Raw genomic sequence first — 56,746 nt, 5'->3', positions numbered from 1 at the left:
AACGAGATAGCGGCGCGACAGATGACGACGGGCCCTTCCGCCGCGACGGGAATGGTGGGACCGTAGTAACGGACCTTCCGGCGCGAGGATATCGGGCGGTCCGACCAGCGGACGCATCAAACGGCTCGCCACCTACCGATGTGCACGGGAGCAGTGATGAACGAATCTCACGCCGACCTCGACCAGTACGCCGGCGTCCTGTCCACCTCTATCACCGCCGAGCGCGGCGAATATCACGTCAGCGTCGCCGCCGGATACCACGACGTGGCGTTCGCCGACATCCGGCCCAGCTCCTCGGCCATCGAGCTCAGCATCGACATCGCTGCCGGGAATCCCTCGCCACGGGTGCGCAGACAGCTGATCGACGCGGTCTTCCACCTCGACGTCATGCACAATCCGGTGACATTGCGGGCCACCTTGCCTCTCGGTGATGTCGACCTCCTCGACGATGTCGCCCTGTATTGCGCCGATATCCACACCAGGGCGGCCGGTGGTAGCTGCCTTGTCGACGGACATTTGTCGGTATAGCCACGTATCGGGTGCGGCAGAGTCCGCGGCTCACCTGGGGTGAATCGAAAAGCACGACAATCTGTCTCGTAGGTCGGCTAGTATTGCCGGCAGTGTGGCGCGGTAGTGCGCGCCGCATTCATCGTTGCGCTGGTGCACCGACAGTGGTATTGCTGAATGATGCGGTGCCCGGCATGCGGGTCTCCGATCGTCATCATCGCCGCCGCTGCACTTGATGAACTAGACAGAAGCCAATGCCGCTCCTGCCCGTGGTCGATTTATGTCGACGGCTCTGTCCAGGACAGGCACTATCCTTCTGTTGTTGCGGACTCAAACATCAACTGCGCCAACACAACGAGGCGGCAGCGCCGCGTGCAACCACCGGAATCCTGACGCCCAGCGGTGGCATTGCTGAACGCCTCGCTGCGGTATGGCTGCAGCGGCTGGTCTGCCCAAACGCGAACCCCGTGCGGGATGATCGCTGATCCTGACGCTGCGCTGGAGTGGTTGCGCCGCATAGTGTTCGGCACAAACGGTGAACGACTTATGGCGTTTTGACCGCCATCGCAACTCATGTAGCCATACGCTTGGACGTCCAGGCTGACGTCCGAAAGGGGACCACTGTGAGCGATCACGTCTACCGTGTCATCGAGGTCGTGGGAAGTTCGCCAGAGGGCATCGATGCGGCGATCCGCAACGCCATCTCACGGGCCTCGCAGACTGTGCGCGACCTGGATTGGTTCGAGGTGCAGCAAGTCCGCGGCCACCTCGATGCCGGCGAGGTCAAACACTTTCAGGTCACCCTCAAGGTCGGATTCCGGTTGGAGTCCGCGGCCGACTGATTTCCGCTCGACCGCTTGGAGGTAGGACACCCTTCCTATCTGCCCAGGGCCGGATTATCTCAGCGCGTATCCGGCGATGAAACACCGTTGACCGGGTTGAGAGTGACTACCGTTGGCAGTCAATATGTTACGGCTGCGCGAATTGCTTGATGAACGCCACGACGTCGTCCTTGGGCGGCGGCACGTCGTACGTCTTGATCTGTGTGTCATCGTCGAAGCTCATGAACATCGGGCAGGTGTCGTCGGCGGTCGACAATTCCGTCCGGCCCAGCTCTTTGGCTGTTACCGCCGACCGCACCGAGAGAGAGTACGTTGCGCTCTGCAGGTTGACCTTGTTTGCGGTGGCGGCGCCGTTGTCCTCGTACCCGGTGCACTCTTTCAAGGGTTGTTCATCGGTCACCTGGATACAGGCCACCAGATCGATCTTCGCGTAGGCATCACTGCTCTGGTTGAACTGGACCATCCAATCAGTGGGCAGCATGCTGGTGTCCTCCACGAGTGAGCCGTTGAGGGGCGAGAACAGAATTACCTTGTGGGACTGTGCCTGTGGGTCGAAGGCCGTCGCGCGTGACGCGGTTGCCCCGCTGCACACCGCTTGGAGATCGCTGTCGGTCAGCTTTACCGGTGCCGCCGAAATGCTCGGGTCGGATGTGGGGATCAGCTTGGCTACGTCGACGCTCGAACACGCGGCGGCGAAGACCAAGACAATGCTCGCGGCGACAGTCGTGATTGTGCGCGCGAGGATGACGGATTTCTGGTTGACGCGAGCTGGTTGAGGGGAGTTCTCCCGCCGGCACGCCGCCATCTGCCGCTCCTATCTCAAGGGTCCGGCGGCACATGGACCGCCCGTCTCGATACCGTGGACGCCGACGTCCCGATGCACGGTGATAGATAGGGCGAGGGGTTACGTGACAACGGCATTTCGACCGTGGAGCCGACAGATCATTCTCCGGTGGACAGTAAACGCCCGTGGCGAGTACCTTGCCAATGGGTTGCGTACTGTCGACAATCAACGATAGCTTGATCGTCGGGCTTGCCGGCTCGAGGTGCGACTCCGATGAGCGGCCCGTAGTCATTTTGTTGCTCATTCGAGGGAGATGGTTTTTGTCTGAGCTGATAGTGGCGAAGGGTGTCCCGGCGCGCATTGGCGTGGTCTGGCGTCCAGACTTCGACCCCCGTTCGCTCATGGTGTTCGCTGCGGAGGCTGACCAGAGTGGTGTCGACGAACTCTGGTTGTGGGAAGACTGTTTCCTGCAAGGTGGAATAGCGCAAGCGTCGGTCGCTTTGGCAGCTACCAGATCGCTCGTAGTTGGCGTCGGAGTATTACCCGCCCCGTTGCGCACCGTAGTCGCAGCGGCGTTGGAGATCTCGACGCTCGCAGCGATGTTCCCCGGACGCGTGCAGGTCGCGATTGGACACGGCGTGCAGCATTGGATGCGTCAATCGGGAGTTGCCGTCGCCTCGCCTCTGACCCTGTTGCGCGAGTATGTGACAGCACTCCGTGGGCTCTTGGCAGGACAGACGGTTAGTGTGGCAGGCGACTACATATGCCTCGATTCGGTTTGTCTCAGGTACGTGCCCGAGGTGCGGGTTCCCGTGTTGATCGGCGGGGCCGGCCCTAAGACGTTGGCGCTCGCAGGTGAACTTGCTGACGGTGTGGTCCTGGATTGTCAGCAGACCGCGTCGAGTATGCGTGTTGCGCTCGGACACGTCGACTTGAGCCGACAGCTCCAGCCCCTCAGGAACTTTCGCCAAATGATGTACCTTGCGTGCGCGCCGGGTGCTGACTCTGCGTCGCGCTTGGCCGCGGAAGCTCAGCATTGGAATGTAACGGCCGCCGAGGAATTCGGTGTCGGTGGTTCGGCTGACAGTATCAGCGAAGGCATTGCGCCCTACTGCGCGGCCGGGCTCGACACGGTGATTCTTCAGCCGATTGGCGAGGAGGTTGACACGTCAGACTTCCTCGCAGCGATCACAGACCTCGTTAGGGCGTGGGGTCGATCCGGACCCGCTGGCGGGTAATCGGCTGCTGCGAATGCCTGGCTGGATCGCGTACAGGACGTAATCCCACACGCCACCAAACCCCAGATTATGAGGGATCAGTGCGAAATCCGTTATTGAGCTGCGGAATTGATCGGGCTCGCATCTGGCGGTCATGCCGCTTCCCCGTCCGCGCCGACGGCACGGTATGGAAGTCCGCGGCATCGTTGGCTGCTTTGATAGCCATATCGCTGAATCAACGCCCGGTCCTGGCCGCGGTCGGCCCTTTGACACCGCAGTTGCGTGCGGACACTGGACTGGGTGCCACCGCTGTCAGCGTGCTCACCACGTTGCCATTGCTGTGCTTCGGCTTGTTCGCCATGGTGGCTCCAGCGGCCGGAAGACGCTGGGGGATGGACCGCGTCCTGGCAGCAGCTTTGGTTGTTTTGTTGGGCGGCATCGGACTGCGCTTGGTGCCAAGCTTGCCGGCGTTGTTCGCAGGCTCCGCCGTCGCCGGTATCGGGATCGCGGTGACCAACGTCCTGTTGCCCGGCGTCATCAAACGGGATTACCCCTTGCGCACCGGCATGGTCATGGGGCTGTACTCACTATGCCTCAACGGCGGTGCGGCACTCGCCTCGGCAACCAGCGTTCCTGTCGGTTCGGCGTTGGGTATCAACTGGCGTGGGGCGCTGGCGGTGTGGGGGTTGCTGACCCTGGCCGCGTTGGCGCTGTGGCTGCCCAATGCATGCTCGACAGCGCCCCCGAAGGCGCTGGCCCCGGCCAGACGGTTGGCCGTGTGGCGATCAGGGCTGGCTTGGGCCGTGTCGTTGTACATGGCCATGCAGTCGCTGGTGTACTACGCGCTCATCGCCTGGTTGCCAACCCTTCTCACTGAAGCAGGGATGAGTCGGTCCCGAGCCGGAATGACGGCGTCCGTCATGAGCATCGTGGGAACGGTCAGTTCCCTGCTCATCCCGATCGTCGCCACCATGCGAACGAATCAGCGGCCCTTCGTCTGGGTATCGGTGATGGGGTTCTCGACAGGGTTGATCGGGCTGCTACTCGGCCCCAACGGCGCCCCGGTTCTGTGGGTCGTCCTGCTGGGTGTGGGACAGGGAGCAGGTATCGGTTTGGCGCTGATGCTGTTTGTCCTTCGGACACAGAGCGCATCTGTGGCTGCTGATCTTTCCGGTATGGCACAAACGATCGGGTACCTCATCGCGGCCGCGGGGCCGCTGCTGGTGGGTGCGTTGCGAGATCTGACGGACAGTTGGAGCACTGCGCTGCTCGCATTGGTTATCGCGCTGGTGGCGCTGTTCGCGACCGGGTGGATCGGAGCCGGAGACCGTTTCGTTGAGCACGACCTCGATCGTTAGGAGTACCTACCGGGCAGTGAGCGAGTCGCGCGAATCCTCTTCCATACATCCCAAGGTGTGTAGTACATTGTCGACAACACACAAAGATCCAAAATCCAAGATCCAACGGTGTGTTTGCCGACCTGAAACCAGAGGAGATTCCAATATGAGCACGCAGCCTTGGCACGGCGTGGTGGTGGCGAGCGCGCTGCCGTATAACGCCGACCTTTCGGTCGACTTCGGTGCATTCGCTGATCATGTCCGCTGGCTGGCCGAGAACGGCTGCCACGGAATAACTCCCAACGGGTCGCTCGGTGAGTACTCGTGCCTGACTACCGAGGAACGGGCGAAGGTCGTCGAGGTCGCCGTCGAAGCCGCTCCCGAGGGCTTCAGCGTGGTGCCCGGCACCGGCGCATACGGCTCGCGGGAAGCCAAGTTCTGGGCCCAGCAGGCCAAGCAGGCAGGCGCCGACGCGGTGCTTTCGCTGCCACCGAACGCCTACCGCGCCGACGACGACATCGTGTTCGCTCACTACGAAGAGGTCGCCTCAGCCGGCGTACCGGTCGTGGCGTACAACAACCCTCTCGATACGAAGGTCGATTTGTCTCCGGCACTGCTGGCCCGGTTGTACTCTGCCGGCCTGATCGTGGCCGTCAAGGAATTCTCCGGCGACGTGCGCAGGATCTACGAGATCCAGGAACTGGCACCCGAACTCGACGTACTCGTCGGTACCGACGACGTGGTGCTCGAACTCGCCCTCGCCGGTGCTAAGGGCTGGATCGCCGGGTATCCCAACGCGCTACCGGCCGCATCGGTGCAACTGTGGGAACTCGCAGTGGCCAGGGATCTGGACAACGCACTGCCGATGTACCGCGACCTGCACTCGCTACTGCGCTGGGACTCCAAGCCCGCGTTCGTTCAAGCCATCAAGTTGTCGATGGACGTTGCGGACCGCCGCGGCGGCGCGTGTCGTCCGCCTCGGCTGGCGTTGCCCGCGGACGTCGCCGCTGCGGTGCGCAAGGATACCGAGAAGGCGCTAGCTCACGGCTACCGCTGATCGTCACTGAACCCGTTGGAGGCCAGCACTTGCGTTGGTCTCCAACGATTCAGTGCCATCCCCTACGAATCTAGAGAGACCGGAGTCATCACATGCGGTTCAACAATATGGTCGACGTCGTGGGCTGCCATGCCGAAGGTGAGATCGGCAATGTCGTGGTGGGGGGCATCGGCGATGTCCCCGGTGCCACGATGTTCGACAAGCGCAACTATCTTCAGGACCATCGCGACGATCTGCGCCAGCGACTGCTGCACGAGCCCCGCGGCAATGTTGTCCGCTCCACAAATGTCGTGCTTCCCTCCAACAATCCGGCCGCCGCAATGGGTTACGTCATCATGGAGTCCACCGAATACCCGGTGATGTCGGGCAGCAACACGATCTGTGTGGCCACCGTGCTGTTGGAGACCGGCATGCTGCCGATGGCCGAGCCGGTCACCACGTTGACCCTCGAATCGCCTGCCGGCCTCATAGACCTGGAGTGCACTTGCCACGACGGCAAGGTCACCAGCGTCCGATTCGTCAACCAGCCGGCATTCGTCTACCACCTCGATGCGCCCGTCGAGGTGCCGGGCTACGGCACCTTGACCGTCGACGTCGCCTGGGGCGGCATGGCCTACGTGCTGGTCGACGCCGCCAGCGTCGGATTCGCCCTCGAGCCGTCGGAAGCCCGCGATCTCTGCGCCGTAGGGCAAAAGATCAAGACCGCTGCCGCAGAACAGTTGTCGGCGACACACCCCGAGAATCCCGAATTTCCCGGGATCACCCAAACTGAGTTCACCACTCCCTTGCAACGTATCGACGGTGTGTTGACGGCGCGCAACGCAGTCATCGTTTCGCCCGGGCGGATAGATCGTTCGGCTTGCGGGACGGGAACCTCGGCCCGCCTGGCAGCTATCCATGCCCGCGGCCAGATCGAACCCGGCGAGCACTTCATCCACCGTTCGATCCTGGACACCCACTTCGACGGCGTCATCGAAAGGCTGACCACGGTCGGCGGGGTGCCGGCTGTTGTGCCGAGCATCGCCGGCCAGGCGTGGATCACCGACTTCAGCAAGGTCGGGGTCGATCCGAGCGATCCGTTCCCGACCGGCTTCACCCTTTCGGACACATGGTTGGGGCAGCAGGTGACCTCGGCGACTCCCTAGAATCGCCGTATTGCCTGGCGGTGGAGACGGGTGGTTGTCGCGTCAAGGGAGCGGTGTATTGTCGACTAAATCCCACAGAGGGGAATGACGTGGCTACCTTCGTTCCGCTGGCACACCAGAAAGCGCCGACGGCGGTTCTCGCCCAGATTCGCCAGGCAATCCTGTCTGGCGAACTGCCCGCGGGGTCGCAATTGCGCGAGGCGCACATCGCCGAGGAGATGGGGATCAGCCGTTCCCCGGTCCGGGAGGCGCTGAGTCGCCTCGAGGAGGAGGGCCTCGTCGAGAAGGTGCCCTTCAAAGGCGCCTACGTCGCGTCGGTATCGCCGGAGACGATCGCCGAGATCGCGGCCATCCGCACACTTGTCGAGCCCTACGCGGTCACGCAGGCATTGCCTCATCTCGGCGACGCGGACTGGAAGCAGTTGCGCAAGCTGCTGGACCAACTCGATCGCGCGTCCGGGCGCGATCTGGTGTCCGCCATCGAAAAGCATCTGGCTTTTCATCGTTACTTCTACGAGAAGTCCGGCAATGCAACCCTTCTCGCGCTATGGCAAGACTGGGAACTGAAGCTGCGTCTGTTCTTCATCTTCGATCATGAGGCCTTCCAGTCCGCTCAGGACGTGGCCGGCGTGCATGAGGAACTCATTGCCGTCATCGAGACCGGAGATCATGATCGTATCCGGGAGGCCTTCGGCCACCACGTGCACTTCGCGCCCGGAGTCGAGGTCGGCGACCCTCTGCACGACACTCGACGCAGTTCGCGCGCCGGTCGCTCTGCGTAGTCGACTTCACCTGCCCCGCTATCGCCGATACGGCGATAGCGGGGCCTTGTCGTATCTGCACTGATCAACATCGCTTTCTAGCCGCGATCTCTCGATGCGACCGGTGCGCTCCCGATCGCATTTTGGTATTGCGCGGTTCACCGTGATGGCATATTGTCGACAACGCACAATGAACTAAGCCGCGGTTCTCACCTCTCCATACCCTCCAATCCAGAAGCGAAGAGGCCATGACAATTGACAACCCCCCGCCCGCCGCGCCGGGTACCGGCGAATCGTTGGCCGACGTCGCGGCCAACGACGAGAGCCATCTGCAGAAGTACGGCTACAAGCAGGAACTCAATCGAGCGCTTGGCCTGTTTTCGTCCTTCGGCGTGCAGTTCACCTCGATATCGGTGGGTTCGGTGGTGTTCACCACGATCATCGTCGGCTTCGGCTTCTTCGGCCCAGCGTCGTTCTGGCCGTTCATCGTCGGCGGTGCACTACAGGTCTTCGGCGTGGGATTAGCTGTAGCCCAGCTGGTTTCGGCATTTCCACTTTCCGGTGGGGTCTACCAGATCATCAGTCGGTTGGCACCGAAGCAGCAGTGGCTGGCTTGGCAAGGTGGCTGGTGGCTGGTCATCGCTCACACCGTGGCCGTGGCAGCTCTGTCGGTCAGCATGGTGCCGTTCATCGCGGGCTGGTTTGGACTCGGTGAGCTCTCCGGCGCGGAGATCACCTTGTTTGCCGTCGGCATCATCGTTGTGGTCACCCTGGTCAACATCGCCGGCGTCAAGGCAGCTGCCCTGCTCAACAACGTCGGCGTGGTGGCCGAAGCGGCGATCATCATCATGGTCATCGTCGCGCTCGTGGTCGCCAAATATGACCGCGCACCGGCGTCCATTCTGTTCGACACCGCAGGCACCGTCGGCCCCGGTGGCAATGTCGCCTGGATCGGCTTCCTGTTCGCGATGATTCTTCCCGCCTACACGATCTCCAGCTTTGATGCGACAGGCAATGCTGCCGAGGAGACCAAGAACGCCGCCCGCAACGCCGCGTGGGGAACCGTGCTGGCCAATACCGCAGCAGTCATCGGCGGCACCATCTTCTTCTATTTGCTTGTGCGCGCCATCCCCGACGTCGACGCCGTCATGGCGAGCGCCACGCCCGTCAAGCTGATCCTCGACTCTGCCGTGGGAAGCACGCTTACCACCGTCTTCGAGGCTGTGGCCATCGTCGCACTGATGGCCTGCATCGCGATGCTGCAACTCACCGCCGTCCGGGTGGTGTGGTCACAGGCGCGCGACCGCCAGATGCCGGCGGCGCACTGGCTGCACAAGCTCAACGGCAACCGAATCCCGATGAACGCCACCTTCGTGGTCACCCTCATTTCGATCATCGTGTGCTGCTGGTCCTCGCTGCTGAGCGTGCTCTCCGCCATGACGGCACTGGCCTGGGCGCTGGCCTACGGCGTGGTCGTTTTGGTGGGCTTCGTCGCAGTGCTCCGCAAGAAGCTGCCCGACCACCCGTTCAACCTCAGAGGAGCCGCACCGTTCGTGTTCGCCATAGCCATCATCTGGTCGATCGTGCTGTGCGCCCTCTTGGTGTGGTCGGATTGGCTGCGCGTCGGCGTGGGCATGTTGGTGGCGATCGCGATCGGATTCGGCGTCTACGCATTCATCCCGTCCGCACACCGAGGCAAGCTGGACCGCGAACCCATCCACGACTGAACCAGGGAAGGAGTGGGTCGACTGCGCGTCGGCACCACTCCTTGCTGTTTGCGACAGTACGCCGTACCACCAAGGAGTAGTAAGCAACATGGCATTCATCGCCCCCACCGTGCCCACCGTCGCCAACCTCATCAATGGCGAGTGGGTCGAAGGCTCAGGCACCGGCACTCTGTCTGTTCTGAACCCTGGCACTGGTGGGGAACTGACATCATTCACCTCCTCCACCGCCGAGGACGTCGATCGCGCTGTGGCCGCAGCTCGCTCTGCGCAACCGGCGTGGGCCGCACTTTCGGCTCGCCGGCGATCCGAGGCTCTGCACGCGATTTCCATTGAATTCTCAGCTCGCCTAACCGAATTCATTGGTCTGGAGGTACTAGACGCTGGCAAGCCGGTTACCGCGGCCACCGAGGCGGAACTACCCGACATTGCCGACTCGGTGCGCCACTTCGCCGGCGCTGCCCGGGTGCTCAGCGGTCAGGCAGCCGGCGAATACGTAGCCGGCACCACGACTTTCGTGCGCCGCGAACCCCTCGGCGTCGTCGCCGGTATCACGCCGTGGAACTACCCACTGTGGCAGGCAGTTTGGAAGATCATGCCGGCTCTGGCCGCAGGCAACACGGTGGTCATCAAACCGGCAGAGATCACGCCGTTGTCCACCGTCGCGTTTGCCGCCTTGGCTCAGCAGCACTTGCCTGCAGGGGTTCTCAACATCGTCAACGGTCACGGCAGCGTGGTGGGTGCTGCGCTGGCGGCCCATCCCGGCGTCAACTTGGTGTCGTTCACCGGGTCGACTGCCACTGGTCGTAACATCGCCGCAGCGGCCGCACAGAATCCCAACCGGGCCATCCTCGAACTGGGCGGCAACGCGCCTGTCATCGTCTTCGACGATGTGGACGTCGACTCGGCCGCCGAGAGCATCGTCGGTGCCGCGCTGTACAACGCCGGCCAGGAGTGCATGGCCGCCACGAGGCTCATCATCGCCGACTCCATCGTCGACGGTTTCCTGGAAGCCGTCATCGACAACCTCAAGAAGGTGGTCCTCGGCGACCCGACCGACGCGAACACCACACTGGGACCGCTGATCTCGGCTACCCAGCTCTCCCGCGTCGAGAAACTCATCGCCAACCGGCCAACCGCCTCGACCGTGCTACACGGCGGCCACCGCCCGGACCGACCGGGCTTCTACCTGGAGCCCACACTCATCACCGGCCTGAGTCAGGACGACGACCTCATTCAGCAGGAAATCTTCGGGCCGGTTATGACTGCGCAGACCTTCACCGACGAGTCCGAAGCGGTGGCACTGGCCAACGGCGTGGACTTCGGCCTGGCCGGATCGGTCTGGACCCGCGATGTCGGACGCGGGATGCGGGTCGTCAACGCCCTCAACTACGGCAATGTCTGGATCAACAACCACCTCGTCGTTGCGCCAGATCTGCCGATCGGGGGCCTCAACTCGTCCGGTTACGGCAAGGAGGGCGGGCAGCTCGGCATCGAGGAATTCACCCGCGTCAAGCAGATCGGCATCAACCTCACCTGAACCGCCAGGCCACCCACCGAAAGGAACGAACTTGTCGTACGTCGCCGGCGTCGATCCCCGCACCGCGAAGCCGCTTCCGGCTGTCACCGAAGAAACAACCGACCACCAGGTCGACACGATTGCCGGGCGGGCCGCCCCTGCTTGTGCAGGCCTGGAGGCCATGGGCCGGCAGGGTCGCGGCGAGCTACTCGACGCCATGGCCGAGGCGGTGGAGCGGCACCGCGACGAACTTGTCGACATTGCCACGCTCGAAACCGGTTTTGCCACAAGTAAACTCGACGCCGAATTGACCCGCGCCGCCTATCAGCTCCGGTTCTTTGCTGACGTCATTCGCGACGGTGGCTACCTCGAGGCCACCATCGACCGCGCGGGTACCACCCCAATGGGCCCACGACCGGACCTACGCCGACTGCTGGTGCCGATCGGACCGGTCGCGGTCTTCGGAGCCAGCAACTTCCCCTTCGCGTTCTCGGTGTTGGGTGGGGACACCGCTTCAGCGCTCGCCGCCGGCTGCCCGGTGGTGGTGAAAGCACATGCCTCCCATCCCGCGACGTCCAGACTGTCATTCGATGTGTTGGTCGAGGCGGCCGCACAGATGTCGGCACCCGAGAGCGTGCTCGGCATCGTGTACGGACGCGACGCAGGCACTCGCCTCGTTGCCCATCCCGCCATCCGCGCCGTCGGCTTCACCGGCTCGCTCAGCGGCGGAGAGGTCCTGATGGACATCATCAATCGGCGGCCCGATCCGATCCCGTTCTACGGCGAGCTGAGCAGCCTCAACCCAGTGATTGTCACGCCTCTGGCCGCCGCGGAACGCGGCGAGGCGATCGGCGCGGAGCTGGTCACGTCGTTCACTCTCGGCGCCGGCCAACTGTGCACCAAGCCGGGGCTGGTTCTTGTTCCCGACAACGCCGATGGAGACGGCCTGGTGCGCGCGGTGCGCGAAGCTCTGGCCGACGTGGCCCCGGCCCCTCTGCTCAACGAGCGCATCTTCGAAAGCTACTTCCACGGAACCCACGACCTACGCAGACGTCCACACCTGTCCACCGTTGGCGATACCGACGAGGAGCTGACCGCCGACGGGTTCACAGTCGGGCCGATCGCCTTCGAGACCGACATCGCGAACCTGCATGAAGATCTCGTTACCGAGATCTTCGGTCCGGTCACGGTTCTCGTGCGGTACTCCGCGGCCGAGCCAGAGGCCGCCACCAGTTCGGCCCTGGCGATACTGCCACATTCACTGACAGCGACTATCGTTCACGGAGCCGACGAAGACACACTGGTGTCCCGGCTCACGGACATCGCGCGACCGGCAGCCGGGCGCATCGTCTACAACGGGTTTCCGACCGGGGTCGCGGTGTCCTGGGCCCAGACGCACGGCGGGCCCTGGCCGTCGACGAACTCGCTCCATACATCGGTCGGCGCTACCGCGATTCGGCGCTTTCTACGGCCGGTGACGTACCAGAACGCACCCGAATCGGTGCTACCCGAAGAGCTGCGTGACGGTTCCGCCGCCTTTCCGCGCCGGATCGACGGTGTCCTGACACTGCCCGCTGATCGATGACGATCGAACACCAGAGTTTGGGGCAAGCACCGTCGTCCTCTGATTCGGCCACGCCGGAACACGCAGTCACCATGACTGTCTTGATGTCGCCAGATATGGCGAACTTCTCGGGCAACGTGCACGGCGGCGCGATTCTGAAGATTCTCGACCAGGTCGCCTACGCGTGCGCAAGCACCTATGCCCGTAGTTATGTGGTGACGCTGTCAGTGGATCGGGTGCTCTTTCGCGAGGCCATCCATGTAGGCGAACTGGTCACGTTTTCGGCGGCCATAAACTACACCGGACGAACTTCGATGGAGGTCGGCATCAGAGTCGACACCGTCGAACCCCGGACCGGCGCTACTCGGCACACCAACAGCTGTTACTTCACCATGATCTCGGTGGACAGCGACGGCAATCCCGTGCAGGTGCCACAGTTGCAGCCGCGCGACCCGCTTGGAATGCGCCGTTACGAAGACGCCCGCCGGCGTCGACGTGCTCAACGGCGCCAGTTCGAGGGCGAACACGCCTGCGAACCCATCGAGTGAAAGCTGGTTCTTACCATGGCATTACCCGTCACCATCGTCACCGGCGCATCCTCCGGCATCGGCGCGGCCACTGCACACCTGTTGGCCGAGCGCGGACACGCGGTGGCACTGCTCGCGCGCGACAAGGTTGCTCTGCAAGAGGTCGCGGCGGCACTTCCCAACGGCACCAGGTTCTTGGTGCTGCCCTGCGACGTGACTGTCCCCGAGCAGGTCGCCGATGCTGTCGGTGCTGTTGTAGAAGAATTGGGAATGCCATTCGGGTTGATCAACGCCGCCGGTGTCTGTGTTCCGGGACCGCTACACCAGATCACGACCGACAGCTGGCAGACGACGCTGTCCGTCAATCTAACCGGGACCTTTCTCATGTGCCAGGCCGTGGCCGCGGCGATGTCCGCTTCTGAGGCGGTGGGCAGCATCGTCAACTTGGGTTCTGAAGCAGCGTCGATCGGTATGCCGCACTACTCGGCGTACTGCGCGAGTAAGGCCGGCGTCCTCGGTCTGACCAGAGCCCTGGCGGCCGAACTGGCCCCTCGGGTACGTGTCAACGCCTTGTGCCCTGGACCGGTCGACACCCCGATGCTGCGCAGCGAGCTTGCTTTGTCCGCTGACCTCGATCAGGCATACGAGGCCGAGGTCGGTCGAGTTCCGTTGCGCGCCATCGCCAGTCCCGCCGAGGTCGCTGACGCAGCTGTGTGGCTGCTGCACGCCGGTACCGCTACGGGCACCGCGCTCGCACTCGATGGTGGAACCACCGTGGCGTGCTACGGCGCCGCACCGCATCAGCACTAGCCGATCATGCCACTCAAACAGGCACTCAACGTACCCAACGTCGGAAACCCCAACGCCATCGTCGAATTGGCGATACAGGCGGAAGCCGCGGGTTGGGACGGGTTCTTCGTTTGGGACACCATGCAGACCGACGCGCCGCAGAGCGTCGACGTGCTGGATCCCACTGCGATCCTCTCGGCGATCGCTGTGTCGACTTCACACATCGCGCTGGGTCCGATGGTCGTTGCGCTCCCACGTCGGCGACCTTGGAAAGTCGCCAAGGAAATCATCACCGTCGATCATCTTTCCCGTGGCCGCGTCATCGCCGGCTTCGGATTGGGTGCCCCGCCCAAGGAGGAGTTCGGCGACTTTGGGGAGCCGACCGATCTCCGAGCACGCGCCGAACTACTGGACGAGGGCCTTGGGATCATCGACGCGATATTCGCCGGTGTAACGCTTGATCACGCAGGATCTGCGTACACAGTGCGCGCCCATCTGAGTCCGAGAGGCTATCAACGTCCACGGCCGCCGATTTGGATCGCTTCCATCGGCACTAACCGCGGGCCGTTGGCCCGCGCTCGGCGATGGGACGGAGTTTTCACCCTCACCAAGGATTTTCAGGGACTTGCACCCTCCGACGTACAAGCGTGGAGAGACAGGCTCGACCGCGACGATGACTACGCCATCACCACCACCGCCCGCGCCGGAATCCGCTCCCGTGACCTCGAAGCCGCCGGACTGAGTTGGCGCGTGAGCGAGCCGCCAAAGCTCCACAACGACTGGATCCGTGACATACGCCCACTCGTTCTCGCGGGTCCCGCCGCATCGGATTTCTGACCACGGCGAAAGGTCAAAGCCGACAAGCACGCTCCGAAACGATGGAGCATCAGACCGGGACCACACCGGCCCCGGTCTGATGCGCCGTGCGTATTATTCGCCGGCCGCGGAGACGTAGATGAAACCCCGCTCCAACACCGGGTCGAGGATTCCGCTGCCGATCTCCTCGGCGGCCAGTGCAACCGGTGCGGGATCTCGGTGCTGGCCGGGATAGCCGATCAATTTCATGACCTGCGGGGTCATGAAATAGGCGCCGGCAACGACCGATGACAACGCATCGAAGGTGAACTTGTCCTCGACCGCCATCGCCTTGAGCGTTTCCCACAGCTTTTCCTCGGGAACGTCGACGAGTTTGCCGGCCGCGCCCACGACGGCGTCGAACACGTCTGCCCGTGCCGCGAGAGCCAGATGCAGATACGACGTGTACTGCTCGGCCTCGCTGGCCTTCGGGTTGGGACCCGACGCGGGGATCAGACAGTCAGCCACGCGCAGTAGCGCAGGCAACTCGGTCGCAGTGAGTGTGCGCGGCGGACGTGTGCTCCGTGGCGGCACCGACAGCCGCAGGTGTGGAGAGATCGAATGGACCTTGGCGGTCATGCGTGTGCCTTTCGTGCAACGACCTGCGCAACGAGGTTCTTGGCGACGCGCAGAGCCAGAGCGCTGATGGTAGAGGTCGGGTTGGCGGATCCGGAGGTGACGAAGATGCTGCCGTCGGCGATGTAGAGATTGTCGACATCGTGGGTCTTGCCGTAGGAGTCGACGACGGAAGTTGCTGCGTCGTTGCCCATCCGAGCGGTGCCCAGCAGGTGACCGGGCTGGTCGACCCATATCTCTTGGGTGATGATGCGGACGGCTCCTGCCGCCTCATGCAGCTCGACCATGCGATCGACAGTGAATTTCAGTATTTTCCGGGTGTTTTCGCTGATGCGGTACTCGACCTTCGGCGCCGGCAGACCATCACCGTCGACCAAATCCGGAGAGAGGGTTACACGGTTGTGTGGCTCGGGCAGGTCCTCGGTGTTGGCTGCCCACAGAATGCCGTTCTGTGCCAACCGGGCCACCTTGTGCACTGCCGGGCCCCACAGTTCTTCGAAGTCGAGTTGGCGGTGAGCCTCGATTGCGTTGAGCGGTCCCGGAGTCGGCAGGATGTGCATCTTGCTGCCGCGCACGAAACCGCGCGATTTGTCTGTTTCGTAGAACTGGAGTGAGTGGATCAGCTGCCCCGCCGGGCCGCGCCAGCTTTCCAGTGACTCCTCGTAGAACCCGAGCGCACTGCAATTGGGGTGCAGCATCAGGTTGCGGCCGACCATGTCCGACGAGTTGGCCAGACCATTGGGATGTCTGTCACTGGCGGATAGAAGCAGCAGCCGGGGCGTCCCCACCCCGTTGGCGCACAGCACCACGGTGCGAGCGGCTTGAAACTGCACCACGCCGTCGCGGTCGACATATTCCGCACCGGTGGCCAGCCCGGTGGCATCGTCGGTCACGACTCTGCGGACTCGGGCACCTGTGACGATCTTGGCGCCAAGCTTCTGGGCCTGGGGCAGGTAGATCAAGTCGAACGACGCTTTCGCGCCCTGCGGGCAGCCCCATTCGCAAGTGCCCCAACGACCGCACTGCTCAAGGGTTTTGAAACTCTGACTCGCGATGGCATTCGTGCCCGGCCACCAGTGCCAGCCCAATGAGTTGGCCGCCTCGGCGCCCTTTAAACCGGCCTTACCCAGCGGATTCGGCGGCAGCGGGTACTCCAACCCGTCCGGGTAGGCAGTGTCGCCGTCGACGCCCGATACGCCGATGAACGCGTCGACTTCGTCGTGGTACGGCTTGAGATCGTCATAGGAGATGGGCCAGTCGTCGCCAACGCCGTCGAGCGTCTTCACTCGGAAGTCGGAAGGCACCAGGCGCGGCCATTCTGCCCCGTAGAAGATGGAACCACCGCCCACGGCGTTGAACATCACGGGCCACATGTCGGACTCGGATACGTCGACCGGATAGTCCGACGGAAGTTTGCGAACGTTTGGGTCGTGTGACCAGTCATGCTGAATCAGCAGTTCCCACTCGGGGTGGTTGGCCGGAAAATCACTTGGATTTACCCAGTCGCCCTGCTCCAGCACCATCACGCTGAGCCCCGCGGCAGCGGCGGTGTGTGTGACGACTGCGCCGGAGGGGCCGGCCCCGATCACGAGAACATCGACTGGGAGATCTGCGTCGCCGGAAGTTTCTGATGCCATGAGGACCTCTCTCGAAGAACACCGTCGCGACGTGCGTGCTGCGTCGAACGGAAGCCATCGCACGTGGACCGCGCGGATCCTGTCGGTTGTGTATTGTCGACATGAACCAATTTATTGTGGGGGCCATTCCCCAATGCGTCAAGTATCTCTGTCGGAAGCGAGGCTGGCGCGGCATGCGGGTATATCGCGCGGGATGGGCTATTGCGTATTGTCGACAAAGAGCTGTTAGTCTGCCGTTGCTTGGGGCGCCGGCGTGACCGTCGGACGAGTCTTTCGAGAGGATAGGCCATGGACCAGTGGTGCACTGCCGAAGATATTGCCGCAGAACATGATCGGCTTGCTGCGACTTTGGCCGACTGGCATCCGCCCTACGCCCATGGAGTGGGACTCGTACCGGGCGACGCGCGGGTGGCCTCACCTGAGCACTTCCACGTTGTCAACATCGGACAGAAATCGCTTCCTGGCGTGATCATTGCCGACGTAACTGGCTATCGGCGTGGGACTTGGTCATACGAGCTCAGTCGGCGTGAGCTTGAACGAGCTATCAAGCAGTTGGCTCCCGCTGAGGCTTTCGCCGCGCACCCGCACCCAAATCTGTGGACGTGGCGAGATCGCTATTTACCCGCATTGACTCGGGATCGGAATGCCCGTCTGGTGGCTGTCTTTTTGGCTACAGAGGAGGCCACCGAGGACGAGGTTGCCGAGGTCGCGGCATTTCGCGAAGCTGTGAAGCGAGACGGCGAGGGGCGCTATCAGGTGCCATGACGGCAGGCAGCAGAGCAGGCGCCATGGAACGAAATATTTTGCAGGACAACATGAAAGTTCGAGCAGTGTGCTGCTACTTCGCCGCGGCGCCTGCAGGTGTCCTTATCCCGCAGGCGACACGTCGGTGCCTGACCCCTTCACTGATGCCTTGGCTCGCTTCTCCGCGCGTACCGGTTTACCGTTGCGCACATAGCCCGTCGTCGAGATAGCCGCTGCGAGCACAGCGTCCTCGCCGCCCACGAACGGGTGGAACCCGACACCCGCCCCGCCCCGGCCCTTCACCGGGATGTCGGCGACTTCGGTTACCTTCCAACCCTTTTCGGAGATCGACAGGATGGCCTCGCCGTTTTCACAGCTGATCGGCAGCGCGGCGATGACCTCGTCGTCGCCGTCGCCGGCAAGCTTCACCCCGGCCACGCCGTTACCGGCCGCCCCCTGCGGGTTCACCGCGGCGGGGTCGATACGCAGGATCTTGCCGCGTCGCGTCACCAGGCCCAGGTGGTAGCCGGGTGTCAGCACGCCGGACCGCAGCAACCCGGTGATGTCAGGTGCCACCGGGATGTCCCGGATCTTGAACGGCAGACCGTTGCCGGTGGTGAACTTGACGCGTCCGTCGGTCCACACCGCCCAACCCAGGCCCGAGGTGAGGAGGTCGCCGTGGCTGTCGGAGAACACACCCCGGTCGTCGAGGCGCCAAGCGGTATTGACTTTGCGTTCGCGGGGGCCGTCCTCGTCGGAGCTCGACGCCGTCGGGGTGGCGTCGAAGTCGAGGACGGTGCGGCGGTCGAATTCGGGGCCCTTGAACAGCTTTGCCGTCTCCACGAGCTCGTTGTCGATGACCACGCGTCGCGCGTCGGGATTCGAAACCAGTTCGGTCAGTTCGGCGAACTCGGCGTCCAGCTTCTCGGCTTCTGCCTGCAGCTCGATGACGTCGAGCCGGGTCAACCGCCGCAGTTGCAGTGCCAGCACATAATCAGCCTGGTCGGAATCGATCTCGAAACGCTCCTGCAGTCCCGTGCGGGCCTCGTCGACCGTATCGGAGGCCCGAATGATCGCGACGGCAGCATCGATGTCCAGGTGGATCTTCAGCAGGCCGGCTACCAGATGCCGGCGTGCGACGACCTTCTCCAGCCGATACTCGCTGCGGCGCACCACGACTGAGTCACGCAGGTGCAGGAACGCACTGATCAGCTCACGCACCGACCACCACCGCGGCACCCGGTCCTCGTCGAGGGCGACGAGGCTGGCGGCGAACGTCGACTCCAGCGGGGTCAACGCGAGCAGTTGGTCACGGATGGTTTCGGCGCTGTGGCCGCGCTTGGCGGTGACCACGATCCGCAGCCCGTTGCGGCGGTCGGTCAGGTCAGACATGTCGGCCACACCGGACAGTTCACCCGACTCGACCAGGGCCCGGATCCGGTCCTGCACAGTGTTACTCGCGACCCCGGGCGGTAGTTCGGTGATCACGACGTTCTTTCCGTCGACCGTCAGGGTGCCGCGTACCGTGAATGCCCCGCGACCGGTGGTGATGTACTCCCGCAGCCCGGTGGCGCCGACCACGGTCGCGCCGCAGCCCCAGTCGGGGCCGGGAATGAGCTTCACCAATCTGTCATCGGTCATGTTTGGGGTTTTCAGCAGCGCCCGGCAGGCGGCCATCACCTCGCGCGGATTGTGTGCGGGCACCTTGGTGGCCCAGCCTTCGGCGATACCCACCGCGCCGTTGCACAGCAGCACCGGCCACCGTGCCGGCAGCACCGTCGGCTCGATCCACTCGCCGTCGAACGTGGACACCATGGGCACCGCGTGATCGTCGAGTTCGGCGGTCAGTGCCGCACCGGGCGCCGACAACCGCATCTCGGTGTACCGGTCGGCAGCGGGGATGTCACCTTGGATGCGCGGGAATGCGCCTTGTCCGTCAATGACTTTCACGCGCTGGAAGTCGGCAGCCATCAGCGCGGCCGCCCCGTACATCGACGCGCCGCCATGCGGATGCAGGTTGCCGGTGACGGCCGAGCACACCTTCGAGGACTTCTGCGGCTTGTTGCCGGGCAGCAGTTTCGAGTCGTGCATCTGATAGAGCAGGCGCCGTTGACCAGGCTTGAGCCCGTCGAACGCCGAAGGGATGGCGCGATCGCTGACGCTGTAGAGCGCGAAGGTCAGCTGGTAGTGGTTCCAGTAGTCGTCGGCGCTCTGGTCGAGCACCAGATCCGGGTTCTGTTCAGGAACGTCCAGGGTTGCGGTCACAGATACTTCTTCCTAGTCCAGGTCCAGCGCGGAGGTGTCGACGCGGGAGGCGACATCGGCCATCCACGTGCGTCGGCCCTCGGGCGGTCCGCCGAACAGCGTGTGGTGCAACTTTTTGTCGTCGTCGTCGAGGTGCACCCGAATCACGGTGCGCCGCTGCGGATCCAGCACGGTGTTCCAGAAGTCGTCGGCATCCATTTCGCCGAGGCCTTTGTTGCGCTGAACCTCTACCTTGCGTTTCGAGGTGGCGCGCATCTGTGCCACCGCGGCGTCGCGCTCGGACTCGTCCTGGCAGTAGATGCGCTGGGTGCCATCCTTGACCACGAACAGGGGCGGCAGCGTCACGTAGACCATTCCGGCCTCGACGAGCGGGCGGTAGAAGTCCAGGAACATCGAGATCAGGCTCGAGTTGATGTTGCCGCCGTCGGGATCGGCGTCGGAGGCGAACAGGATCCGGTCGTACCGGCACTGTTCCGGATCGCAGTTGTCCCGCAGCCCGCAGCCCAGGATGCGTTCGATCGCGTCGAACTCGTCTTTGACCCGCGCCTTGCTCACGGTGAACCCATAGACGTTGGGCGGCTTCCCTTTCAGCGGGAAGGCCGCCTGGAACGTGGCGTCGCGCGCCGCTTTGATGGTGCCCAACGCCGAATCGCCCTCGCACAGGAAAAGCTCGGCGCCCGACCCGCGGCCGGTTTCTCGGCTGGGCAGCAGCTTCGGCGGCAGCGACAGATTGGTTCCGAGCCCCTTGGCTTTCGACGCCGCGCGGGAGCGGGCCTTGGCTCCTTCGGCACTGCGCCGCGCTCGGGCGGACTCCAGCGCCAACTTGGTCCAGAGGGTCACCGCGTCGCTGTTGCCGGGGTTGGCCGCCCAGATGGTGACGCTGCGCGCCACGTCGGGGGCCATGGCGACGTTCAACGACCGCGACGACACCGCGGTCTTGGCCTGGGAGTCCCATGCCACGTCGGGTGCGCGGGTGTCCACAGCCAACGCGGTGACCGCGGCGAAGTCCTGTGGCTCCGGGCCGTCCTCGCCCTTGGCCAGGCCCAGGTCGCGGATGCGGGACGCACGGTCGGCCAGGGCTTCGGACAAACCTTTCATCGCGGCCGTGAGATGCGATCCACCGCCCGGGGTGCGCACGGTGTTGCAGAACGCTGCAACCGTGGCCGGTTCGGCAGGCCCGGCGGTCAACGACCAGCGGAACGGCGTGGGGCCGCGGCCGGTCGTGTACTCACCCCGTCCTTCGACGGCTGCGCGCACGTCGGGCAGGGGAGTGCCGGCGGCGGTGCACATGAGGTCGAGCAGGGTGTCGGTGCCCCACGGCCCGTTGAACGGTTCCATCAACGCGGGCGGCAGGTCCTCGCCCGGCCAGCCTTCGTCGACGACGTGGAGATGCACGCCGGGCGACATGCGCGCCGCGGCGTGGGCCCGCAGCAGCACCTCGCCGATGTCCACGCTGGAATCCGGCACCACGGCCGGGTCGAACAGGATGCGCACCGTGGTGCCGTGCGCGTCTGGCTTGCGGTTGCCGGCGCCGCGCAGCTTCTGCGTGTCAGCGCGGGTGAACGGGGCGTCCGGGTCGAACTCCTTACCCTCGAACGTCCCCGGATAGCCACGGCCGAAACTCTGCAGGTAGGTCTTTCCCGCGCGGCGCACCGTCACGTCGGTACGGGCGGAGATGAACACCGCGGCTGCGGCGCCGATGCCGTTCAAACCGGCACCGGTGCTGGCAGCGTCGGAGTGGGCGGAGAACTTGCCACCTGCCCGTGCGGTGCCGAGTGTCTTGACGATGCCGTTCTTCCCGGTGACCGGGTCGGAGTCGACGGGAAGGCCGCGGCCGTCGTCGGCGACGCTGACCGATCCGTCGGCATGCAGGGTGATCGTCACGGTGGACCCGCCGTGGCTGGGGTCGGCGACCTCTTCGATCGCGTTGTCGACCAGCTCACGCAGCGCGGTGTTGAGCACGTCCAGGCCCAGGTTCACCGCGGGCCGCAGGCGCGTGTGCTGGACATCGTCGAGCTCGGTGATGTCTGCGGCGTTGTAACTCACTGCTGGTCCTTCCCACCGGGGCCGGCGTCAGGGCGATCGGGGTCTCGTCAAAGGTGTGCCGCTGGAATCGTAGGCGGCAGGACCGACAGCTCTGGGTATGCCGCTCGGGGGATCCGGCAAGAGCCTTTCCTCACCATGTCTGGACCATCCCCTACCAGGCCGTTTCCGAACTTAGTTATCCAGCAGGGAGAGTTGTGATAGCCGTATATGAGAATGCCCGTCTCGCTGTTGACGGCGCGGTCGGCGCGACCTGCACTCCTACAATTCCGCGTATGTCGTTCTCGCTCGATCCTGAGGCAAGGCCGTACTCCGAGGAGACGATCAAGAAGTCCCGCTTCATCGCCCGGCTCCGCCAGTGCTGCGGCGAGGAGGAAGCCAACGAGTTCGTGGCGCTCGCGCACGAACTGGAACGTGGAGCAGGCCACCACTGCTTCGCCTACGTCCTCGGCGATGACGTCGAGACTCGCATCGAGCGGTACAGCGACGACGGTGAGCCGAGCGGAACCGCAGGTGCACCGATCCTGTCGGTGCTCAAGGCTCGAGAGCTGGTCAATGTGGTTGCGGTGGTTTCGCGGTACTACGGCGGTATCAAGCTCGGAACCGGTGGGCTTACGCGGGCATACTCCGGCACGGTCACCTCGGCACTCGAATCGGCGACACTGCAGGCGCGTGTCCGGTTGCAGGTGTTCACCCTCGCGGTCGATCACGCCGAGGCGGGGTGGGTCGAGGCCGAACTGCGGCGGCGCGGGTTCGAGGTCGACGGAGTGGAGTATGGGCAGAAGGCGGTCATCAGGGTGCTGTGCGCCGAGGCGACGACTCTGGATTCCGCAGTCGCCGAAATAACTTCGGGTCGTGGCGAACTCGTTCACCTAGGGCATCTGTGGGGCAGCGGGTGACGTTCTCCTAGGGAGGGTTGCCCGCCGGATGCCAGCCACGCATTGCTGCGTCCATCTGGTCGTCTTTCAGCGCGTCCACGCGGAGGCCTGGTTGGTCGTCGCGCTGCCGCATGCCGTCGAGCAGCAGGGCGACGTAGCGCCGCCACAAGTCGGGGTCGACGTGGCCGGCCCATTCGCTCACGGTTCCGGCCAGCAGGCCGAGGATCGGCATGTCCGAACCTTCTACGTCGGGCCGCAGATAGCCGTCGGCGCGGGCCCGCTCGACAAGTTTCGTGACCGACGGGGACAGCCGCAGCCGTGCGCATTCGACTCCGTGGCCGCCGTAGGCCCTGCTGTAGACCATCTCGCGCAGCCCTCGGTCGGTCGCGGTCAGCTCGCACTGTTGCTCGACGAACCATACGAATCCGTCCCACGAATTGTCTTTCTGCAACGCGGATTCCGCGAGAGCGACGACCTGATCGATGCCGTCCTCGAAGACGGCGTCGAGTAGCTCTTGTTTTGTGGCGAAGCGTCGGTACACGGTGCCCACCCCGACATTGGCGTGCTTTGCCACGTCGTTGAGGGTCGCTTCGAGACCCTTTTCGGCGAACAGTTCCCGCGCGGCGTCGAGAACACGCTGCCGATTGCGCTCTGCATCCTTGCGCAGTACGCGGCGAGTTCCGTCGGTCATATCTCCCAGCTTAAGTGATCGGGGTCATAAGTGGATTGAAGTTATCCACTTATTAGGTTAGCTTGCTTAACGGAACTGAGCAGGCTGTCGCGCACAAGGTCGTCGCGAACCCACCGAACGCTGAGAGGCCCACAATGACCAAGGCGCTGCGACGTATGTGGCTCCCCGTGTTGATCATCGTCGCCGTTGTGGCCGGCGGGCTGGTCGTGATGAACGTGCGGAAGGTTTTCGGATCGAATCCCGTTGTGGTGACGGACAAATCCTCGGACAACGCCGAGGACTTCAACCCCAAGATCGTCAAGTACGAGATCTTCGGCTCGGGTGCCACGGCAGTGATCAACTACATGGATCTCGAAGGCAAACCTCAGCGCGTGCCCAGCACGCCGTTGCCGTGGACGTTGACTCTGCAAACCACCCTGCCGTCGGTGATGCCCAACATCATGGCCCAGGGCGACGGAGACAGCATCAGCTGCCGCGTGAGCGTCGATGACGAGGTCAAACAGGAGAGGACCGCTACCGGCATGAACGCCGAAACCTTCTGCTTTGTGAAGGCCGCATGAGCGCGCCGACGGACGACGCTCCGACCGACGCCATTCCCGCGGCACGCCACGCGGCGCCGTCGAGGCCGCGGCTTCCGCGGTTCATCCGAACGTTCGCGGTGCCGATCATCCTGGCGTGGATCGCGATCGTGGCCGTTCTCAACACCGTCGTCCCGCAGCTCGAGGAAGTGGGCAAGCTCCGCGCGGTGTCGATGAGCCCCAACGACGCACCGTCGATGATCGCCACCAAACGGGTCGGCAAGGTGTTCCAGGAGTACGACACCAGCAGTTCGGTGATGATCGTGCTCGAAGGCGACCAGCCGTTGGGTGCCGACGCACACGACTTCTACGACAAGATGGTTCGGGATCTGCGGGCCGACACCACCCATGTGCAGCATGTCCAGGACTTCTGGGGAGATTCGCTGACCGCCAAAGGCGCACAGAGCGCCGACGGCAAAGCCGCCTACGTCCAGGTCTATATCGCAGGCGATCAGGGCGAAACGCTGGCCAATGAGTCGGTCGAGGCCGTACGTCACATCGCTACCGAAAGTCCCGCTCCGCCAGGCGTGAAGGCCTATGTCACCGGACCTGCGGCGACGAGCACCGACCAGAACGCCGTCGGCGACAAGAGCATGGAAATGATCGAGATGGTGACCTTCGCGGTCATCGCCGTCATGCTGCTGGGGGTTTACCGGTCCGTCATCACGATGCTCATCGTGATGGTGATGGTGGTGCTCGAGCTGTCGGCTGCCCGGGGTCTGGTGGCATTCCTGGGCTTCCACAACGTCTTCGGGTTGACGACCTTCGCCACGAACCTCGTGGTCACCTTGGCCATCGCCGCGGCCACCGATTACGCGATCTTCCTGATAGGTCGATATCAGGAGGCCCGGCGAGCCGGTGAAGATCGAGAATCGGCCTACTACACCATGTTCCATGGCACCGCGCACGTGGTGCTGGCCTCGGGCCTTACCATCGCCGGTGCGACGCTGTGCCTGCACTTCACCCGGTTGCCGTACTTCCAGACGATGGGCATCCCGCTGTCGATCGGCATGGTGATCGTCGTCGCGGCGGCCCTGACCATGGGGCCCGCCGTCATCTCGGTATTGAGTCGCTTCGGCCGCATCCTGGAGCCCAAACGCGTTACCCAGTCCCGCGGCTGGCACCGGATCGGCACCGCCACCGTGCGGTGGCCCGGCGCAATCCTGGTGTGCGCCGTCGTCGCATCGCTGATCGGCCTGATCACGCTGCCCGGCTACCACACGACCTACAACGACCGCATCTACCTGCCCGACGACGTTCCCGCGAATGTCGGGTATGCCGCCGCCTTCCGGCACTTCTCCGAGGCGAAGATGAACCCGGATCTCATGATGATCGAGACCGATCGCGATCTGCGGAACCCGGCCGACTTCTTGGTCATCGACAAGATCGCCAAGGCGCTCAAGGCAGTTCATGGCATCGCCCAGGTGCAGACCATCACCCGGCCCGACGGAGATCCGATCAAGCATTCGACGATCCCGTACTCGCTGGGCCAGAACGGCACCAGCCAGATCATGAACAACGACTACATGCAGACCAATCTCGACAACATGCTCAAACAGGCCGACGACCTTCAGATGAGCATCGACGCGATGACCGAGATGATGAACATCCAGACCGACCTCGCCGCGGTGTCGCAGCGCATGGCCGACAAGATGAAGACCACCTCGGGTGACATCTCGTCGGTTCGTGATCACTTGGCAGACTTCGACGATCAATTCCGGCCCCTCCGTAATTACCTGTACTGGGAACCGCACTGCTTCGACATTCCGATGTGCTGGTCCCTGCGGTCGGTCTTCGACAGCCTCGACGGCATCGGCACGATGTCCGACGACTTCCAGGACCTGGTTCCCGACATGCAGCGCATGGCCGACCTGATGCCGCGGATGGTCGCCGTGATGCCGGCACAGATCCAGTCCATGAAGAACCAGAAGCGGACGCTGCTGAACCAGTACCAGGTGCAGAAGGCGCAGCAGAACCAGACGATGGCGATGCAGGAGAACTCCACCGCGATGGGTGAGGCGTTCGATACGGCCAAGAACGACGACTCGTTCTACCTGCCGCCGGAGGCATTCCAGACCGCCGACTTCCAGCGCGGGATCAAGCTCTTCATGTCACCCGACGGACATGCGGTGCGGTTCACCATCATTCACCAGGGTGACCCGCTGACGCAGGAGGGAACCTCACGTATCGAACCGCTCAAGATCGCCGCGGCCGACGCGATCAAGGGGACGCCCTTCGAGGGAGCCAGGATCTATCTGGGTGGCAGCGCAGCCATGTACAACGACATGCAACTGGGCGCCAACTATGACCTGCTCATCGTGGCTGCGGCCGCGCTGATCCTGATCTTCATCATCATGATGGTGCTCACCCGCGCCGTGGTGGCCTCGGCGGTGATCGTCGGGACGGTGGTGCTGAGTCTGGCCTCGGCATTCGGCTTGTCGGTGCTGCTCTGGCAACACGTCGTGGGCATCCCGCTGCACTGGATGGTGTTGCCGATGTCGGTCATCGTGCTGCTGGCTGTCGGCGCGGATTACAACCTGCTGCTGGTCTCGCGGGTGAAAGAAGAGATCCATGCGGGTTTGAAGACCGGCATCATCCGCGCCATGGTCGGTACCGGGGCCGTGGTCACCGCCGCCGGGCTGGTCTTTGCCTTCACCATGGCGTCGATGGCGGTCAGCAACCTGATCATCATCGGTCAGGTCGGCACCACCATCGGCCTCGGCTTGCTGTTCGACACCCTCGTCGTGCGCAGTTTGATGACCCCTTCGATTGCCACCCTGCTCGGCCGCTGGTTCTGGTGGCCGCAGCGAGTCCGCCAACGCCCGGTCCCGCAACCCTGGCCGAAGGCTATCCAGCGGAACCCTGAGGAGGCGCTGGCCTGATGAAGGGAAACAGATTGTCTACCAACCTGATTCGTTGTGCCGTCGCAGCTGTCGCGATGGCTGCGACAGTGGGAGCGGTTCCGGTGGTCGCGTCGGCCGACGCGACCGACGACTACCCCATTCCCAACCGCATCCTGAAGACGCCCTGTACGGCGGAGCAGATCATGGCCGCCGCGCGTGATGTCGAACCGGTGTACTACGAGCGCTACATGATCGACTACAACAACAAGCCCGCAGCCGATCAGCAAGGCGCCCAGGACCGGATCCACTGGTTCTTCTCGTTGGACTACGCCGGACGGCGGCAGTACTCCGAAGACACGGCCACCAACGCCTTTTACGAGAACATGTCCTGGCGGTGGCCGAACTGGGCCAAGTTGTTCTTCAACAACAAAGGCGTGGCCGCCCGTACCACCGACGTCTGCATGAACTACCCGGCCGACGACATGTCGGTATGGAACTGGACCTGATTTCCGGAGCAGGTCAACAATTTCCGCGGGCGAAAATTGTTGACCGTGTTGCGGTCCTGTGGAATCGCTGAATTCGCCCTGAGGCGACTCGAGTACGGTTCCACAGGCCAAACCCGGCACGTGGTCACGGCAAACGATTTACAGTTCCGATCGTGTCCGAGACGGTTGAGCACGTCGATGACGCGCGGCGCGCAGTCGTCGACTATCTGGCGCGGCTCGGTGCCGCGATGCTGGCGGCTGATTATTCGGTCGCCTTCGTGCGGCAGGTGCTCACCGACTGCAGCGGCCACTATCACGTCGAACCTCGATTTCTGATCCTGCCCAACTACATTCAAGTCGGCGAATCCTGCCACAGTCACATCGAACATGTCAGTGGTGATCTGCGCTACGACCAGGCGTTCCACCTCGGCGCCCTGGTACGGCGCACCCACCGCAACGCCGTCTCCGCCGAAGCCGGGTCGGCCGAGCTCACCCGAATTCTGGCGCTACCCCGTCCACTTCCGTGGTGGGTCAACATGATCGGGTACGCCGTGCAGAGCGCGGCATACGGGCTGATTCTGCAGCCGACGCCCGTCGCACTGGTAGCGGCCACCGGGTTCGGTCTGCTCGTCGGGGCGCTCGACATCATCGGGCGCTTCAATGCCGGGTTTCTCCGGCTGCTGCCGTTCATCAGCGCATTCGTCGTCACCTTCGCAGCGTTCAGCTTGGGACGGTGGCTGCACATGGGGCAGGACAGCCTGCGGGTTCTCATTCCGCCGCTGACGCTGTTCCTGCCAGGTGTTGGGATCACGCTGGCCGTGCTGGAGGCGTCCACCGGCGAAGTGGTCTCAGCGGCGGCTCGCCTGACCCAAGGCTTCACCCGCCTGGCTCAGCTCGCGCTGGGCATCGTGCTGGGTATCCAAGCCCTCGGTATCACGCAGTGGGAATTGACCGATGTGCCGCGAAACCTGCTCGGTCCGTGGGCGCCATGGCTCGGGGTCGCGGTGTACGGCGTGGGAATCATGCTGTATCACGGGCCGCCCCGACGATTTCTGCCCTGGCTTCTGCTCATCCTGTACGTCAGCTACGCCGCCCAGTTCGGCACTGCGCAGCTCTTCGGCGCATACACCAGTGGATTCGGCGGTGGCATGGCGCTCATGTTCTGCACCTTGGCGCTGGGCGAGTTGCGCACCACGCCGTCCTCACGCGTCCTGCTGGCTCCCGGTTTCTGGCTCATGGTGCCCAGTTCCATCGGACTAGTGGGTATCACCGAGATCGTCGGCGGCGACGGGGACAGCACCAACGCGATCATCCTGATGTTGGTATCGATGGTGTCGATCTCGCTGGGATTCCAGGCCGGACGCGCGTTGTGGGAACTCGTGCCGACGCGGATCCGCGTGCGCGACGATGCCGAATATTGACGAGTCGCACACAGAAGGGCCCTGACATGGAACGAACTGCCCAAGCGTGGCTGGAATCAGGTGGTCACTTCGAATGGGTCCCGACCGAACCGATGCGGCACACCGACACGCTGAATATCTTCCACGCCGAGTTCGGCGATCCCGAGGCGCCGACACTACTGATGGTGCACGGGTTTCCGACCAGCAGCATCGATTGGCAGGACGTGGTGGGGGACCTCAGCGCCGACTATCGCGTGTGCGTCCTCGACCTGCCCGGCTTTGGCTTTTCGGACAAGCCCAAAGGCGAGAGCTACACCCTGCAGCGCGACAGTGAGCTGCTCGGCTACTACCTGGTCGACGTCCTCGGTGCGCACGAGGGCGCTGTCGTCGCCCACGATCGCGGCGACAGTGTTGCGCTTGCGTTCGCCCGCCGCTGCAGCACCGGCCAGACGCCGTTCGCCGTGTCCAACCTCGTCCTCAGTAATGGCAACATCTTTCTGCCCTTGTCGAATCTGAACGAGTTCCAGCGCCTCGTCCTGCATCCGGAGTCGGCTCCCGCGACCATCGCGGCCATCACGCCCCAGCTTCTCGCGGCCGGCTTGGGACAGACGACGTTCACGCCGCGGCGGGCACTCGACGATCCGGCGATCGCCGCCCTGGCAGAGACCTTCGCCGTCAACGACGGCATCGGCGTCATTCACGACACCATCCAGTATCTGGTGGAACGTTCCGAGCATGAGCGTGACTGGCTACAGGCGCTGGCTGCCATGTCGGTGAAAACCACTGTGGTGTGGGGGTTGTACGACGAGATATCGCCCCTTCGGGTCGCGGCATACGTCTGGAACAACTACCTCGCGACCAAACCGGGGGACAACGAGTTCTGGCTACTGCCGGGCGCCAATCACTACCTGCAGAATGACCAGCCTGCGCAATTCGTGCATGTCCTCAAAGCGACTCTGTCGAACAGCTCGCCCGTCGCACCGGGTGCGGTGAGCGCCGATCCGGGGGCGCCGGTGTTCCTCGACCGGTCACGGCCGCAAATGCCCACGGCACAGGACATGCTCGCCGGACCCTAGATTCGCGCCTCCGGCGTACCGATGACCGGACGGTCCTGTGCGCGTCCGCCGCTTAGGTCATAGCATCAGCCTGCATGCGGCACGCTTTTCGAGCGCAGCTCGATGCCCTCCACGGTGGGATCGCGAATCTGTGCGATCAGGCCGGATCCGCCATGGACCACGCCACCGAAGCGCTGTTGCAGGCTGACTTGCAGATCGCCGAAGATGTCATCGACCGCTACAACGACATCTCTTACCTGTGCACCACGCTCGAATCGGATGCGCTGGTGATCCTGGCTCGGCAAGCCCCCGTGGCCGGGGACCTTCGAGCGGTGGTGAGCTCGCTCAAAGATGTGGCCGACGTGCAGCGGATGGGTGCCCTGGCGACGCATGTCGCGCGGATCAGTCGGCGCCGCCATCCCGCGGTCGCCGTACCCGGCGAGGTTGCCGACTATTTCGGCGAGATGGGCCGCATCGCCGTGAGGCTCAGCGAGGACACGAAAAACGTTGTGCTGTCCCGCGATCCAGACCAAGCCGCGCAGTTGAACGTCGACGACGAAGCGATGGACGCGCTGCACCGGGAACTGTTCGCGCAGGTGATGAACCCCGGCTGGTCACACGGCACCATCACAGCCGTCGACGTCACGTTGTTGAGCCGCTACTACGAACGCTTCGCCGACCACGCTGTCGATGTCGCCAACCGGGTCATCTACCAGACGACGGGAAAGCAGCAGCGCTGAGCGCGGCACAGGGTGCTCTCAGCGCGGCAGCTGATCGAGCCAACCCGAATTTCCGTCGACGGCCTTCTCGTCGATGACGACAAGCGGCACACCGGGATCGGGGAACTGGCTCAGCAGCGCATGGTTGTTCGTGGCGATGATATGCGCGTCGTAGGGGATGGGCAGGCCCAGCCGGATCATGTCCTGTGCGGACTGCGGCGCGCCGACACGATCGGCGAGGCCGGCGAGTTGATCGTTGCTGAGATCTGACGGGCCCTTTTCTTTCGGCTGCTGATCAGCGGAATAGATCTGCTCGATGAAGCGCCACGTGGTGTCGCTGGATTGCGAGTGGTCGGCGACAAGGTACGCCGCGTAGATCGCCCGGCTGTCGTAAGTCCCACTGGCCGAGTACTTTTCGAGAAAATTGACGAAGCGGATGTTGACGTGGAGCTTGCCGGCCTCGATGCGCCGGCCGATCTCGGCACCCTGGTCTCGCACCATTTTCCCGCTGAACGGGCACAGTGGGTCGAGATAGAGCTCGATCTGGCCCGGCGCCGCTGGATCACCGAGCGAGATGACATCGCCGGCGGCCGACGCGTCGGCCGCGTATGCGCTCCCGGCGCTGGGACCCCACATCACCAGTGACGCTGCGAGCAGACCCATCAACGCGATGTGAATCGATCGAAATGTCGGCAGCTTCCTCGAGCCCGCCCCGGTCTGGCTCACATTCATGATCACCATCATGGCCCAGATGCGCGTGGCAGCATGTGGCTGTGCGTTCGAGCGATCGACGGTTGATGCCGGGGCCGGCGGAATGACGACGTTCTTGCTCATCCCGGGCGGTGGTGCGGACCCGTCTTGCTGGCGGTTCGTGGTGGCCGAGTTGGCCGACCGTGGGCACCGTGGAATCGCGGTTGACCTGCCTTGTGAGGACGATGCGGCGAACCTGCACACCTATGTGGAGGCCGTGGCTGCCCAACATGCCCAGCAGCGTGACGACCACGAGCGGCCGGTTGTCGTTGCTCACTCGTTCGGTGGCTTCACCGGAGCCCTCGCCTGTACGCAGGTCGATGCGTCCGCCCTGGTCTACGTCTCGGCCATGATCCCGCGTCCGGGGGAACGTCCCGACGATTGGTGGGCGGCGACCGGGTGGAAGAACGCGCAGCGGGCCGCAGCCATATCGGGCGGGTATGACCCCGACGACACGAACGCTGTGTTCTACAACGGCGTCGATGCCGCGGTGATCGCAGACGAGGTCGAGCGTGGGCAGTCAGAAGCGCCGTCGATGTTCCCGTGGCCCGCAGCAGAGCTTCCGCAGCTACCCACCCGGTTCGTGCTGTTCAGGGATGACCGCTTGTTCCCCGAGCGGTTCATGCGTCGCGTAGTGGCCGAACGACTCGGCGTCGAACCTGACGTCATCCCCGGCGGGCACATGGCGATGCTGTCGCATCCGGTGGAGCTCGTGGACCGACTCGTCTCGGCGGCCGAAGCCTGAACCAGTGCGAAGGACGATGTAACGCCGGGCAACCCTGCCACCGATACGCGAATGTGACTGCTCGCACGGCTGTAGCGAACCAGCCCTCCAAGTCCGGGGTGGCACGTTGCTGGAGGTGACGACGCCGTCTGTCGCGCCGCGTCGACGAGGTCGCCCACCGACAGCTACGGCAGCAGGGACCCGGGGCCGGATTCTGCGGGCGGCCCGCGAAGTGTTCAGCGAGTGCGGCTACGAGGCCGCGACGTTCCAGACCATCGCGCGCCGCGCCGGCCTGACCCGACCAGCCGTTTGTCATCATTACGCAGGCAAGTCGCAGCTGTACAGCGCAGTGGTCGAGCAGACGATTGCCGCGGTGATCAGTCCCGCCGTCCTCAAGGCGCAGCATCAGCCGACCTTGTTGACCAAGCTGTCGACCTTCTTCGCGTCGGTCATGAGCGCCGAGTCCGCTGCTGCCGCATTTCTGGTGACGACGGTGTTCGAGTCACGTCGGCACCCCGAGTTCGCCGACTCCACGCCCGATGCGTTGCAGGCTTCGCGGGAGTTCGTCGCGTGGGTGCTTGACGACGCCGTGAGTCGTGGCGAGGTGGTCGTCAACACCGACGTCGCCGAGACGGTGGAAATGTTGCTCGCGGCCATGTGGGGGATGGGCTTCTACGTCGGCTACGTCAGCGTCGGCGGCCCACTCGGCGACATGGTCGACCAGTTCGAGCTGCTGATGGCCAACAAACTCTGGCAGCTGAGCGGCGCAGTGGCTGATCAGGCGTAGTCGAGTCAGTCCTCGGGCTGATGTCTGTCGCGTCCTACTCTTGCCGGTCGATGATTTCCCGCAGTTCGGAGTTGTCGTCTTCGAGATCGAGGATGCGGGCAATGCCGGCGATGTTGACACCGGCGGCCACCAATGTCGTGATGCGCCGGATGCGGGTGAGGTCATCCGCGCTGTATCGGCGGGTGCCTCCTTCGGTGCGGCTCGGGGACAGCAGTCCGTGGCGTTCCCACAGCCGTAGCGATTGGGTGGGGACGCCGGACAGCTCGGCGGCCACGGAGATGCCGTAAACGCCGTGGTCGGGGGCGGGTGTGCCGCGGTGACGGTGAGGGTTGGCGCCTGCCGATCCGGTGCTTGCGGCGTCCGGGAAATCTTGGGGCGGCAATCTACTTGCCTCTCATCTATCGTGGTGCTATATAGAAACTTGTGCTGACTGACACAGATTATCAGTCAGCTTCCATTCAGAACAGGAAAGGATATGTGGAGGTGGCCACCATGCTGATGCGTACTGATCCGTTCCGGGACCTGGACCGCTTCGCCCAGCAGGTGCTCGGCACGGCAGCGCGCCCGGCGATCATGCCGATGGACGCCTGGCGTGATGGTGAAGAGTTCATCGTCGAGTTCGATCTACCCGGCATCGCGGAGGACTCGCTGGATCTGGACATCGAGCACAATGTGGTGACGGTGCGTGCGGAGCGGGCACCGGTAGATCCTGACCGGGAGATGCTCGCCACGGAACGGCCCAGGGGAGTGTTCTCACGCCAGTTGGTGCTCGGAGACAACCTGGATACCGCCAAGATCGCCGCGAAGTATCACGACGGGGTGCTGCAGCTACGAATCCCGGTGGCGGACAAGGCGAAACCCCGCAAGATCGCCGTCGACCGACCCCGCGAGAACGTGATCGTGGATGCGGATTCCTCGTCGCCCAGAGAATCCATCAATGCCTGACCGGCCGCGCACGCGGCAATAGATGTCGCGGTGCGCGGCGCCCCGGGGAGCTGGACGGTCCGGACTCCTTCAGGCCCAGCGCCCCGGCACACTCGCTGAGTAGACACCCGCATCGGGAGGGGGTGAGACCACCACGATGTAGCGAGATGAGGGGGTGGCGGCGACAGCGCCGCCCCCTCCCCCACCACGGTGCACTATCGGAAAGGCTGTGAAGCGAAACGTGCTGGGTAACTTACATTCTGATATGAAATGAACCTTGCATCATCGAAGGTATCTAGGATGGAATCATGGCTGGGGCTGGTGACGGCACGTGCATTTCCGGGGTTGAAGCCTCCGGAACTACAGGTATTGCACAGGTCGACATGATCGAGGCCGCTAAAGAGGACTTCGCCGAACAGACACCGTCCTCGATGGGATGGTTCCGCTTCTATTTCGATGAACAGCGATGGGAGTGGTCAGAGCAGGTTGCCCGCTTGCACGGCTACCAACCTGGCACGGTGGTGCCGACGACCGAACTGGTGTTGTCGCACAAGCACCCCGACGACCGGGAACAGGTCGCCGACACCATCGAAGCCATCATGAGCACCCGCGGCGCACTCAGCAGCAGACACCGCATCATCGACACCGCCGGTGCCGTGCATTGGGTGATGGTGATCGGAGATCAGTTCTTCAACGAGCACGGCAGGGTGATCGGCACGCACGGTTTCTATGTCGACGTGACCCCGGCCGAGCGCCAGCGCCTGGACGCCGAACGTCGGAGGCAGGACCTTGTCACGGCACGAGTAGCCGAGATCGCCACCAATCGGGCCAGTATCGAGCAGGTCAAGGGCATGTTGATGCTCATCTACAACGTCGACGAGGACGTCGCGTTCGACGTGCTGAAGTGGCTGTCGCAGGAACATAACGTCAAGCTGCGCGTCCTCGCCCAGCAGCTGCGCCACGATCTGCGGGAAAAGGCCCGGGAAACCGTCGACCAATCAACCTATGACCACGTGCTGCTGACGGTGCCTCAACGTCTCGCCGAGAACCCTGACGCAGGGGCCTGAGACCAGACCTGTTCAGTCGGCGCTTTCTCGCTCTTCCAGGCCCACTGCCGCCCGTAGTTCCTTCGCGTCGCCCTCGGCGTCAGGGTCGTCGCGCAGATGCTGCATGAGGTCGGCGAGCGCTTCGGCGATGGCATTCAGTTTCTGCTGAAGCGCGTCGTCGGCGCGGCGCTGGGTGTTCTGCAGCAGAGCCACCAACAAGAACGTGATGATGGTGGTGACCGTGTTGATGATCAGCTGCCACGTGTCAAGCTGCAGAAACGCAAACGTCGGCGCCCAAATGACCACGAGGAGCACACAACCCAGGAAGAACCAGGCTCGGGACACGAATGAACTCGCGCCGGTGGCGAACCTGTCGAACAGCGACAGACCCGATTTGCTGTTCGACGGCATGACATCCTTTTCATCGTCCGAGCGCTTCTCGTTGCGCTCGGCCGAATTCTCGACCGCCACCATGTCCGATCCTTCCGCCCACAATCCGACGAACGCTGTGCCGCGCTGGTGGCCGTGATTTCCCCACATGTGGCGGAATAAACCTGTGGATGGGTGTCCGCAGACGGCAGCGGCGTGGCGATAGCATCGACCAATGAATCGACCGATTGTCGGAGAGTCTCTGCGGGCCGAGAAGCTGATCGAGGCCCAGGACATGGCAGCCAAGCTGTTCGCGGAAATCAACGACCGGCGCTTGGTCCGTGCCGGTGTCGGTGAGCGCGCACTCTCTGACGAGATTCACGACTTGGCGGCCACCATGTTCGGCGTTACAAGGCACTGGCACAAGCGCATTGTCCGATCGGGGATCAACACATTGGAGACGTTCCGGGGTAACCCGCCCGATCGGCAGCTGTCGGAAGATGACGTCGTCTTCCTCGATTTCGGACCCATATTCGAGGAATGGGAAGCCGATTTCGGCCGAACGTATGTGTTGGGCGACGACCCCCGCAAACTGGAACTGCTCGATCGCTTACCGGAGGTCTGGCTGGCCGGGCGTGAGTTCTTTCGCAGCGAGCCGGAGGTCACCGGGGAGCAGCTGTACGACTTCGTCGTCACGACCAGCCGCGAGGTTGGATGGGACTTCGGCGGGATCATCGCCGGGCACCTGGTCGGTGAGTTTCCGCACGACAAGATCGACGGCGAGGACATCGAGTCCTACGTCGCGCCCGGATCGACCCGGCCGATGCGGCGAAAAGATCGCGCCGGCAACGATTGTCACTGGATCCTCGAAGTGCACCTCATCGATCGTGACCGCGGATTCGGCGGCTTCTACGAAGAGCTTCTCGACCTGCCGTGACCTGGCGGGCGTGAGAATTGATGATGACGAGCACTCCTGGCGACCCTGCGGGCGTAGAGATCCCGTTGGTGACGGCACTGGTCGATCGGCACTACGGTATGGGAGTCCACGAGCTGGCCTTCCTCGGCGGGGAGATCGACCGCAACTACCGGTTGTCGACGACCGACGGTGCGACCTATCTGGCCAGGCTCCAACTGCCCGTGCACGACACCACCGAATTGCAGTGGCAGGAAGCCATTTTGATGCACCTGGTCGGCAAAGACATCGGTGCCGCCGTGCCTACCATCGTGCGCGCGACCGACGGCAGCCTGCACGTGCCGTTCGAGTCGGGCTCCGAGCACGGCGTGCTGCGGGTGCTCAACTGGGTCAGTGGGACTGAGCTCAACAAGGTTGCGCACCATTCGCCGGCATTGCTGCACCAGCTGGGTGCCACTGCCGCTCGGGTAACTTTGGCCCTCGACGGTTTCACCGCGCCGAATTTCCCCGCCACACACCACTGGGATGTCACGCGCTCTGGCGAAGCGATCCATGAATGCCTGGCTGCGAGTCCCGAACTGGTCGACAGCCACGGTGCCACCACGGTGCTCGGCTGGTTCGCCGAGATCGAGCCTGTGCTGCGCGACATGCCGCGGGTGATGGTGCACCAGGATCTCAACGACAACAACGTCTTGGTCGAACTGCGTGATGGTGTGCAGGTGATCTCCGGCGTGCTCGATTTCAACGATGCACTGTGCGGCCCGCGGGTCGCCGAGCCCGCGATCGCCGGCGCGTATGCGATGCTGCGCAAGGATGATCCACTGCAGGCGCTCGGTCATGTGGTCGCCGGCTACCACGCCGTCACCCCATTGGCGCCGACGGAAATCGACGTCATCTATCCGCTGGCGGCGGCGAGATTGTGTGTGCAGGTGTTGACCTGGACAGTGCGGGGCCGCACCAACCCGACCGCGTACGGCAGCATGCGGATGCGCCACACCTTGCCGACCCTCGAGCGCCTGCTGGCCATCGATCCTGAAACGGCCGGTGCGCACCTGCACGCACTGTGCGACGCCGAACCACAGAGAGAGCCGAAATGAGTTCGCAGCCAATGCATATGGCCAATGCTTACGACGGCGCCGGCGCAGATGAGCTCGACCCGGAAAGCCGAGCTCTCGCCGCGCGCCGGGATGCGGTGCTGGCGCCGAGCTACCGCCTGTTCTATCGGCGCCCGGTTTCGCTGGTGCGCGGCTCCGGCGTCTGGCTCTACGACGCCGAGGGCAACCGGTATCTCGACGCCTACAACAATGTTCCGGTGATCGGGCACAGCCACCCGCATGTGCAGGAGCTGGTCAGTGCGCAGCTGGGAGTCCTCAACACCCACACGCGCTATCTCACCGAACCTCTGGTCGCCTACTCCGAACGGCTGCTGGCGCTGTTCCCCGCGGAGCTGTCGAAGGTGGTCTACACGTGCACCGGCAGCGAAGCCGTCGACCTCGCCCTGCGCACGGCACGCTATGAGACCGGGGCGCAGGGCATCATCTGTACCTCGCACGCCTATCACGGCTGCACGGCCGCCGCCGCGGAGATCTCGCCGAGTCTGGGACCCAACAACGAGATTCCTCCGCGCGTCGTGCGTGTCGAGGCCCCCGACTTCTATCGCGAATCGCCACTCGAGGCCGGTGAGCGTTTCGCGCAGCGGGTCCGAGAGGCCATCGCGGTGCTGACTGAACGCGGATTCGGGCTTGCCGGCATGATCGTCGATTCTGTGCTCTCCAGCGACGGCGTGCAGGCCGATCCTGCCGGGTTCCTCCGACCGGCAGGCGATGTGGTCCGTGCGGCCGGAGGCTTGTGGATCGCCGATGAAGTGCAGCCCGGGTTCGGCCGTCTGGGTGCAGGCTGGTGGGGCTTCACCCGCCACGAGTTGCGCCCCGACCTCGTGGTGCTCGGCAAGCCCATGGGCAACGGCATACCGATTGCCGCCGTGGTGGGGCGCGAGGACGTGATGGCTCGGTTCGGCCGAGATATCCGGTATTTCAACACCTTCGGTGGCAATCCGGTCAGCATCGCGGCCGCGACCGCGGTGCTCGACGTCATCGAGGGCGAGCAGTTGATCGACAACGCCCGTGTCGCCGGCGCGCAGTTGAAGGCGGGGTTGCAGGAGTTGGCGGGACGCCACCGCGTGCTGGGCGATGTCCGCGGTGCGGGACTGTTCGTCGCCGCCGAGATCGTCGGGGACCGCCACAGCCGGTCACCCGACGCCGACACCGCCGCGGTGGTGGTCAACGAGCTGCGCGAGCGCCGCATCCTGATCAGTGCGTCCGGTCGGGAGCAGAACGTTTTGAAGATCCGCCCGCCGTTGCCGTTCACCGTCGAGCACGCCGACCTGTTCGTCGCGGCCCTCGATGAGGTCCTGACGAGCGTGGCGCCCGCCTAGCGTGCGGCCAGCCAGAGCAAGCTGCCGAGCCCGGCGACGACGCAGTAGATCGCGAACGGCGTCAGGGTGCGCGTTTCGAAGTAGCGCGTCAGAAAGCGCACGGCGAGGTAGGCGCTGACAAACGAGGCGACGCTGCCCAGCAGCACCTGACCCCCGATGCCGCTGCCCTGCGGACCGAACAGCTCCGGGATCTTCAGCACCCCTGCCGCCAGGATCACAGGCGTCGCTAGCAGGAACGAGAACCGCGCAGCGTCCTCATGCGAGAGGCCGCGCATGAGGCCGGCCGCCATGGTGACACCCGAACGGCTGATACCCGGGAGCAGCGCCAAAGCCTGCGCCGACCCGATCATCACGCCGCGCGCCATCGGCATCTTGCTGATCCGCACATCGGCTTCGGTGAGCAGGCCGCCCCCTGCGGCCGCGCCGGGCCCGTCGATGACGGTTTGCGCGTCGGCGCGGCGTCGCAGTCGCTCAGCCCCGAAGAGGACGGCACCGTTGATGGCAAGGAACACCGCGGCGGGCACCGGCTTGCCGAGGGTGGTGCGGAACAGGTGATCGAGCGCCAGGCCGGCGATGCCCACGGGAATTGTCGCGGCGATGATCATCCACGCCAGCCGCTCGTTGGACTCGCTGATGCGCCGGTATCGGATGGATGTGACCAGGCCACGGACAATGGCGACCCAGTCCCGCCAGAAAAATACGAGCAACGCCAGCGCGGTCGCGACGTGCAACCCGACGATGAACGCCAGGTAGGGCGATTCGGGTGCGGACACGTCGAGGTCACGGCTCCACTGGCCGCCGACGAGTGCTGGGATCAGGATCGAGTGGCCGAGGCTGGACACCGGGAAGAGCTCAGTGACGCCCTGCAGTGCGCCGACGACGAGCGCCTCCAGATAACTGAGGTGTGCAGACACGCAGATTCCCTTCGGTCGACGCCTCGCCGGCGCTCGACGGTGGGGCCATCCCAGGCGCTGAGTTGATATCGGTGCGATCGGTGACCACAACCCGAACCACCGTAGGTGGCCCTCCCTGAGCTCTTGCTGAAGGGAACCGGTGAACTGTCTGGACGTCGGATTGCTACCGATCAGACGGTTGTGGTGACACCGACGTAGGACAACACGACATCGGATTCATCGGTCTTGCGTGTCAACGTCGCGTACGAGCGGATGAACGACTGGCCCACGCAACCGTCGATCTTGACATGAAAGTTGCTGATCATGATCCAGGGTCTGGCGCTCTTGAATTCCTTCTTGTCGACAGGCACCACGATGATGATGCCGGGTTTGAGGCCCACCGTGATGACACCGTTGACCGGTGTGCCGATCACGGGCACCACCGTCGTCGGAAGTGCACCAACGGGACCGGAGAGCCCGACCGACGGGGTGAGCCCGGCGCTGCCGGCCATCGTCACACCGTTCGAGGTGCTCATGTCGACGCCGCATCCGATCTCGTAGCCGACCTCCAACAATCCTTGAGGGTCGCCGGGGCCGGCCAACGTTCCGGTGAATGTGCCGTTGGCGAGATATTCACGCGATGAGACGGCAGTCGTCAACGGAGGCACCGGAACCTGAGCCTCGTCCATGGCTCCGAGCGTCAGGAACCAGCCGTCCGGAGTGCGGACGCTGACTGTCTCGCCGGATGTCACCTTTCCGTCCGTGGCGGGGGCTGCGACCGGTGGCGGCGTGGCGGGATCAGGATCGGCCTCTGCAGGAGGTGCGATGGTCGCGGCGAGGGCAATGCACACGACGAAAGCCGCGACGCGGCGGAAACCCATGGCCGATGGATTCACGGCCGATACGCTAAACCCGCGGTGATCCACCGGTGACCGACGCTCGACACACAGATCAGAGTCGTTACGGCGTCGTGACGGCAATGGGACATGACCCTGATGGGTCGTCGGCGCAACCCGTATGCGCAATCCGTAGGTGCGCCCTATCGTGGAGTGGAACGCCTGGTCGGGCGGGTCATTGAAGGAGAGGCGATGGACGGTCGCAGGTGGGCGCTCGCACTGCTGGCAGCTGGTGCCCTGGCCGTCACGACGGGCAGCGGCCTTGCGCATGCGCAGCCCGACCCCACAGCGCCGACGATCCCGTCGATCATCGATCAATTGGTCACGTCGAGTCCTGCGTTGGACGTCGATCCGAGCGACCAGGGCGGGCGGTCGAAGTTCTCGGACGACGTCGGAATGGTCTGCCAGAACCTCACAGTCCGCTGCCGTTGAGCGATGCTGTGCAGTTGACTGGCAATCGGCAATCGGCGTCGCCAATGTGAATCCTCTGCGAAATGACGGCCGATTTTTCGCAGACAGTTCACGCTCGCGACTGGATCCGACCCGTTAGCTGTGCGGTTCACGCGAGCATGAGGCTCAGAACACCGACCAGCGGGCCAGTCGGGCGAATTCCTCGATGGCGGCGACGCCACCGGCCGAGTTGCCGGCGGGGTCCAAGGGCGGACTCCATACGCAGATGACGCCGCGCCCGGGCATGACGGCCAGCACACCACCACCGATGCCGCTCTTGGCGGGCAGGCCGATCCGGTAGGCGATGTCGCCAGCCGCGCCGTACATGCCCGAGGTCAACAGGACCGCATTCACCCGACGGATGCTGTCTTCGTCGAGAACGCAGGCGGCGTCATTGCGGTCAGCGAGGAAGAGGGCGGCCCTGGCGAGTGCTCGCACATCAGCCGTGATCGCGCATTGTGCGAAGTACTGGCGCAATACTTCGTCGATGGGATTGTGCAGATGGCCGTGCTCGGCCAGCACATGGGCGATCGCCGAATTGCGGTGCCCCGTCAGGTACTCCGAACTTGCCGTGCGTGCGTCGGACTCGAAAAGGGCGCTGGCGTCGGCGTTTCGGAGCAACTCGATGGTGGCCGCGGTGGCATCGCCGGCGTGGGTGATGAGCCGGTCGGTGACGACGATGGCCCCGGAGTTGACGAAAGGGTTGGCGGGCTTGCCATGGCTGCGCTCCAGGTCGGCGACGGAGCCGTAGCCGGCATTGGTCGGCCCCCAGCCGATGTCCTGCCATGCGTCCCGGTCGTATCCGAGCAGCGCGCAGAGGGCGAACAACTTCGACAGGCTCTGGATTGAGAACAGCTCTGCGCTGTCGCCCGTGTGCACCAGCGTGCCGTCCACGCCTGCGACGGCCATCGCGAACTTGGTGGCGGGCACATCAGCCAGGGCCGGGATCTGTGTGCTCACCAGTCCATCGCAGGCGGCCTGCCTGCCGCGCTCGGCCGCGGCGTGCAGGTGCTCGAGGTTCGACTCGGTGCGAGAGGGTGGGTGAGTGCACGCGGCCACAGCGGTCCTCCTGTCGCGCTTGCGATGTCGCAGCCTAGTTCAAAGGTCAGGTGATTAGTTCTTTGTGGCGCAACTGGTTAACAGCATGTCACGTTCCCGAGATTTGGTCTATAGGTCTTGTTTTTAGTTCTTTTAGATCGTACGCTCGCGTCACCTGTAACGAACGTCACGTTGCACCGGGTAGGTATCAGGAAAGGAAGGCTTGCCCATGGCCGTTGAATCAACACCCGCGGCACCGCCCGCGACCGGCTCGGACGGGAGTCGTGCGACCCTCAAGCGTGGAGCGATCGGCCTGGTCGGCGTGGTATTCATGGTGGTGGCATTCTCCGCGCCCATCACGGCGATGACCGGAAACCTGCCTGTGGCAGTGGGTTTCGGTAACGGTCTAGGCGCCCCGGGCGGGTTCGTCATCGCGACGGTGGTCCTCACCATCTTCAGCGTCGGATTCATCGCGCTGGCCCGGCACATCACCGCCGCCGGCGCGTTCTACACATTCGTCTCGCGCGGATGGTCGAAGATCCCGGGTCTGGCAGCCGGCGTGATGTCGATGTTCACTTACATGACGATGGAAGCCGGCCTGATCGGTATCTTCTCGGCGTTCACCAACCAGGCATTCAGCCAGCAGCTCGGGATCAACCTGCCGTGGGAGGTCTACGCGGCGGTGTGCCTCGTGGTGATCGCGGTGCTGTCGCATTTCGACATCTCGGTCGCCGCCAAGGTGCTCGGCGTGGTGCTGGTCTGCGAGATCGGCATGCTCAGCATCAGCGCCATCGCGTCGCTCATCCACCACCCGCACGGGATGAGCTTCACGTCGCTGAGCCCGGTGTCGGCGCTGTCCACCAACGGCGTGGCAGGTGGCGTCGTCGGATTGGGCCTGCTGATGGCGTTCTGGTCCTGGGTCGGTTTCGAGTCCACCGCGATCTACGGCGAGGAGTCCAAGGACCCCAAGAGCATCGTGCCGCGGGCCACGATGATCGCGGTCATCGGCATCGGCGCGTTCTACACCTTCATCTCCTGGGGCGTCATCGTCGGCAATGGTCCGGACAAGGCCGTGGAACTGGCCTCGAGCTCCGATCCCTTCCAATTGCTCTACAGCCCTGCCCGGGAGTATCTCGGTGAGTGGGGTGTGACCGCCTTCGAGTGGCTGGTGCTGGGCGGCTCGTTCGCATGTGCGCTGGCCATCCACAACTCAGCGGCCCGCTACCTGTTCGCGTTCGGTCGCGACGGCCTGCTGTGGCGCCGGCTGGGTGGAGCACATCACCGGCACGCCTCGCCGTGGGTGGCGTCATTGACCCAGAGTGTGTTCGCTGCCGTACTGCTGATCATCTGCGCGGTATCGGACAGCGATCCTTACGCTGTGTTGTTCGTACTCGTCGCGATCCTGGCCACGCTGTGTCTGCTGATCGTGCAGACGATGTCCTCGATCTCGACGATCGTGTACTTCCACGTCAAGAAGGAGCATCCCGAGACTGCGCACTGGTGGCGCACGCTGGTGGCGCCGGCCGTGGGCGGGTTTGGCATGTTGTACGTGATCTACCTGATGGCCTCCAACATGACGGCTGCTGCCGGAAGTGCTTCTGACACATTATTTTTCAAATTGATCCCGTGGATAGTCGGTCTTTTGTTCCTCGGGTCGATGGCCGTCGCGGCCGTGTGGCGCAAAACCAACCCACGCCGCTACGCCCGTATCGGTAGCACCGTGTTCGACGACCGACCCGACGAACTGCTGGCGGCGGATCGGGCATGACCGATTGGTCGACGATGCGGGTGCTGGTCACCGGCGGCAGCCGGGGCATAGGGTTCGGGATCGCCCAGGGATTCCTGCGCGCTGGAGCTGCGGTCGCGATCAGCGGCCGCAGCCCGGACGTGCTGGAAGCCGCCACGTACCGGCTCGGCGAGCGGGTTCATGGCGTGTTGGCCGACATTGCCGACCCGCAGGCGTGCATACCGCAGCATCGACTCGGCTCACCTGACGATATCGCCGCGGCAGCAATGTTTTTCGCCAGCGAAGAGGCGTCGTTCATCACCGGTCAGACCTTCGTGGTCGACGGCGGCCAGACGCTGCCGGAACTGCCTGCGTCGCTGTAGCACCTCGTGCTCAGCGTTTGAGCCAGGACTCGATGGTGTGTCGGGTGTCGTTGATATGGGCTTCCATCCGCTCGGCGGCCAGTTCCGGTTCGCGGTTCTCGATCGCTTCCAGGATGGACTCGTGGAAGTCGTTGGCATTGGGCTCGAGCCGGCCGAAGATCGCGCCCACCGGCAGCCACATCCGTCGCCGCGCGTCGGCCACCGCATCGAGCAGGCGCTCGTTCTGCGCGGCTTGTGCGATGCCCATGTGAAACGCGGTGTCGAGGGTTTGGAATTCGGTGGTGTGCTGGCCGGATTGATCGTTGAGCGCGGTGTCGAGTGCGGCGTCCATGCTGGTCAAAAGCTTGTGCAGGTCGGTCAGGTCGACGCTGCGGCGCCGTTCGGCCGCCAACCGCGTCGCTCCGGTTTCGACGATGATTCGGTAGTCGAACGCGTCGCGGATGGCCCGCTTGTTGGCGCGCATCTCGCGGCGCATCTGTGCGGCGTCGTATTCCGGAGCCTGCACGGTGAACCCGCCGCCGCGCCCTCGTCGGACCGCGATGAGTCCCTCGCGTTCCAGCACTGCCACCGCGGCTCGCACCGTCGTGCGCGATACATCGAGCATCTCGGACAGCTCGCGTTCGGTCGGCATCCGGTCACCGGGGCGGAACTGGCCCAACTCCAGGGCGCGTCGCATCTGGTCGACCACCAGTTCGTGCGCCGGGATCTGACGCACGGGACTCAGTGCGGCTTTGCTCGACGGTGACACCATGGCTACCCCTTTTCGCTTGCTCGAAGGGTAACTCATCTGACTGTCAAATCAGGTAAGGCCTGGGCCTTTGGACTAAATCGGCGTAAAAGAACTAAAAACTTGACCAATAGGTCTTTATGCGTGAGACTCGGTGTCAGTAGGTGATCGGCATCACGAACGAAAGGATCAAGCGGTGGGAGACAAGGTCATCGTGACGGGAGGGGCCGGCGTCATCGGTCAGGCGATCTGTCGCCGCCTGCTCCAGAGCAACTACGTCCCAGTGGCGGCGGATGTGAAGCCGGCTGTCGATGCGCTCGATCTTGCCGAGGCCCGCATGGTCGGCGCCCAGACAGTGGCCATGGACGTCACCGATCCCGAGAGCATCGACTCGGCGCTGGCGTCGGTGGTTGCGGACGGTGAGACCGTGTACGGGTTGGTCAACTGTGCTGGGGTCCTGCGTGATTCGTTCCTGGGTGAGCTTGACGAAGCCAAGCTGGAGGTGATGTTCCAGGTGAACATCGCCGGCATGGCGCGCGTCACCGACGCGGTCGCGCCTTTGCTGACCGAGGGCAGCGCCATTGTGAACATCGGGAGCCTGACCGGCCACTTCGGGCGGTTCCGCGGGGCATCGGTGTACGGGGCGACCAAGGCGGGTATCGCGGCCTACACGCGCTACGTCGCCGAAGAACTCGCCGAGCGTGGCATCCGGGTGAACAACGTGGCGCCTGGTGTTATCCGCGCGCCGATGAGCCCGTCCATGGCGCGGGTATCCGGCGGTGAGGAAGTCAGCGCGAGTTACGCCATGCTCAAGCGCATCGGTGAGCCCGAAGAGGTCGCCGAGGCCGTCGAATTCCTGCTCTCGCCGCGTGCCTCGTTCATCACCGCGCAGACGTTGCTGGTCGACGGTGGTGTCGTCGCATGGTGAGTGCCGAACAGCTCGAGACCGCGCCTGAGGCAGTCGAGGCGGCCAACGCCGAATCGTTCCGCCGGCTCGATGCCGCCGACCCTTGGGTGGTCGACGTGCGACCGGCCCGCGAGGTCTTGCCCGGCTACCGCGACAACATGGTGCTGACCTCCGGTGCCCCTATGTCGTGGGACGACTACAGCGGAGGTCAGCGCGAGGCGCTCATCGGTGGCGCGCTGTTCGAAGGTCTGGCGGCTGACCGCGACGAGGCGATCGCCCGTTTCGCTTCCGGGGAGATCGAGGTGGGCGCCTGCCACGACTACGCCGCCGTCGGCTCATTGGCCGGCATCTACACCGCGTCGATGCCGGTGTTCGTCGTCGAGAACCGCGCCCACGGCAACCGTGGGTACTGCAACTTCTATGAGGGCAAGGAGCACCGGCGTCTCAACTACGGCTGCTACGACGCCGGGGTGCATGAACGGTTGCTGCACGTCAACAACGTGTTGGCACCCGTGGTCGGGGAGGCCATCCGCCGCCGCGGCGGTATCGCGCTCAAGCCGCTGATCGCCCGGGCGCTGCGGATGGGCGACGAGGTGCACAGCCGCAACGCCGCCGCGTCGATCCTGTTCAACCGCGAGATCCTGCCCGCGATCCTGGACATGGTCGACGACCGCCTGCCCGGGGTGCGCGACACCATGCTGCATCTGGCCGAGAACGACTACTTCTTTCTGCGGTTGTCGATGGCGGCCGCCAAAGCCTCGGCGGACGCGATGGTGGTTCCCGGCTCGACCCTGGTCTCCGCAATGGCATTCTCCTGCCGCGGTTTTGCGATCAGGCTGGCGGGCCTCGGTGACACCTGGTTCGAGGGGCCACCACCGATCCATGAGGGCAAGCTGTTCGCCGGGCACACCGAGGACGAGATCACCTGGATGGGCGGCGAGTCGCCGATCACTGAAACCGTCGGGCTGGGCGGGTTTGCGCAGTCCTGTGCCTTGTCGCTGCAGGAGTATCAGGGCGGTTCGCCGGAAGCGATGATCGAGCGCAACCGCGAGATGTACGCCATCACGCACGGCGAGAACAGTGCCTACCGCATTCCACTGTTCGGCTTCCGCGGGACGCCAACGGGTATCGACGCCCGCAAAGTCCTGGAAACCGGCGTGCTGCCGGTGATGGATGTCGGGCTCGCCGGTCGCGACGGCGGCCAAATCGGCGCCGGCGTGATCCGCGCGCCTCGGGAGTGCTTCGCCGCCGCCATGGCCGAGCACCAGCGTCGGTACGGTTCCGTATGACCGACGCGCCCACTCGGACGGTGCCGCTGACCTTCAGCGGCAGGGATGCCTTGGTGACCGGCGCTGCCTCGGGGATCGGTGCGGCCATCGCCCGAACCCTGATGGGCGCCGGAGTCCGCACGGTGCGACTGGACGTGCGCACGCCCGATCCAGAACCGGGCTATCCCGACGAACTGCAGATCGGTGTCGGTGCGGACGTGCGTGACGAGGCACTAGCCCAGCGGCTCGCTGCGGTAGGTGTCGACGACGTCTCGTACCTGGTGAATTGCGCGGGCGTCATCGACAACACCGGATTCGCCGGCGTCGACCGTCAGGCCTGGCTGCGTTGCCTGGAGATCAATCTGGTCGGCGCGTACAACCTCATCGACACCCTCGGCCCGGCACTGCGCCGCGCTCGCGCGGCCGCCGTCGTCAACATCACCTCCATCGAGGCCACCCGGGTCATCGCGCTGTCGGACCCCGACCCCACGCCGCAGTACGCGGCGTCGAAAGCGGGATTGCAGATGCTCACCCAGACCGCGGCGCGGGCCCTGGCCGCCGACGGCGTGCGCGTCAACAGCGTCTCACCAGGGTTCACGGCGACGCCGATGGCTGCCGCGCATGGTGACACCTCCGTGCTCCCGCCCGCGTTGGCTGCGCGAGTGCCTGCCGGACGCTTCGCCCAGCCCGACGACATCGCCTCGGCGGTGGCGTTCCTGCTCAGCGATCAGGCCGGCTACATCACCGGTACCGACCTGCGCGTCGACGGAGGGTTCGCGCTGACATGACGATGAACGAAACTTCCGTCGTCGCCTACGAGCCCTCGCTAGGGAGGTTGGCCCGCACCGGAACCTGGGACCAGCTCGCCAAGGGCACGTTCGGCGTCGCGGCCGAAAAGTTGACCGCGGGCGACGGTGCCGCAGCAGCACAACTCGTCGAGGTGGCGGTATTGGAGGCCGACGAGCTTCGCGACATCTACGAGCGCTGGCCCGAGGCCACCACCGAATGGATTCTCGGCCACGGCGTGCCTGCCGAGAAGGTCACGGCCGCGGTAGCTGCTCTGACGACCCTGATCGGTGCGCCCGCCATGGAAGGCATCCAAGCGCAGTGGCCGCAGTTCACCGCCGCCGTCGACACGGCCGCCGCGGCGTGCCGTCGCGGAACATCGGATGCAGCCGACGCGATCGAACACGCCCGCGCGGTGTGGCAGGGCATCCACGATCGTGCCGTCGACCGGGTCGCCGGCCTCGTCGACATCGCGACCCGATTGGTCGGCGAGGACAGCCTCGGCGGGCTGTGGGATTTCCTGATGGACGACTGGTACGAGGTGCACGCCCGCCGTTACTCCCTCGACAACCAACCGTGGTCGGATTCGGCGCATCAGCTGATGGTCGCCATCGTCGACGGCTTCCACGCCCATCTCACCGGCACCGGCCGGGCGGGCGACATCGAGATCATCGATGAACCCACGCGCATCGGATTCCGTTTCGCCCCATGCGGATCCGGAGGTCGGTCGCTCGACCCGCGCATCACGGACGGTGCGCCGCGCTCCGGTGCGCCGTTCGGATTCGCGGTCACCACCGAACCCCACGACTGGGCCTGGAACGCTGTCGGCATCTGTTCCTACTGCGTGCACTGCTGTCAGCTCAACGAGGTCATGCCAATTGATCGTCTGGGGTACCCGACGCGGGTCATCGACGCCCCGACGTGGGACCCGGATGCGCCGGTTACCTCCTGCACCTGGTGGGTGTATCGCGACCCCGCCGACGTGCCCGATTACGTCTACCGGCGCGTCGGCCGTGATCCGGGGCGCCGGCCAGTCCCACACGGAGGAGCAGACCGTGACTGAGCGCGTATCAATGACCCAGCTCGAAGTGCCCGACTACGATCTCGGAATCCGGGGAAAGCTGGTGCGCACCAGCAAGACCCAGGGCACCGTCAGTCTCGCGATGTGCACGATCCTGTACGGGCTGTCGGTGGCCGACGAAGTCGCAGACACTCCCTTCAGCAACGCGGCCAATGGCTATCCCGATGCCAGGCTGGTTCCGGATGAGTCGACTCGTATCGATCTGAGTTGGCGCGACGGGGCCGACGCGGTGATTGCCGATCTGGTTGGGGCCGACGGGCACCCGGTGGAGATGTCGCCGCGCAACGCGCTGCAGAGTCTGCTGCGCCGCTACGACGAACTCGACCTGCAACCCGTGCTGGGCTTCGAGTATGAACTGTGGTTGTTCGACGGTGACCGCCGACCGTTCGGCGCCACGGAGAACGCCTACAGCCTCACCAGGTCCGCCGAAACATCGTCATTGGCAACAGAGTTCATCAATCGCATGGAGTCGATCGGGATCACCGTGGAGATGTTCCACTCCGAACTCGGCCCCGGTTTTTTCGAATTCACCCTCGCGCCCGCGCCCGCGTTGAAAGCCGCCGACAGCGCCGTGCGAGCGCGGCAATACCTGCGTGACATGTGTGCCGAGCGAGGTCTGCACGCGAGTTTCATGGCGAAGCCGTTCGCCGACAAGTCGGGTGCGGGTGGACACGTCCATTCCAGTCTGATGCGGGGCGGCGTCAACGTGTTCTCCGACGGAGCTCGCGGGCTGTCGCGCGAGGGACAGAGCTACCTGGCGGGTCTCCTGACCGGCATGGCCGACACCACAGCGATGCTCAATCCGTACGTGAACTCCTACAAGCGCATCGACCCGCAGATGTTCACGCCGGCCGCCGCCGCGTGGGGCCATGACGACCGCGGACAATCCTGCCGGGTCATCCTCACCGACACCGCTTCTGCGCGGGTCGAGCATCGTCGCCCGGGTGCTGACGCTAGCCCGTATCTGGTGGCCGACGCGGTGTTGGCTGCCGGGCTGCACGGATTGACGGAGAGATTCGTATTGCCGGCAGCCGGCGAGCAGGTGGCTGCGCTTCCGGCCGATTTACGCAGTGCGGTGGCGTTGTTCGAAGATTCCTCCTGGCTGGTCGAACTGCTCGGGAAGCCGTTCTGTGGATCCTTCGCCCCCACCCGGCGCGCTGAGGCCGACCGCTATGAGCAGTGGCTGCGGCAGAACATCACCACCTGGGAACTCACCCGTCACCTGGAGCACCAATGAACATGTCATCCCTTACGCTCGAGCAATTCGACGACCTGGCCGAATCGGGCGAGATCAACACCGTTGTCTGTGCTACTCCGGATCCGTACGGGCGGCTCGTCGGGAAACGGCTGACGGTCCCGGCATTTCGATCGCTCGGCCTGTCCGGTGACGGCATCAACGCCAGTAGTTTCATCTTCGCCGTCGACCTGGAAATGAACCCGTTGGACCTGCCGGTATCCAACGCTGCCAACGGTTGGGCCGACATTCGGCTGGTCCCCGACCTCACCACGTTGCGTCGGGTCCCGTGGGAACCCCATGTCGCACTGGTGATCTGCGATGCGTACGAGACGAACTCCGACGCGCTGCTTGAGGTGGCGCCGCGCACGATTCTGCGACGTCAGGTGGAACGAGCTCGTGAGTGCGGCTTGCGCTTCAAGTTCGCCTCCGAGCTGGAGTTTTTCCTTGCCGCCACACCACCCCGGCAGGCCTGGGAACTGGGCTACCAGAATCTGAAGATGTTGTCCGACTACCGGTCTGACTACCAGATGGTGCAGGCCGGCCGTGATGACTGGTTCATCGAGCAGATCCGCAACCAGATGCCCCAGTTCGGCGTACCGGTCGAGTCGTCCAAACCCGAGTGGGGGCTGGGCCAGCAGGAGGTCACCCTCGACTACTGCGACACCCTCGACATGGCAGACCGGCACGTGCTGTTCAAGTACGGCGTCAAGCAGCTCGCCCATGCCGCCGACCTCACCGTCACCTTCATGGCCAAACCGAAGATCGACGAGGTGGGTTCCTCGTGTCACCTGCATGTCAGCATGTGGTCGACCGAGCAGGACACCAGCCTGTGCTGGACGGCTCAGCCGGGCGGAGGAATGTCGCAGCAATTCGGCTCTTTCGTCGCAGGCCAGTTGGCTCACGCCGCCGATATGACGTTGATGTTCGCGCCGACCATCAACTCCTACAAGCGATTCCAACCTGATCAGTTCGCCGGGACCGCGATCGCGCTGGGCAACGACAACCGCTCGTGTGCGTTCCGGCTGGTCGGAAGCGGGCCGTCCTACCGCGTGGAGAACCGGATACCGGGCGGCGACGTGAATCCTTACTACGCGTACTCGGCCACCATCGCGGCCGGGCTCGACGGGATCGAACGTGAGCTCCCGGTCCCAGAGATCTTCCACGGCAACGCCTGGACGGGAGACAACGTCTCATGTGTCCCGACCGCGATGCACGAATCGCTGCGGCTGTTCGCCGAGTCCAAGATGGCGCGCGCAGCGTTCGGCGACGACGTCTTCGATCACCTGCTGGCCTCAGCCCAATCAGAACTCGTCGCGTTCGATTCGCATGCGGTCACCGACTGGGAGAGCCGCCGCTACTACGAACGCGTCTAGTTCCGCATCCCGCCCGAATCCGAAACCGAGGAGCTTGTATGCCCATCGATCCGATCGCCCAGAAGATGCTGGACGACGCGAAGCAGTCCGGACGTCCCAACGCCCACCTGCTGCCCGTGCCGACCGCGCGGCAGAACTTCGAAAGCACTTTCGGTGCACTGACCAAACCGCCCATCCACCGCGTAGTCGACGTCGCGATCCCCACCCGCGACAGGCAGACGCTGCCCGGTCGGCTGTACCTGCCGGCCGAGGACAGTGCAGAACTGCCGCTCACGGTGTACTACCACGGCGGCGGCTGGCTGCTCGGCAGCATCGACTCCCACGACGTCGCGACCCGGCTGCTGGCCAACGCCTCGGGCAGCGCCGTGCTGTCGGTCGGCTACCGCCGTGGCCCCGAAGCCAGATTCCCGACCGCGGTCAACGATGCCATCGACGCGCTGAACTGGGCCAGTGACCCCGCGTCGGGTCTGAACGTCGACCACAGGCGCGTCGCCGTCGCAGGAGACAGCGCGGGCGGCAACCTGGCCGGAGCGGTCGCCCTGCATGCCCGTGACACCGGCACACCGCTGTGCCATCAACTGCTGATCTATCCGGTGACCACCACTGACCTCACCATCGGCATGGACACCGAATACGACGGCGTCATGCTCGAGCGTGACGAACTGCAGTGGCATCAGGACAATTACCTGCCGGGCCCTGAGGCCATGAGCGACCCGAGGGTCAACATTCTGGCCGCCGATCTCAGCGGATTGCCCGATGCGACAATCATTCTCGCCGAATGTGACCCGATCCGACCGCAGGGTGAGCGCTACGCCGCCGCGCTCGAGGCGGCGGGTGTGCCGACCCGCGTTCATCTCACCGCAGGCATGGTGCACGGATTCTTCGGGCTGGATGAGGTCTTTCCCACCGCCACTGAGGCGATGACGTTCGCGGGAGAGCAACTCGCGCAGGCGCTGGGCGGCGTGCGCCGATGACCCGGACCGCTCTCGTCACCGGTGCCGGCGGGGGAATCGGGCTGGCGACGGCAATCCGGCTTTCTGCCGAGGGCATCGACGTCCTTGCGACCGACGTGAAGTCGCGCCCGGCGGCTCTGCCCGACGCCGTTCGCTTCGTGAGCTTCGACCTGATCCGCGGCAGGCCGAAGACGCTGCTCGACGCCGTGGGCACCCCGGCGTTGGACTACCTGGTCAATGCAGCCGGTCTGGCGCTGTTCGACCGCGACGGGTCTGTACTCGACGCCGACGAGTCGGTGTGGGAAGCCACCCTGGGAGTGAACCTACACGGGCTGCGTCATCTCACCGTCTCGGCGATTCCGTTGCTGCGTAACGGGATCGGACGCAGCATCGTCAATGTTGCGAGCACTGCCGGGATCCGGGGTATGGACTCACCCCTGGACGCCTATCAGGTGAGCAAGGCCGCGGTCGTGTCCCTGAGTCGGAGCCTGGCTCTGCAGTTGGGGCCTGAAGGGATCCGGGTCAACACGGTCTGCCCGGGCGCGATCCTCACGCCGATGATTGAACCGCTGTACGAGGAGAACCCTGCCCGACGCACCAACATGGAGGATCGTACGCCGTTACGGCGTCTCGGCCTGCCGGTAGATATCGCCAACGCCATCCATTTCCTGCTCTCCGAGCAGGCATCGTTCATTACTGCCACCGACCTCGTAGTCGACGGCGGCTGGACCGCACAGATCAAATAATCAGTGGTGGCTCAGCCGCTTTCGACGTGTTGACAATCTCGCTTAAGGTCTAAATACTGGACCTATAGATATTTCTGGAGCGGGCCACCGGCTCGTGCATCTCGAAGGAGCATCCCGATGAACGCACACGCACACTCGTCGCCCCGGGTGGCGATCATCGGTGCTGGGTTCAGTGGTATCGCGGCAGCCGTCGCGCTTCGGCGAAAGGGCATCGAGGACTTCGTCATCTTCGAGCAGGCCCCTGCCCTGGGGGGAACCTGGTGGCACAACCGCTATCCCGGCGCCGAGGTCGACCTCGAATCCCACATCTACTCGTTCTCGTTCGAACGCCATGACTGGACCCGTACCCATGCAGACTGGCGGGAGCTGTTGAGCTACCTCGAAGGGGTGGCCGACAAGTGGGACCTGCCGCGACGCATCCTGTTCAACGAGTCCGTCCAGGATGTGGCGTGGTCCGATCATGACCACACCTACACAGTGCGGACGTCGTCCGGCGTGGACCACGGCGTGTTCACGGCCGTGATCAGCGCGGTCGGTTTCCTCAACATTCCCGTCGTGCCGCCATTTGCTCGCGGCGACAACGAGTTCCAGGGCGCGATGTGCCACACGTCACGGTGGATCGACGGCCTGGACATGACTGGCAAGGCGGTCGCCGTCGTCGGGACGGGGTCCTCCGCGGTCCAGATCGTCAGCGAGGCCGAGAAGGTGGCCTCCGAGGTCAAGATCTTCCAGTTGGAGCCGAACTGGCTGCTGCCCAAGGACAGCCGCGACTTCACCCCACGTGAACGCCGACTCAACCGCAACCGTCTGGTGTACGCATGGCGGCGCTACCGGCTGTATGCCGACTACGACCTCCGGCAGATCCGGTCAAGCCATGCTCGCAGCACCGGCCGGCACAACCGGCAGCGCCACGCCAAGTCGCTGGCCTTCCTACGTCGCGAACTGGCGGCACGACCGGATCTCATGGAGCTGGCCACACCGCAATTCGCGTTCGAAGCCCGGCGCACCGTCCTCAGTGACACGTATTACGCTGCGCTGCGCAACCCGAAGGTGACCCTGGTACCGCACGGCGTCAAGGGCCTCACCCGAACCGGCGCCGTGGATGCCAACGGCGACGAGCACGATCTCGACATAATCGTCATGGCAACAGGGTTCGATGCGGCCAACTACCTCGGCAACTATCAGGTGCACGGCCAGGGTGGAAGAGAACTGCACGAGGGCTGGCAGGGTGAGCCGGAGGCGTTCCTGGGCATGATGGTTCCCGGCTTCCCGAACTTCTTCATCATGTACGGCCCCAACACCAATTCGGTGCCTCTCGTGTCGTTTTACGAGGCGCAGGCCGCATTCGCCGCAGGCTTGATCGCCAGGGCCGCAAAGACCGGCAAGACGGTCATCGACGTCCGCCGGTCGGCGTTTGTCATCTACAACGACTGGCTTCAATCCCAACTGGCCAAGACCGTGTGGGCGACCACCACGAGCTACTTCCGGGCAGGAACGGGAAAGATTGTGTCGCAGTGGCCATTAGGGGCGACACCCTATATCTTGGCTACCAAGTTGCTGCGCCGGATCGCCGTTCGGTTGTCATGAATCGCCTCAGACTGTTCCCGGAAGGCATGTGATGGTCAAACCAGTCATCGCGGTGACTCTCAGCAGTCGAGAGCTGGCCGGCATGGTGTTTTGGCAACGGATGTTCGACGGGTTGCAGGAATGCGGTGCGATTGCGTTCGCGGTGGACTGTGGCACTGCCCCGCTGAACGTTGCGCCATTGCTCGAGCATGTCGACGGACTTCTGGTCAGCGGTGGCGTCGATGTCGATCCGGCCCTGTACGGAGCGGATCCACACGATCCGAAGGTGGGACCGATCAATCCCATTCGCGACGACAACGAGATTGCCGCGGTCGAATATGCCTGTCGTTCCGGTGTTCCCACGCTTGCCATCTGCCGCGGTGCGCAACTGGTCAACGCCGCGCGGGGCGGCACGTTATACGTCGATCTGCCGCGCGACAGGCCGTCTGACGTGAGCCATCGACGGACCGAGGAAGAGCTGGCAACCACGGCCCACAATGTGGATGTCGAAGCGGGCAGCCGCCTGGCCGGATGGCTGGGGGAGAGCGGGCGATTCGCTGTCAACAGCCAGCATCACCAGGGCATCCGCACCTTGGCGCCGGGCCTCGTTGCCACGGCGTTCGCCGATGACGGGCTCATCGAAGCGTATGAGGCGACAGCGCAGCCTCTTTCGGCCATCCAGTGGCACCCAGAGATCGACTGGCCGGACAACAAGTCCTCGCGAAGGCTGCTGGAGGGCTTTGTCGGGTCTGCGACTCAGAGGTGCTTCTTGTAAAACGGGATGAGCTTGGCCAGCGCCTGCCCGACGGGTTCGGGCTTGTCGTAGAGGTCGTAATGCGAGAAGCCCTCGACGACGACGAGTTCCTTATCGGTGGAGGCCGCGCGGCGGATGATCTCGAACCCGTCGCGGTAGGCGCCGAACGCGCCGGGTTTGTCTCCGACGACGACCATCATCGGCTGGGTGAGCAGCACTTCGGCGCGGTGGAAGGCATCCCATCCCACGGCCGTGGCCTGGTGTGAGAACAGCGAACGGTTGAGGCCGTGCGGTTTTTGCCCACGCGGGGAGCGGTAGTACTCGGTGGCCTCGTACACGTCGATCTCGGTCACGCCGAGGTTGGTGGCCTCCTCCGGTGATGAGGGCAGCAGATCGTCCACCCGCAACTCGGCGCCGCGTGCTTCGGCGGTGCGCTGCTTGGCCATTGCTTCCAGAGCGGCAATCGGGTCGTAGCCGGTGAACGATTCGAGCATCAGCCGGCCGTAGTTCGCGCCCGTGATGGTACCGAGGGCCTTGATGCGTCGTTCGGTCATGGTCGCGTTGACGGCGTAGCCACCACCGCCGCAGATCCCCAGTACGCCGATGCGGTCTTCGTCGATGTAGGGCAGCGTTACGAGGTGGTCGATCACATAGCTGAAGTCCTGTACCCGCAGCGTGGGGTCCTCGATGAACCGAGGCTCGCCGCCGCTGGCGCCCTGGAAGCTCGCGTCGAAGGCGATCACGACGAAGCCCTCCCTGGCCAGCGCGGTGCCGTAGACATTGCCCGAGGTCTGCTCCTTACAGGAGCCGACCGGGTGGGCACTGACGATCGCCGGGTACGTGCCGGATTCGTCGAACCCCGGCGGGAAGTAGATATCGGCAGCGATGTTCCAGGCCAATGCCTTGATTTCGACGGTTTCGACGGTGAGGTCAGTGCTCATGTCGTGAGTTCCTTTCGGTGCGTCCTGAGTTCATACAATCGGACCGCGCCGCCGGCTGCCAGGGCCTGGTTTGCCGGGGTCTGGCAAACCCCCCTTTGGTTCCCGTGTCAGACCCGTTGTGGTGCAGCGGCGTTGAGAGCCTGATCCAGGAAATCGGCGGGCACCTCGGGCCACGCCGGATTCCATTGACCCGCCTGCTGATCCGAACGCAGCGCCGCCAGGGTGGCGACCACGTGCGGGCCGCCGTCGACGAGGTAGCGCAGCATCCGTAGCTGCGCGCACTGTGCTGCCACCATGACGACCATGGCCTTGGCGTCGGCCGTTCGTCCATCGGCGGCCAAGCAGGCACCCAGCAGGCGCCGGGCCCGCAGCATCGCCTGCGGTCTGTTCAGCGGAGCCAGCCTGTCCACCCATTCGCGTGCCCAGCGGCACGCAAGTTCCCGCTGTGCCGGATCGGCGCCGGCGATGAGCGTCCGGATCGCCGAAGCCTCTTCGAATTGCACGGCGATCTCGTCCATCGCGTCGACGGGTT

56 protein-coding genes (1 of these 56 running past the window's edge) are annotated in these 56,746 nt (G+C 64.3%); 41 read left to right on the top strand and 15 right to left on the bottom strand.

Translation table 11 applies throughout. The features are described from left to right. Positions 1–156: 156 nt before the first annotated feature. Both A5784_RS00625 and A5784_RS00620 read left to right on the top strand, forming a co-directional pair. On the top strand, positions 157–528 hold the full coding sequence (locus tag A5784_RS00625) for a hypothetical protein (protein ID WP_064941266.1): 372 nt from the start codon (positions 157–159) through the stop codon (positions 526–528). 602 nt (positions 529–1,130) lie between these two features. After that, the gene (locus A5784_RS00620) at positions 1,131–1,349 is read left to right on the top strand and encodes a dodecin (RefSeq protein WP_064941265.1); all 219 of its coding nucleotides are present in this window, start codon (positions 1,131–1,133) and stop codon (positions 1,347–1,349) included. Between the two features lie 127 nt (positions 1,350–1,476). On the opposite strand, the gene A5784_RS00615 is transcribed toward A5784_RS00620, so the two are convergent. Beyond that, the gene (locus tag A5784_RS00615) at positions 1,477–2,154 is read right to left on the bottom strand and encodes a hypothetical protein (protein WP_064941264.1); all 678 of its coding nucleotides are present in this window, start codon (positions 2,152–2,154) and stop codon (positions 1,477–1,479) included. Positions 2,155–2,336: 182 nt separating this feature from the next. Between A5784_RS00615 and A5784_RS39755 the strand changes: the two genes are divergently transcribed. The 11 genes from A5784_RS39755 (at position 2,337) to A5784_RS00560 (ending at position 14,610) form a co-directional block, all read left to right on the top strand. After that, positions 2,337–3,371, top strand: coding sequence for an LLM class flavin-dependent oxidoreductase (locus A5784_RS39755; RefSeq protein WP_082944576.1), 1,035 nt, complete (start codon positions 2,337–2,339; stop codon positions 3,369–3,371). A 185-nt stretch (positions 3,372–3,556) separates the two neighbouring features. Next, positions 3,557–4,708: a CynX/NimT family MFS transporter gene (locus tag A5784_RS00605; RefSeq protein ID WP_197514585.1), complete on the top strand. Its 1,152-nt coding sequence runs from the start codon at positions 3,557–3,559 to the stop codon at positions 4,706–4,708. 145 nt (positions 4,709–4,853) lie between these two features. Beyond that, positions 4,854–5,744 (top strand): dihydrodipicolinate synthase family protein, encoded by an 891-nt coding sequence (locus tag A5784_RS00600; protein ID WP_064941263.1) that lies wholly within the window; start codon positions 4,854–4,856, stop codon positions 5,742–5,744. A 92-nt stretch (positions 5,745–5,836) separates the two neighbouring features. Continuing rightward, positions 5,837–6,889, top strand: a complete 1,053-nt coding sequence (locus tag A5784_RS00595; RefSeq protein ID WP_064941261.1) for a proline racemase family protein — start codon at positions 5,837–5,839, stop codon at positions 6,887–6,889. After that, positions 6,853–7,671: a GntR family transcriptional regulator gene (locus tag A5784_RS00590; RefSeq protein WP_082944574.1), complete on the top strand. Its 819-nt coding sequence runs from the start codon at positions 6,853–6,855 to the stop codon at positions 7,669–7,671. The genes A5784_RS00595 and A5784_RS00590 overlap by 37 nt, the downstream gene beginning before the upstream one ends. Before the next feature lie 227 nt (positions 7,672–7,898). Beyond that, positions 7,899–9,377, top strand: a complete 1,479-nt coding sequence (locus tag A5784_RS00585) for an APC family permease (RefSeq protein ID WP_064941259.1) — start codon at positions 7,899–7,901, stop codon at positions 9,375–9,377. Positions 9,378–9,465: 88 nt separating this feature from the next. Beyond that, positions 9,466–10,914 (top strand): aldehyde dehydrogenase family protein, encoded by a 1,449-nt coding sequence (locus A5784_RS00580; RefSeq protein WP_156750300.1) that lies wholly within the window; start codon positions 9,466–9,468, stop codon positions 10,912–10,914. Positions 10,915–10,945: 31 nt separating this feature from the next. Then, positions 10,946–12,478: an aldehyde dehydrogenase (NADP(+)) gene (locus A5784_RS00575; protein WP_064941257.1), complete on the top strand. Its 1,533-nt coding sequence runs from the start codon at positions 10,946–10,948 to the stop codon at positions 12,476–12,478. Next, positions 12,475–13,005: an acyl-CoA thioesterase gene (locus A5784_RS00570; RefSeq protein ID WP_064941255.1), complete on the top strand. Its 531-nt coding sequence runs from the start codon at positions 12,475–12,477 to the stop codon at positions 13,003–13,005. Before A5784_RS00575 ends, A5784_RS00570 begins: the two co-directional genes overlap by 4 nt. Before the next feature lie 15 nt (positions 13,006–13,020). After that, positions 13,021–13,794 (top strand): SDR family NAD(P)-dependent oxidoreductase, encoded by a 774-nt coding sequence (locus A5784_RS00565; RefSeq protein WP_064941253.1) that lies wholly within the window; start codon positions 13,021–13,023, stop codon positions 13,792–13,794. A gap of 6 nt (positions 13,795–13,800) precedes the next feature. Next, positions 13,801–14,610: an LLM class flavin-dependent oxidoreductase gene (locus A5784_RS00560; protein WP_064941251.1), complete on the top strand. Its 810-nt coding sequence runs from the start codon at positions 13,801–13,803 to the stop codon at positions 14,608–14,610. 93 nt (positions 14,611–14,703) lie between these two features. On the opposite strand, the gene A5784_RS00555 is transcribed toward A5784_RS00560, so the two are convergent. Both A5784_RS00555 and A5784_RS00550 read right to left on the bottom strand, forming a co-directional pair. Continuing rightward, positions 14,704–15,207 carry a hypothetical protein gene (locus A5784_RS00555; RefSeq protein WP_064941249.1) on the bottom strand — a complete coding sequence of 168 codons (504 nt, stop codon included), beginning with the start codon at positions 15,205–15,207 and terminating at the stop codon, positions 14,704–14,706. After that, positions 15,204–16,841 (bottom strand): GMC family oxidoreductase, encoded by a 1,638-nt coding sequence (locus tag A5784_RS00550; protein WP_064941247.1) that lies wholly within the window; start codon positions 16,839–16,841, stop codon positions 15,204–15,206. The genes A5784_RS00555 and A5784_RS00550 overlap by 4 nt, the downstream gene beginning before the upstream one ends. A 288-nt stretch (positions 16,842–17,129) precedes the next feature. Here A5784_RS00550 and A5784_RS38055 point away from each other — a divergent pair, with 288 nt between their 5' ends. Next, complete coding sequence (locus A5784_RS38055; protein ID WP_156750299.1) at positions 17,130–17,606, top strand: hypothetical protein; 477 nt, start codon at positions 17,130–17,132, stop codon at positions 17,604–17,606. Between the two features lie 102 nt (positions 17,607–17,708). Here A5784_RS38055 and A5784_RS00545 read toward each other — a convergent pair whose 3' ends face one another. After that, positions 17,709–19,850, bottom strand: a complete 2,142-nt coding sequence (locus A5784_RS00545; protein ID WP_064941245.1) for a DNA gyrase subunit A — start codon at positions 19,848–19,850, stop codon at positions 17,709–17,711. A gap of 12 nt (positions 19,851–19,862) precedes the next feature. Then, entirely contained in the window at positions 19,863–21,896 is a 2,034-nt protein-coding gene (locus A5784_RS00540; protein WP_064941243.1) for a toprim domain-containing protein, read from the bottom strand. Between the two features lie 272 nt (positions 21,897–22,168). On the opposite strand from A5784_RS00540, the gene A5784_RS00535 reads away from it, so the two are divergent. Continuing rightward, complete coding sequence (locus tag A5784_RS00535; protein ID WP_064941242.1) at positions 22,169–22,792, top strand: IMPACT family protein; 624 nt, start codon at positions 22,169–22,171, stop codon at positions 22,790–22,792. 7 nt (positions 22,793–22,799) lie between these two features. On the opposite strand, the gene A5784_RS00530 is transcribed toward A5784_RS00535, so the two are convergent. Beyond that, the gene (locus tag A5784_RS00530) at positions 22,800–23,462 is read right to left on the bottom strand and encodes a TetR/AcrR family transcriptional regulator (protein WP_064941240.1); all 663 of its coding nucleotides are present in this window, start codon (positions 23,460–23,462) and stop codon (positions 22,800–22,802) included. A 134-nt stretch (positions 23,463–23,596) separates the two neighbouring features. On the opposite strand from A5784_RS00530, the gene A5784_RS00525 reads away from it, so the two are divergent. From A5784_RS00525 to phoU, 6 genes are all read left to right on the top strand, one after another. After that, entirely contained in the window at positions 23,597–24,022 is a 426-nt protein-coding gene (locus tag A5784_RS00525) for an MmpS family transport accessory protein (protein ID WP_064941238.1), read from the top strand. Then, positions 24,019–26,922, top strand: a complete 2,904-nt coding sequence (locus A5784_RS00520; protein ID WP_064941236.1) for an MMPL/RND family transporter — start codon at positions 24,019–24,021, stop codon at positions 26,920–26,922. The genes A5784_RS00525 and A5784_RS00520 overlap by 4 nt, the downstream gene beginning before the upstream one ends. A gap of 56 nt (positions 26,923–26,978) precedes the next feature. Further along, the gene (locus A5784_RS00515) at positions 26,979–27,389 is read left to right on the top strand and encodes a DUF5078 domain-containing protein (protein ID WP_072278610.1); all 411 of its coding nucleotides are present in this window, start codon (positions 26,979–26,981) and stop codon (positions 27,387–27,389) included. 152 nt (positions 27,390–27,541) lie between these two features. Then, complete coding sequence (locus A5784_RS00510; protein ID WP_082944573.1) at positions 27,542–28,789, top strand: threonine/serine exporter family protein; 1,248 nt, start codon at positions 27,542–27,544, stop codon at positions 28,787–28,789. 26 nt (positions 28,790–28,815) lie between these two features. After that, positions 28,816–29,844: an alpha/beta fold hydrolase gene (locus tag A5784_RS00505; RefSeq protein WP_064941232.1), complete on the top strand. Its 1,029-nt coding sequence runs from the start codon at positions 28,816–28,818 to the stop codon at positions 29,842–29,844. A gap of 74 nt (positions 29,845–29,918) precedes the next feature. Next, complete coding sequence (gene phoU / locus A5784_RS00500; RefSeq protein WP_064941230.1) at positions 29,919–30,563, top strand: phosphate signaling complex protein PhoU; 645 nt, start codon at positions 29,919–29,921, stop codon at positions 30,561–30,563. 18 nt (positions 30,564–30,581) lie between these two features. Here phoU and A5784_RS00495 read toward each other — a convergent pair whose 3' ends face one another. Next, entirely contained in the window at positions 30,582–31,205 is a 624-nt protein-coding gene (locus tag A5784_RS00495) for a DsbA family protein (protein ID WP_064941341.1), read from the bottom strand. A 79-nt stretch (positions 31,206–31,284) separates the two neighbouring features. On the opposite strand from A5784_RS00495, the gene A5784_RS00490 reads away from it, so the two are divergent. Then, a complete protein-coding gene (locus A5784_RS00490) occupies positions 31,285–32,037 on the top strand; it encodes an alpha/beta fold hydrolase (protein WP_197514584.1) in 753 nt (250 codons plus the stop codon). A 115-nt stretch (positions 32,038–32,152) separates the two neighbouring features. Continuing rightward, positions 32,153–32,803 carry a TetR/AcrR family transcriptional regulator gene (locus A5784_RS00485; RefSeq protein WP_064941339.1) on the top strand — a complete coding sequence of 217 codons (651 nt, stop codon included), beginning with the start codon at positions 32,153–32,155 and terminating at the stop codon, positions 32,801–32,803. 34 nt (positions 32,804–32,837) lie between these two features. Here A5784_RS00485 and A5784_RS00480 read toward each other — a convergent pair whose 3' ends face one another. Then, positions 32,838–33,083: a MerR family transcriptional regulator gene (locus A5784_RS00480; RefSeq protein WP_064941337.1), complete on the bottom strand. Its 246-nt coding sequence runs from the start codon at positions 33,081–33,083 to the stop codon at positions 32,838–32,840. A gap of 212 nt (positions 33,084–33,295) precedes the next feature. Between A5784_RS00480 and A5784_RS00475 the strand changes: the two genes are divergently transcribed. Then, entirely contained in the window at positions 33,296–33,748 is a 453-nt protein-coding gene (locus tag A5784_RS00475) for an Hsp20/alpha crystallin family protein (RefSeq protein ID WP_064941335.1), read from the top strand. A gap of 410 nt (positions 33,749–34,158) precedes the next feature. Then, complete coding sequence (locus A5784_RS00470; protein WP_064941334.1) at positions 34,159–34,794, top strand: PAS and ANTAR domain-containing protein; 636 nt, start codon at positions 34,159–34,161, stop codon at positions 34,792–34,794. Between the two features lie 12 nt (positions 34,795–34,806). Here A5784_RS00470 and A5784_RS00465 read toward each other — a convergent pair whose 3' ends face one another. Next, positions 34,807–35,247: a low affinity iron permease family protein gene (locus tag A5784_RS00465; protein ID WP_064941332.1), complete on the bottom strand. Its 441-nt coding sequence runs from the start codon at positions 35,245–35,247 to the stop codon at positions 34,807–34,809. 130 nt (positions 35,248–35,377) lie between these two features. Between A5784_RS00465 and A5784_RS00460 the strand changes: the two genes are divergently transcribed. The 3 genes from A5784_RS00460 to A5784_RS00450 are packed head-to-tail and all read left to right on the top strand — an operon-like array spanning position 35,378 to position 38,489. Beyond that, a complete protein-coding gene (locus tag A5784_RS00460; protein ID WP_064941226.1) occupies positions 35,378–36,079 on the top strand; it encodes a M24 family metallopeptidase in 702 nt (233 codons plus the stop codon). 23 nt (positions 36,080–36,102) lie between these two features. Next, positions 36,103–37,152 (top strand): phosphotransferase, encoded by a 1,050-nt coding sequence (locus A5784_RS00455; protein WP_064941224.1) that lies wholly within the window; start codon positions 36,103–36,105, stop codon positions 37,150–37,152. After that, positions 37,149–38,489, top strand: a complete 1,341-nt coding sequence (locus A5784_RS00450; RefSeq protein WP_197514583.1) for an aspartate aminotransferase family protein — start codon at positions 37,149–37,151, stop codon at positions 38,487–38,489. Before A5784_RS00455 ends, A5784_RS00450 begins: the two co-directional genes overlap by 4 nt. Here the strand turns inward: A5784_RS00450 and A5784_RS00445 are convergent. Then, positions 38,486–39,403 (bottom strand): undecaprenyl-diphosphate phosphatase, encoded by a 918-nt coding sequence (locus A5784_RS00445; protein WP_064941220.1) that lies wholly within the window; start codon positions 39,401–39,403, stop codon positions 38,486–38,488. The genes A5784_RS00450 and A5784_RS00445 overlap by 4 nt on opposite strands. Positions 39,404–39,573: 170 nt before the next feature. Continuing rightward, complete coding sequence (locus A5784_RS00440) at positions 39,574–40,263, bottom strand: MspA family porin (protein WP_064941218.1); 690 nt, start codon at positions 40,261–40,263, stop codon at positions 39,574–39,576. Positions 40,264–40,470: 207 nt separating this feature from the next. On the opposite strand from A5784_RS00440, the gene A5784_RS00435 reads away from it, so the two are divergent. Further along, positions 40,471–40,710 carry a hypothetical protein gene (locus tag A5784_RS00435; protein ID WP_064941216.1) on the top strand — a complete coding sequence of 80 codons (240 nt, stop codon included), beginning with the start codon at positions 40,471–40,473 and terminating at the stop codon, positions 40,708–40,710. A gap of 144 nt (positions 40,711–40,854) precedes the next feature. Here A5784_RS00435 and glsA read toward each other — a convergent pair whose 3' ends face one another. After that, positions 40,855–41,787 (bottom strand): glutaminase A, encoded by a 933-nt coding sequence (gene glsA / locus A5784_RS00430; protein ID WP_082944568.1) that lies wholly within the window; start codon positions 41,785–41,787, stop codon positions 40,855–40,857. Between the two features lie 208 nt (positions 41,788–41,995). Here glsA and A5784_RS00425 point away from each other — a divergent pair, with 208 nt between their 5' ends. Together A5784_RS00425 and A5784_RS39555 are read left to right on the top strand one after the other, a co-directional pair. Continuing rightward, positions 41,996–43,534 (top strand): APC family permease, encoded by a 1,539-nt coding sequence (locus A5784_RS00425; protein WP_064941214.1) that lies wholly within the window; start codon positions 41,996–41,998, stop codon positions 43,532–43,534. Continuing rightward, the gene (locus A5784_RS39555) at positions 43,531–43,875 is read left to right on the top strand and encodes an SDR family oxidoreductase (RefSeq protein WP_064941212.1); all 345 of its coding nucleotides are present in this window, start codon (positions 43,531–43,533) and stop codon (positions 43,873–43,875) included. Before A5784_RS00425 ends, A5784_RS39555 begins: the two co-directional genes overlap by 4 nt. Before the next feature lie 10 nt (positions 43,876–43,885). Here A5784_RS39555 and A5784_RS00415 read toward each other — a convergent pair whose 3' ends face one another. Continuing rightward, a complete protein-coding gene (locus A5784_RS00415) occupies positions 43,886–44,626 on the bottom strand; it encodes a FadR/GntR family transcriptional regulator (RefSeq protein ID WP_064941210.1) in 741 nt (246 codons plus the stop codon). Between the two features lie 172 nt (positions 44,627–44,798). Here A5784_RS00415 and A5784_RS00410 point away from each other — a divergent pair, with 172 nt between their 5' ends. The 10 genes from A5784_RS00410 to A5784_RS00365 all read left to right on the top strand — a co-directional run bounded on the left by A5784_RS00410 (position 44,799) and on the right by A5784_RS00365 (position 55,294). Beyond that, positions 44,799–45,530 (top strand): SDR family NAD(P)-dependent oxidoreductase, encoded by a 732-nt coding sequence (locus A5784_RS00410; protein ID WP_064941208.1) that lies wholly within the window; start codon positions 44,799–44,801, stop codon positions 45,528–45,530. Continuing rightward, positions 45,524–46,798 (top strand): YlbE family protein, encoded by a 1,275-nt coding sequence (locus A5784_RS00405; RefSeq protein WP_064941207.1) that lies wholly within the window; start codon positions 45,524–45,526, stop codon positions 46,796–46,798. The genes A5784_RS00410 and A5784_RS00405 overlap by 7 nt, the downstream gene beginning before the upstream one ends. Further along, entirely contained in the window at positions 46,795–47,565 is a 771-nt protein-coding gene (locus A5784_RS00400; RefSeq protein ID WP_064941205.1) for an SDR family NAD(P)-dependent oxidoreductase, read from the top strand. Before A5784_RS00405 ends, A5784_RS00400 begins: the two co-directional genes overlap by 4 nt. Next, positions 47,562–48,626, top strand: coding sequence for a hypothetical protein (locus A5784_RS00395; protein ID WP_064941203.1), 1,065 nt, complete (start codon positions 47,562–47,564; stop codon positions 48,624–48,626). Before A5784_RS00400 ends, A5784_RS00395 begins: the two co-directional genes overlap by 4 nt. After that, positions 48,619–49,881 carry a type I glutamate--ammonia ligase gene (locus A5784_RS00390; protein WP_064941328.1) on the top strand — a complete coding sequence of 421 codons (1,263 nt, stop codon included), beginning with the start codon at positions 48,619–48,621 and terminating at the stop codon, positions 49,879–49,881. The genes A5784_RS00395 and A5784_RS00390 overlap by 8 nt, the downstream gene beginning before the upstream one ends. Next, on the top strand, positions 49,878–51,254 hold the full coding sequence (locus tag A5784_RS00385) for a glutamine synthetase family protein (protein ID WP_232005882.1): 1,377 nt from the start codon (positions 49,878–49,880) through the stop codon (positions 51,252–51,254). The genes A5784_RS00390 and A5784_RS00385 overlap by 4 nt, the downstream gene beginning before the upstream one ends. Before the next feature lie 38 nt (positions 51,255–51,292). Continuing rightward, a complete protein-coding gene (locus A5784_RS00380) occupies positions 51,293–52,228 on the top strand; it encodes an alpha/beta hydrolase (protein ID WP_064941199.1) in 936 nt (311 codons plus the stop codon). Beyond that, positions 52,225–52,953: an SDR family NAD(P)-dependent oxidoreductase gene (locus A5784_RS00375; protein WP_064941197.1), complete on the top strand. Its 729-nt coding sequence runs from the start codon at positions 52,225–52,227 to the stop codon at positions 52,951–52,953. The genes A5784_RS00380 and A5784_RS00375 overlap by 4 nt, the downstream gene beginning before the upstream one ends. A gap of 117 nt (positions 52,954–53,070) precedes the next feature. Then, complete coding sequence (locus A5784_RS00370) at positions 53,071–54,540, top strand: flavin-containing monooxygenase (protein ID WP_064941195.1); 1,470 nt, start codon at positions 53,071–53,073, stop codon at positions 54,538–54,540. A gap of 31 nt (positions 54,541–54,571) precedes the next feature. Further along, complete coding sequence (locus tag A5784_RS00365) at positions 54,572–55,294, top strand: gamma-glutamyl-gamma-aminobutyrate hydrolase family protein (RefSeq protein WP_064941193.1); 723 nt, start codon at positions 54,572–54,574, stop codon at positions 55,292–55,294. Here the strand turns inward: A5784_RS00365 and A5784_RS00360 are convergent. Beyond that, entirely contained in the window at positions 55,276–56,214 is a 939-nt protein-coding gene (locus tag A5784_RS00360; RefSeq protein ID WP_064941191.1) for an alpha/beta hydrolase, read from the bottom strand. The genes A5784_RS00365 and A5784_RS00360 overlap by 19 nt on opposite strands. 107 nt (positions 56,215–56,321) lie before the next feature. Then, positions 56,322–56,746 carry the 3' portion of a serine/threonine-protein kinase gene (locus A5784_RS00355; protein ID WP_064941190.1) on the bottom strand. The gene runs 3,031 nt beyond the window's last position, so only the last 425 of its 3,456 coding nucleotides appear in the window; the start codon falls outside the window, past its right edge; its stop codon occupies positions 56,322–56,324.

The organism is Mycobacterium sp. 852013-50091_SCH5140682, assembly GCF_001665685.1.
In the GTDB taxonomy this organism is placed as follows: Bacteria; Actinomycetota; Actinomycetes; order Mycobacteriales; family Mycobacteriaceae; genus Mycobacterium.
Note: the sequence above shows the minus strand (reverse complement) of the source record. Positions and strands in the feature narration are given on the sequence as shown.

Excerpts from the sequence above, each read along its gene's own strand:
- A5784_RS00625 (WP_064941266.1), top strand. The coding sequence starts at position 157 with ATGAACGAATCTCACGCCGACCTCGACCAGTACGCCGGCGTCCTGTCC.
- A5784_RS00615 (WP_064941264.1), bottom strand. The coding sequence starts at position 2,154 with ATGGCGGCGTGCCGGCGGGAGAACTCCCCTCAACCAGCTCGCGTCAAC.
- A5784_RS39755 (WP_082944576.1), top strand. The coding sequence starts at position 2,337 with ATGGGTTGCGTACTGTCGACAATCAACGATAGCTTGATCGTCGGGCTT.
- A5784_RS00600 (WP_064941263.1), top strand. The coding sequence starts at position 4,854 with ATGAGCACGCAGCCTTGGCACGGCGTGGTGGTGGCGAGCGCGCTGCCG.
- A5784_RS00595 (WP_064941261.1), top strand. The coding sequence starts at position 5,837 with ATGCGGTTCAACAATATGGTCGACGTCGTGGGCTGCCATGCCGAAGGT.
- A5784_RS00590 (WP_082944574.1), top strand. The coding sequence starts at position 6,853 with ATGGTTGGGGCAGCAGGTGACCTCGGCGACTCCCTAGAATCGCCGTAT.
- A5784_RS00585 (WP_064941259.1), top strand. The coding sequence starts at position 7,899 with ATGACAATTGACAACCCCCCGCCCGCCGCGCCGGGTACCGGCGAATCG.
- A5784_RS00580 (WP_156750300.1), top strand. The coding sequence starts at position 9,466 with ATGGCATTCATCGCCCCCACCGTGCCCACCGTCGCCAACCTCATCAAT.
- A5784_RS00570 (WP_064941255.1), top strand. The coding sequence starts at position 12,475 with ATGACGATCGAACACCAGAGTTTGGGGCAAGCACCGTCGTCCTCTGAT.
- A5784_RS00565 (WP_064941253.1), top strand. The coding sequence starts at position 13,021 with ATGGCATTACCCGTCACCATCGTCACCGGCGCATCCTCCGGCATCGGC.
- A5784_RS00560 (WP_064941251.1), top strand. The coding sequence starts at position 13,801 with ATGCCACTCAAACAGGCACTCAACGTACCCAACGTCGGAAACCCCAAC.
- A5784_RS00555 (WP_064941249.1), bottom strand. The coding sequence starts at position 15,207 with ATGACCGCCAAGGTCCATTCGATCTCTCCACACCTGCGGCTGTCGGTG.
- A5784_RS00550 (WP_064941247.1), bottom strand. The coding sequence starts at position 16,841 with ATGGCATCAGAAACTTCCGGCGACGCAGATCTCCCAGTCGATGTTCTC.
- A5784_RS38055 (WP_156750299.1), top strand. The coding sequence starts at position 17,130 with ATGGACCAGTGGTGCACTGCCGAAGATATTGCCGCAGAACATGATCGG.
- A5784_RS00535 (WP_064941242.1), top strand. The coding sequence starts at position 22,169 with ATGTCGTTCTCGCTCGATCCTGAGGCAAGGCCGTACTCCGAGGAGACG.
- A5784_RS00530 (WP_064941240.1), bottom strand. The coding sequence starts at position 23,462 with ATGACCGACGGAACTCGCCGCGTACTGCGCAAGGATGCAGAGCGCAAT.
- A5784_RS00525 (WP_064941238.1), top strand. The coding sequence starts at position 23,597 with ATGACCAAGGCGCTGCGACGTATGTGGCTCCCCGTGTTGATCATCGTC.
- A5784_RS00520 (WP_064941236.1), top strand. The coding sequence starts at position 24,019 with ATGAGCGCGCCGACGGACGACGCTCCGACCGACGCCATTCCCGCGGCA.
- A5784_RS00515 (WP_072278610.1), top strand. The coding sequence starts at position 26,979 with ATGGCTGCGACAGTGGGAGCGGTTCCGGTGGTCGCGTCGGCCGACGCG.
- A5784_RS00505 (WP_064941232.1), top strand. The coding sequence starts at position 28,816 with ATGGAACGAACTGCCCAAGCGTGGCTGGAATCAGGTGGTCACTTCGAA.
- phoU (WP_064941230.1), top strand. The coding sequence starts at position 29,919 with ATGCGGCACGCTTTTCGAGCGCAGCTCGATGCCCTCCACGGTGGGATC.
- A5784_RS00495 (WP_064941341.1), bottom strand. The coding sequence starts at position 31,205 with ATGGGTCTGCTCGCAGCGTCACTGGTGATGTGGGGTCCCAGCGCCGGG.
- A5784_RS00490 (WP_197514584.1), top strand. The coding sequence starts at position 31,285 with ATGGCCCAGATGCGCGTGGCAGCATGTGGCTGTGCGTTCGAGCGATCG.
- A5784_RS00475 (WP_064941335.1), top strand. The coding sequence starts at position 33,296 with ATGCTGATGCGTACTGATCCGTTCCGGGACCTGGACCGCTTCGCCCAG.
- A5784_RS00470 (WP_064941334.1), top strand. The coding sequence starts at position 34,159 with ATGGGATGGTTCCGCTTCTATTTCGATGAACAGCGATGGGAGTGGTCA.
- A5784_RS00465 (WP_064941332.1), bottom strand. The coding sequence starts at position 35,247 with ATGGTGGCGGTCGAGAATTCGGCCGAGCGCAACGAGAAGCGCTCGGAC.
- A5784_RS00460 (WP_064941226.1), top strand. The coding sequence starts at position 35,378 with ATGAATCGACCGATTGTCGGAGAGTCTCTGCGGGCCGAGAAGCTGATC.
- A5784_RS00455 (WP_064941224.1), top strand. The coding sequence starts at position 36,103 with ATGACGAGCACTCCTGGCGACCCTGCGGGCGTAGAGATCCCGTTGGTG.
- A5784_RS00450 (WP_197514583.1), top strand. The coding sequence starts at position 37,149 with ATGAGTTCGCAGCCAATGCATATGGCCAATGCTTACGACGGCGCCGGC.
- A5784_RS00440 (WP_064941218.1), bottom strand. The coding sequence starts at position 40,263 with ATGGGTTTCCGCCGCGTCGCGGCTTTCGTCGTGTGCATTGCCCTCGCC.
- A5784_RS00435 (WP_064941216.1), top strand. The coding sequence starts at position 40,471 with ATGGACGGTCGCAGGTGGGCGCTCGCACTGCTGGCAGCTGGTGCCCTG.
- A5784_RS00425 (WP_064941214.1), top strand. The coding sequence starts at position 41,996 with ATGGCCGTTGAATCAACACCCGCGGCACCGCCCGCGACCGGCTCGGAC.
- A5784_RS39555 (WP_064941212.1), top strand. The coding sequence starts at position 43,531 with ATGACCGATTGGTCGACGATGCGGGTGCTGGTCACCGGCGGCAGCCGG.
- A5784_RS00415 (WP_064941210.1), bottom strand. The coding sequence starts at position 44,626 with ATGGTGTCACCGTCGAGCAAAGCCGCACTGAGTCCCGTGCGTCAGATC.
- A5784_RS00405 (WP_064941207.1), top strand. The coding sequence starts at position 45,524 with ATGGTGAGTGCCGAACAGCTCGAGACCGCGCCTGAGGCAGTCGAGGCG.
- A5784_RS00400 (WP_064941205.1), top strand. The coding sequence starts at position 46,795 with ATGACCGACGCGCCCACTCGGACGGTGCCGCTGACCTTCAGCGGCAGG.
- A5784_RS00395 (WP_064941203.1), top strand. The coding sequence starts at position 47,562 with ATGACGATGAACGAAACTTCCGTCGTCGCCTACGAGCCCTCGCTAGGG.
- A5784_RS00385 (WP_232005882.1), top strand. The coding sequence starts at position 49,878 with ATGAACATGTCATCCCTTACGCTCGAGCAATTCGACGACCTGGCCGAA.
- A5784_RS00380 (WP_064941199.1), top strand. The coding sequence starts at position 51,293 with ATGCCCATCGATCCGATCGCCCAGAAGATGCTGGACGACGCGAAGCAG.
- A5784_RS00375 (WP_064941197.1), top strand. The coding sequence starts at position 52,225 with ATGACCCGGACCGCTCTCGTCACCGGTGCCGGCGGGGGAATCGGGCTG.
- A5784_RS00370 (WP_064941195.1), top strand. The coding sequence starts at position 53,071 with ATGAACGCACACGCACACTCGTCGCCCCGGGTGGCGATCATCGGTGCT.
- A5784_RS00365 (WP_064941193.1), top strand. The coding sequence starts at position 54,572 with ATGGTCAAACCAGTCATCGCGGTGACTCTCAGCAGTCGAGAGCTGGCC.
- A5784_RS00360 (WP_064941191.1), bottom strand. The coding sequence starts at position 56,214 with ATGAGCACTGACCTCACCGTCGAAACCGTCGAAATCAAGGCATTGGCC.